This window comes from Burkholderia sp. LMG 13014 (genome assembly GCF_905232215.1).
GTDB lineage: Bacteria > Pseudomonadota > Gammaproteobacteria > Burkholderiales > Burkholderiaceae > Burkholderia.
In genome coordinates this window covers 1-49556 of the sequence record NZ_CAJNKE010000010.1, presented here as the reverse complement: position 1 = coordinate 49556, position 49556 = coordinate 1, and the positions used below count along the sequence as shown (strand labels likewise).

Annotated in this window: 45 protein-coding genes and 1 pseudogene; 29 read left to right on the top strand and 17 right to left on the bottom strand. The window is 65.0% G+C overall.

Features of this window, described 5'->3' with window-relative positions:
* Positions 1-519: 519 nt before the first annotated feature.
* Both JYJ84_RS03045 and JYJ84_RS03040 read left to right on the top strand, forming a co-directional pair.
* Complete coding sequence (locus JYJ84_RS03045) at positions 520-1134, top strand: LysE family translocator (RefSeq protein WP_175223551.1); 615 nt, start codon at positions 520-522, stop codon at positions 1132-1134.
* Between the two features lie 110 nt (positions 1135-1244).
* Positions 1245-1493 carry a hypothetical protein gene (locus tag JYJ84_RS03040; RefSeq protein WP_122948416.1) on the top strand — a complete coding sequence of 83 codons (249 nt, stop codon included), beginning with the start codon at positions 1245-1247 and terminating at the stop codon, positions 1491-1493.
* Between the two features lie 60 nt (positions 1494-1553).
* On the opposite strand, the gene JYJ84_RS03035 is transcribed toward JYJ84_RS03040, so the two are convergent.
* The 7 genes from JYJ84_RS03035 to pobA form a co-directional block, all read right to left on the bottom strand.
* Positions 1554-2912, bottom strand: coding sequence for an MFS transporter (locus tag JYJ84_RS03035; protein WP_122948415.1), 1359 nt, complete (start codon positions 2910-2912; stop codon positions 1554-1556).
* A 374-nt stretch (positions 2913-3286) separates the two neighbouring features.
* Positions 3287-3673, bottom strand: coding sequence for a 4-carboxymuconolactone decarboxylase (gene pcaC, locus JYJ84_RS03030; RefSeq protein ID WP_175223552.1), 387 nt, complete (start codon positions 3671-3673; stop codon positions 3287-3289).
* A 10-nt stretch (positions 3674-3683) separates the two neighbouring features.
* The gene (gene pcaD / locus JYJ84_RS03025; RefSeq protein WP_175033643.1) at positions 3684-4469 is read right to left on the bottom strand and encodes a 3-oxoadipate enol-lactonase; all 786 of its coding nucleotides are present in this window, start codon (positions 4467-4469) and stop codon (positions 3684-3686) included.
* On the bottom strand, positions 4469-5842 hold the full coding sequence (locus JYJ84_RS03020) for a 3-carboxy-cis,cis-muconate cycloisomerase (protein ID WP_175223553.1): 1374 nt from the start codon (positions 5840-5842) through the stop codon (positions 4469-4471). Before JYJ84_RS03020 ends, pcaD begins: the two co-directional genes overlap by 1 nt.
* Before the next feature lie 88 nt (positions 5843-5930).
* Entirely contained in the window at positions 5931-6587 is a 657-nt protein-coding gene (locus JYJ84_RS03015; RefSeq protein WP_089431929.1) for a CoA transferase subunit B, read from the bottom strand.
* Positions 6588-6599: 12 nt separating this feature from the next.
* The gene (locus JYJ84_RS03010; RefSeq protein ID WP_122948411.1) at positions 6600-7313 is read right to left on the bottom strand and encodes a 3-oxoacid CoA-transferase subunit A; all 714 of its coding nucleotides are present in this window, start codon (positions 7311-7313) and stop codon (positions 6600-6602) included.
* A 143-nt stretch (positions 7314-7456) separates the two neighbouring features.
* Positions 7457-8689, bottom strand: coding sequence for a 4-hydroxybenzoate 3-monooxygenase (pobA, locus tag JYJ84_RS03005; protein WP_175223554.1), 1233 nt, complete (start codon positions 8687-8689; stop codon positions 7457-7459).
* Between the two features lie 116 nt (positions 8690-8805).
* On the opposite strand from pobA, the gene JYJ84_RS03000 reads away from it, so the two are divergent.
* From JYJ84_RS03000 to JYJ84_RS02990, 3 genes are all read left to right on the top strand, one after another.
* Complete coding sequence (locus JYJ84_RS03000) at positions 8806-9732, top strand: LysR family transcriptional regulator (RefSeq protein ID WP_122948409.1); 927 nt, start codon at positions 8806-8808, stop codon at positions 9730-9732.
* 180 nt (positions 9733-9912) lie between these two features.
* On the top strand, positions 9913-10545 hold the full coding sequence (gene folE / locus JYJ84_RS02995; protein ID WP_011356720.1) for a GTP cyclohydrolase I FolE: 633 nt from the start codon (positions 9913-9915) through the stop codon (positions 10543-10545).
* Entirely contained in the window at positions 10545-11348 is an 804-nt protein-coding gene (locus JYJ84_RS02990) for an SDR family oxidoreductase (protein ID WP_122948408.1), read from the top strand. The genes folE and JYJ84_RS02990 overlap by 1 nt, the downstream gene beginning before the upstream one ends.
* Before the next feature lie 37 nt (positions 11349-11385).
* Here JYJ84_RS02990 and epsC read toward each other — a convergent pair whose 3' ends face one another.
* Both epsC and JYJ84_RS02980 read right to left on the bottom strand, forming a co-directional pair.
* Positions 11386-12306: a serine O-acetyltransferase EpsC gene (gene epsC / locus JYJ84_RS02985; protein ID WP_122948407.1), complete on the bottom strand. Its 921-nt coding sequence runs from the start codon at positions 12304-12306 to the stop codon at positions 11386-11388.
* Between the two features lie 137 nt (positions 12307-12443).
* A complete protein-coding gene (locus tag JYJ84_RS02980; protein ID WP_043186155.1) occupies positions 12444-12677 on the bottom strand; it encodes a hypothetical protein in 234 nt (77 codons plus the stop codon).
* Between the two features lie 279 nt (positions 12678-12956).
* On the opposite strand from JYJ84_RS02980, the gene JYJ84_RS02975 reads away from it, so the two are divergent.
* The 3 genes from JYJ84_RS02975 to fnr all read left to right on the top strand — a co-directional run bounded on the left by JYJ84_RS02975 (position 12957) and on the right by fnr (position 15296).
* Positions 12957-13367, top strand: coding sequence for a DUF3005 domain-containing protein (locus JYJ84_RS02975; RefSeq protein ID WP_122948406.1), 411 nt, complete (start codon positions 12957-12959; stop codon positions 13365-13367).
* A 611-nt stretch (positions 13368-13978) separates the two neighbouring features.
* On the top strand, positions 13979-14446 hold the full coding sequence (locus JYJ84_RS02970) for a universal stress protein (protein ID WP_122948405.1): 468 nt from the start codon (positions 13979-13981) through the stop codon (positions 14444-14446).
* A gap of 103 nt (positions 14447-14549) precedes the next feature.
* The gene (gene fnr / locus JYJ84_RS02965; protein WP_011356726.1) at positions 14550-15296 is read left to right on the top strand and encodes a fumarate/nitrate reduction transcriptional regulator Fnr; all 747 of its coding nucleotides are present in this window, start codon (positions 14550-14552) and stop codon (positions 15294-15296) included.
* Between the two features lie 46 nt (positions 15297-15342).
* Here fnr and JYJ84_RS02960 read toward each other — a convergent pair whose 3' ends face one another.
* On the bottom strand, positions 15343-16236 hold the full coding sequence (locus tag JYJ84_RS02960; protein WP_122948404.1) for a LysR family transcriptional regulator ArgP: 894 nt from the start codon (positions 16234-16236) through the stop codon (positions 15343-15345).
* Between the two features lie 110 nt (positions 16237-16346).
* Here JYJ84_RS02960 and JYJ84_RS02955 point away from each other — a divergent pair, with 110 nt between their 5' ends.
* The 5 genes from JYJ84_RS02955 to JYJ84_RS02935 all read left to right on the top strand — a co-directional run bounded on the left by JYJ84_RS02955 (position 16347) and on the right by JYJ84_RS02935 (position 22235).
* Positions 16347-16967 (top strand): LysE/ArgO family amino acid transporter, encoded by a 621-nt coding sequence (locus JYJ84_RS02955; protein ID WP_175223555.1) that lies wholly within the window; start codon positions 16347-16349, stop codon positions 16965-16967.
* Between the two features lie 384 nt (positions 16968-17351).
* Positions 17352-18299, top strand: coding sequence for an aldo/keto reductase (locus JYJ84_RS02950; protein WP_175223556.1), 948 nt, complete (start codon positions 17352-17354; stop codon positions 18297-18299).
* 219 nt (positions 18300-18518) lie between these two features.
* Positions 18519-19307 carry a hypothetical protein gene (locus JYJ84_RS02945; RefSeq protein WP_236027565.1) on the top strand — a complete coding sequence of 263 codons (789 nt, stop codon included), beginning with the start codon at positions 18519-18521 and terminating at the stop codon, positions 19305-19307.
* Positions 19308-19542: 235 nt separating this feature from the next.
* A complete protein-coding gene (locus tag JYJ84_RS02940) occupies positions 19543-20517 on the top strand; it encodes a helix-turn-helix domain-containing protein (protein WP_122948400.1) in 975 nt (324 codons plus the stop codon).
* A 152-nt stretch (positions 20518-20669) separates the two neighbouring features.
* Complete coding sequence (locus tag JYJ84_RS02935; RefSeq protein WP_122948399.1) at positions 20670-22235, top strand: GMC family oxidoreductase; 1566 nt, start codon at positions 20670-20672, stop codon at positions 22233-22235.
* A 92-nt stretch (positions 22236-22327) separates the two neighbouring features.
* Here the strand turns inward: JYJ84_RS02935 and JYJ84_RS02930 are convergent, their stop codons facing one another.
* The gene (locus tag JYJ84_RS02930) at positions 22328-23308 is read right to left on the bottom strand and encodes a helix-turn-helix domain-containing protein (protein ID WP_122948398.1); all 981 of its coding nucleotides are present in this window, start codon (positions 23306-23308) and stop codon (positions 22328-22330) included.
* A gap of 177 nt (positions 23309-23485) precedes the next feature.
* On the opposite strand from JYJ84_RS02930, the gene JYJ84_RS02925 reads away from it, so the two are divergent.
* From JYJ84_RS02925 to JYJ84_RS02905, 5 genes are all read left to right on the top strand, one after another.
* Complete coding sequence (locus JYJ84_RS02925; RefSeq protein ID WP_122948397.1) at positions 23486-24019, top strand: 2,4'-dihydroxyacetophenone dioxygenase family protein; 534 nt, start codon at positions 23486-23488, stop codon at positions 24017-24019.
* Positions 24020-24037: 18 nt separating this feature from the next.
* Positions 24038-25342 (top strand): MFS transporter, encoded by a 1305-nt coding sequence (locus tag JYJ84_RS02920; protein ID WP_122948396.1) that lies wholly within the window; start codon positions 24038-24040, stop codon positions 25340-25342.
* Position 25343: 1 nt separating this feature from the next.
* Positions 25344-26465 carry a 2,3-butanediol dehydrogenase gene (locus JYJ84_RS02915; RefSeq protein ID WP_122948395.1) on the top strand — a complete coding sequence of 374 codons (1122 nt, stop codon included), beginning with the start codon at positions 25344-25346 and terminating at the stop codon, positions 26463-26465.
* Positions 26443-27165: an SDR family NAD(P)-dependent oxidoreductase gene (locus JYJ84_RS02910; RefSeq protein WP_122948394.1), complete on the top strand. Its 723-nt coding sequence runs from the start codon at positions 26443-26445 to the stop codon at positions 27163-27165. The genes JYJ84_RS02915 and JYJ84_RS02910 overlap by 23 nt, the downstream gene beginning before the upstream one ends.
* A gap of 174 nt (positions 27166-27339) precedes the next feature.
* The gene (locus JYJ84_RS02905) at positions 27340-28431 is read left to right on the top strand and encodes a porin (protein ID WP_175223557.1); all 1092 of its coding nucleotides are present in this window, start codon (positions 27340-27342) and stop codon (positions 28429-28431) included.
* 149 nt (positions 28432-28580) lie between these two features.
* Here JYJ84_RS02905 and JYJ84_RS02900 read toward each other — a convergent pair whose 3' ends face one another.
* Positions 28581-29555 (bottom strand): helix-turn-helix domain-containing protein, encoded by a 975-nt coding sequence (locus JYJ84_RS02900; RefSeq protein WP_175223558.1) that lies wholly within the window; start codon positions 29553-29555, stop codon positions 28581-28583.
* 419 nt (positions 29556-29974) lie between these two features.
* Here JYJ84_RS02900 and JYJ84_RS02895 point away from each other — a divergent pair, with 419 nt between their 5' ends.
* Positions 29975-30862, top strand: a complete 888-nt coding sequence (locus JYJ84_RS02895; RefSeq protein ID WP_175223559.1) for a transporter — start codon at positions 29975-29977, stop codon at positions 30860-30862.
* 67 nt (positions 30863-30929) lie between these two features.
* Here the strand turns inward: JYJ84_RS02895 and JYJ84_RS02890 are convergent, their stop codons facing one another.
* Positions 30930-32543: a GMC family oxidoreductase gene (locus JYJ84_RS02890; protein ID WP_175223560.1), complete on the bottom strand. Its 1614-nt coding sequence runs from the start codon at positions 32541-32543 to the stop codon at positions 30930-30932.
* An 85-nt stretch (positions 32544-32628) separates the two neighbouring features.
* Positions 32629-34083 (bottom strand): aldehyde dehydrogenase, encoded by a 1455-nt coding sequence (locus JYJ84_RS02885; RefSeq protein WP_122948389.1) that lies wholly within the window; start codon positions 34081-34083, stop codon positions 32629-32631.
* 107 nt (positions 34084-34190) lie between these two features.
* Between JYJ84_RS02885 and JYJ84_RS02880 the strand changes: the two genes are divergently transcribed.
* The 4 genes and pseudogenes from JYJ84_RS02880 (at position 34191) to JYJ84_RS02870 (ending at position 37373) form a co-directional block, all read left to right on the top strand.
* Positions 34191-34487 (top strand): hypothetical protein, encoded by a 297-nt coding sequence (locus JYJ84_RS02880; RefSeq protein WP_175223561.1) that lies wholly within the window; start codon positions 34191-34193, stop codon positions 34485-34487.
* Positions 34488-35131: 644 nt separating this feature from the next.
* Positions 35132-35641 (top strand): DUF3331 domain-containing protein, encoded by a 510-nt coding sequence (locus tag JYJ84_RS02875; RefSeq protein WP_164462760.1) that lies wholly within the window; start codon positions 35132-35134, stop codon positions 35639-35641.
* 138 nt (positions 35642-35779) lie between these two features.
* Positions 35780-36076: pseudogene (locus JYJ84_RS37595) on the top strand (cation:proton antiporter); the annotation flags it as partial.
* Positions 36077-36146: 70 nt separating this feature from the next.
* On the top strand, positions 36147-37373 hold the full coding sequence (locus JYJ84_RS02870) for a sodium:proton antiporter (RefSeq protein WP_236027557.1): 1227 nt from the start codon (positions 36147-36149) through the stop codon (positions 37371-37373).
* Between the two features lie 1813 nt (positions 37374-39186).
* Here JYJ84_RS02870 and JYJ84_RS02865 read toward each other — a convergent pair.
* Positions 39187-40311 (bottom strand): porin, encoded by a 1125-nt coding sequence (locus JYJ84_RS02865; protein WP_122948385.1) that lies wholly within the window; start codon positions 40309-40311, stop codon positions 39187-39189.
* 951 nt (positions 40312-41262) lie between these two features.
* Here JYJ84_RS02865 and JYJ84_RS02860 point away from each other — a divergent pair.
* Complete coding sequence (locus tag JYJ84_RS02860) at positions 41263-41796, top strand: MarR family winged helix-turn-helix transcriptional regulator (RefSeq protein ID WP_175223562.1); 534 nt, start codon at positions 41263-41265, stop codon at positions 41794-41796.
* Positions 41793-42983, top strand: coding sequence for an MFS transporter (locus JYJ84_RS02855; RefSeq protein ID WP_175223563.1), 1191 nt, complete (start codon positions 41793-41795; stop codon positions 42981-42983). The genes JYJ84_RS02860 and JYJ84_RS02855 overlap by 4 nt, the downstream gene beginning before the upstream one ends.
* A gap of 248 nt (positions 42984-43231) precedes the next feature.
* On the opposite strand, the gene JYJ84_RS02850 is transcribed toward JYJ84_RS02855, so the two are convergent.
* The gene (locus JYJ84_RS02850; RefSeq protein WP_175223567.1) at positions 43232-44851 is read right to left on the bottom strand and encodes an FMN-binding glutamate synthase family protein; all 1620 of its coding nucleotides are present in this window, start codon (positions 44849-44851) and stop codon (positions 43232-43234) included.
* Between the two features lie 874 nt (positions 44852-45725).
* Between JYJ84_RS02850 and JYJ84_RS02845 the strand changes: the two genes are divergently transcribed.
* The 3 genes from JYJ84_RS02845 (at position 45726) to JYJ84_RS02835 (ending at position 47697) form a co-directional block, all read left to right on the top strand.
* The gene (locus JYJ84_RS02845) at positions 45726-46436 is read left to right on the top strand and encodes a PadR family transcriptional regulator (protein ID WP_175223564.1); all 711 of its coding nucleotides are present in this window, start codon (positions 45726-45728) and stop codon (positions 46434-46436) included.
* A 38-nt stretch (positions 46437-46474) separates the two neighbouring features.
* Positions 46475-47296: a siderophore-interacting protein gene (locus JYJ84_RS02840; RefSeq protein ID WP_175223565.1), complete on the top strand. Its 822-nt coding sequence runs from the start codon at positions 46475-46477 to the stop codon at positions 47294-47296.
* 176 nt (positions 47297-47472) lie between these two features.
* Positions 47473-47697: a hypothetical protein gene (locus JYJ84_RS02835; RefSeq protein ID WP_175223566.1), complete on the top strand. Its 225-nt coding sequence runs from the start codon at positions 47473-47475 to the stop codon at positions 47695-47697.
* A gap of 26 nt (positions 47698-47723) precedes the next feature.
* On the opposite strand, the gene JYJ84_RS02830 is transcribed toward JYJ84_RS02835, so the two are convergent.
* The gene (locus JYJ84_RS02830; RefSeq protein ID WP_089451530.1) at positions 47724-48305 is read right to left on the bottom strand and encodes an undecaprenyl-diphosphatase; all 582 of its coding nucleotides are present in this window, start codon (positions 48303-48305) and stop codon (positions 47724-47726) included.
* 443 nt (positions 48306-48748) lie between these two features.
* On the opposite strand from JYJ84_RS02830, the gene JYJ84_RS02825 reads away from it, so the two are divergent.
* A complete protein-coding gene (locus JYJ84_RS02825) occupies positions 48749-49489 on the top strand; it encodes an acetoacetate decarboxylase (protein WP_122948379.1) in 741 nt (246 codons plus the stop codon).
* The last annotated feature ends 67 nt before the right edge of the window (positions 49490-49556 follow it).

Here is a 49556-nt window from a genome sequence, read left to right as displayed (position 1 = left end):
CCACTAGCACCGGCCGCACAAACTTGTATTGGCAATAACGTCCGACGTGACAGTTTTCAATACCACGCTACGCGCTCTCCCCTACGGATATCCGTCAGCGCAGACTCACGCCCTCGAATTCTCCTTACCTCACCAGCCACCCGAAGCAAAGGAAGTATCTGACCTTGTACCTACGTCAGAAGCGAGGCTTGCCGCGCTCGCTATCAAATGAGACATCAGCGGCACAACGTCATCGATGGAAAATTGCGCCAATATCGTCTTTTCACAAACATTGACTTAGCATCCCGCTCGAGACGCCTCATATCGAGCCAATCATCTTGGAAACGTCAGTTTTTATTCAACGACAACACATTGAGACCACGGACATCTTTTCTGAGAACCAACAAAACGTCCCGCAGCAACCATCCCGCCCCTCATCCCCCGTACCGGTATTCGTCAAACCAACTGTACCGGTACTGTACAGAAAACCGTCGCTAAACTGACCTCCATCCCAGTCCAGAACCGAATGGAGAATCCGCGATGGAATTCCTCACCCTGAGCGCGCTGCCCGCCGGCATGCTGTTCGCGCTCGTCACGACGATCACGCCCGGCCCGAACAACACGATGCTGCTCGCGTCCGGCGTCAATTTCGGTTTCCGCCGCACGATGCCGCACCTGTTCGGCATCAGCATTGGCGTCGCGATCCTGATGCTCTGCGTCGGCTTCGGGCTCGGCGAGGTATTCAAGCGCGTCCCGCTGCTCTACACGATCCTCGAAGCCGCGAGCGTCGCGTACCTGCTGTACCTCGCGTGGCGCATCGGCACGTCGGGCGAAGTGAAAGCGCATGGCGGCAAGCCGCGGCCGATGACGTTCATCGAAGCCGCCGCGTTCCAGTGGATCAATCCGAAGGCCTGGATGATGGTGCTGACCGCCGCAACGACGATCCGCCTGTCCGCCGACTATGGGATGAACGCCGCGTGGATGGCCGTCGTGTTCATCCTGATCGGCTTCCCGTGCATCAGCCTGTGGGCCGCGTTCGGGCTCGGCCTGCGCCGCTTCCTGTCGAATACCCGCGCGCTGCGCATCTTCAACGTGACGATGGCCGTGCTGCTGATCCTGTCGCTGTACCCCCTCATCGCGCATCTGTTGGCGTAGTGAGCGCTCACCGCGCGCCCGTTGAGATTCGCCCGATGCAGGCGTACCCTTTTGGTACGGGCGCGCGCAACCGCTTGGCCGGTTGCGCCGCTGCTGCCGGGAGAGTGCTGATGAAGCCATTGCTGAGGGCGGGCGAACACATCGAGGGGATGCACTGGATCGCCGAGTATCACCCGCTCACGCACGAGATTCGCGTGCTGCGCGAAGACATCGAGATCGGCATCTACGGCGCGCCGCCGACGATGTTCGGCGAAGAGGAAGAGATGGGCGCCGCGAACCTCGCCGATCATCGCAGCCGGGAGGCCGCGCTGCGCGCGTATCTGCGCAACTTCGTGAAGAAACACGACGCGGAAGAATAGCCGGCGGCCCGACGGCCGCCGTATCGACGGGCCGGCGCATCGCACCGGCCCGCGCTTCGCTCAATGCCCGAGCGATTCGATCTTGCCTGCCGGCTGCGTCATGCCATGCGGCCGCGCCATCTGCTTGATCAGCAGCGCGACACACGCGAGCAAGCCCGCGACGGCGATCGTCGCGAACACGCCCGCGAACGAGAAATGCCGGCGCGTCAGCTCGGCGACGAGGAACGATCCCGCAATCCCGCCGAAGCGGCCGACGCCGAGCATCCACGCGACACCCGTGCCGCGCCCTTCGGTCGGGTAAAACGCGGCCGCAAGCGCCGGCATCGACGATTGCGCGGTGTTCATCAGCACGCCGGCCACGAACACGACCAGCACGAGCAGCCCGACGTTGCCGGCCGCCTGCCCGATTGCATAGACGCTCACCGCCGTCAGCGCGTAGCACACGGCAATCACGCGGTTCGCGTTGAAGCGGTCCATCAGCACGCCGCAAAGCACCGCGCCCACGCCGCCGAGCGGGAACAGCGCGGAGATCAGCGTCGCGCTCTTCGGCGTCAGGCCGGCATCCTTCAGCAGGATCGGCATCCAGTTGATCGACGCGTAGAAGATCACGAGCCCCATGAAGTACGCGAGCCACAGCATCACCGAGCCGACGATGTACGAGCGCGACAGCACGACGCCGAGGCCCTTGCTGCCGGTCTGCGGCGCGGCTTCGGTCATCGCGAACGAGCCGGCGTTCAGCGCATCGCGCGAGATGCGCGCGAGCGTCGCGCGGATCTTGTCGACGGCTTGGCCGTTGGCGACCATGAAGCGCACCGACTCCGGCATCTTCAGCAGCAACAGCACGCCAAGCAGCAGCGGCGTGACGCCGCCGAGGATCAGCACGCTGCGCCAGCCGAAATGCGGAATCATCCACGCGGCCAGGAAACCGCCGAACGCGGCACCGAGCGGGAAGCCGCAGAACATCAGGTTGATCACGGTCGCGCGGCGCTTGTCCGGGCAGAACTCGCCCATCATCGTGACCGCGTTCGGCATCGCCGCGCCCAGCCCGACGCCGGTGATGAAGCGCAGGATCGTCAGGTGCCCGATCGTCGTCGAGAAGGCGGACATCAGGCACGCGACGCCGAACAGGAATACCGAGCAAAGCAGCAGCGAGCGGCGCCCGAGCTTGTCGGACAGCGGGCCCGACACGAGTGCGCCGCACGCGAGGCCGAACAGCGCGGCGCTCAGCACCGGTGCGAGATCAGGTTTGGTGAGGTTCCATTCGCCGAGCAGCGACGGCGCGATGAAGCCGATCGCGGCCGTGTCGAAGCCGTCGAGCAGCACGATCACGAAACACATGAGGAATACGAGCCATTGAAAACCGCCGAACGGCTGCTCGTTGATGAAGGTCTGGACATCGACCACGGGTGTGCGATTCATCGCTTGTCTCCTGTGTCGATCCAAGTTAGCGCTTCAGCGCTTACTTGGATCCCATGCTATGCGGTCGATCCAAGTTGGCGCTTTAGCGCTTACCTGGATCCCATGCTACGCGGTCGATCCAAGTTGGTGCTTTAGCGCTTACCTGAATCCCATGCTCCGCGGGCAACCAGTGTTGGCGCTTCAGCGCTTGCTCTGGTCCCATGCATAGCCAATTTGTTTATAAGCGACGCGGCCTCGGAACCGCGTCTTGCCTTTGTTCGCGCACCGGCCACCCGGTGCACCGCGCGCCGATACTCTGCCGGCGCGTTCATTCATCGTCGAGGCCCGCCAACCTATCAGCGAGCCTCGACGCAACTTCGCACTACAGCCGGCACTTAACCGGCCGCATCCTGTTCCTTGAAGATCCTGTCCGCGAGATGGAACGCGGAATTCGCGGCCGGCACGCCGCAATAGATCGCGGTCTGCAGCAGCACTTCCTTGATCTCGTCGCGCGTCACGCCGTTGTTGCGCGCCGCGCGCAGATGCAGCGCCAGTTCCTCGCCGCGGTTCAGCGCCACCATCATCGCGATGGTCAGCAGGCTGCGCGTATGGCGCGGCAGGCCGTCGCGCGTCCAGATCTCGCCCCACGCATAGCGCGTGATCAGGTTCTGGAATTCCTCGGTCACCTCGGTGCGGTTCTCGAGCGAACGGTCGACGTGCGCGTCGCCGAGCACCGCACGGCGCACCTTCATCCCTGCTTCGTAACGTTCCTGGTCATCCATCGCCGGTGCCTCACGCGGTCAGGAAATCGAGCAGCGCGCGGTTGAAGCCGTCGGTGCACTCGATGTTCGAAATATGCGCGGCGTCGAATTCAACGTGCTGCGCGCCCGGAATCGCAGCGGCCAGTGCGCGGCCCTGGTCGGGCGGCGTCGACATGTCCTTCGCGCCGGTCACGACGAGCACCGGCAGCGCGATACCCTTCACTTCTTCGCGCAGGTCGGCTGCATTCAGCGCGTCGCAGTTCGCCGCATAGCCGTCCTTGTCGGTATGCACGAAGGTGTCGCGGATCGCATCGAACAGGCGCGGCTCGCGCTCGACGAACGCGTCCGTGAACCAGCGCGGCAGCACGGCATCGGCGAGCGCGGCCATCCCTTCGGCACGCGCCTTCTGCGCGCGCGGCGCCCACACTTCCGGCGAACCGATCTTCGCGGCGGTGTTCGACAGCACCGCGCGAACGATGCGCGACGGGAAGCGTGCGGCGAGCGCCGCGCCCGTCAGCCCGCCCATCGAGATCCCGCAGAAATGCGCGCGTTCAATGCCGACGTGGTCGAGCAGGCCGATCACGTCGCCCGCGAGCTGGTCGACCGTGTATGAGCCGGCCGGCGCTTCCGAATGGCCGTGGCCGCGCGTGTCATAGCGCAGGATGTTGAAGTGCTGCGTGAGCGGACGGATCTGCGGCGCCCACATCTGCAGGTCGGCGCCGAGCGAGTTCGAGAAGACGAGCCACGGCGCGTCGTCGCGCGCGGCACGGTCGATCCGGTAATGCAGTTTCACGCCGTTGACAGTGGCGAAAGGCATCAATGTTCTCCTGGTGATTGCGCGCCCGCGTGCAGCGCGAGCACGGCGTCGACGTAGGCCTGTGCCTCGCCGACGTAATGAGCGGGATCGAGCAGCCGCGCGAGTGCGTCGCGCGACAGGTGCGCCGATACGGTCGCATCGGCGGCGAGCACGTCGAACAGCGTCGCGCCCGTGCGCACGGCTTCCTTCGACGCCTGTTCGACGACGTGATGCGCGTCGAGCCGGCCGATCTTGTCGCCGAGCGCGAGCATCACCGCTTCGCCGAGAATCAGCCCGCGCGTCAGGTCGAGGTTCGCGGCCAGGCGCTCGGTGTTCACGTCGAGGCCCGCGACGATCTGCGCGATCTGCACGAGCGCGCCGCCGGTCAGGCGTGCGAGATCGGGCAACGCGTCCCATTCGGCCTGCCAGCCGCCGAGCGCGCGTTCGTGTTCCTGAACCATCCCCGCGAACACCGTCGCGACGAGGTTCGGCGCACGCACGGCAGCCGTCAGCACGGCTGCGCAGCCGACCGGGTTGCGCTTGTGCGGCATCGTCGACGAGCCGCCCTTGCCGGCGGCGGCCGGTTCGCCGAGCTCGCCGACTTCGGTCTGCATCTGCAGCGACACGTCGCGCGCGATCTTGCCGAGCGTACCCGTCAGCATCCCGAAGCAGGACGCGGCTTCCGCAATGCGGTCGCGCTGTGTGTGCCACGGCACGGCCGGTACCGCGAGCTTGAGGTCCGCCGCAAGCGCGGCCGTGACGCCGGCCGCGTGCTCGCGCAGGCTCGCGAGCGTGCCGGCCGCGCCGCCGAACTGCAATACGAGCGCACGCTCGCGCAATTCGGCGAAACGCGCGCGATGGCGCAGCAACGCGTCGAGCCATTGTGCGAATTTCAGGCCGAGCGTGATCGGCAGCGCCTGCTGCAGCCACGTGCGGCCGATCATCGGCGTCGTGCGATGCGTGCACGCGAGTGTCGCGAGAGACGCGCACGCTTCATCGAGCTGCGGTTCGAGCACGTCGAGCGTGTCGCGCAACTGCAGCACGGTAGCGGTATCGATGATGTCCTGGCTCGTCGCCCCCCAGTGCACGAACTTCGCGGCCTCGGGGTCATCGGCCTTCACCTGTGCGGTGAGCTGCTTGACGAGCGGAATCGCGAGATTGCCGCCGAGCGCCGCGCCGTGCGCGAGTGCGTCGGCGTCGAGCCGACTGGCGTCGCACGCGCGTTCGATCGGCGCAACCGCGGCGGCGGGAATCACCTGCTGCGCGGCGAGCGCACGCGCAAGCGCGGCCTCGACGTCGAGCATCCGCTGGATCGTCGCGCGGGGCGACCAGATCCGGTTGAGCGGCTCGGTGCCGCAGATGAGGGAGGTCAGGCGGGCGCTGTCTTCGAGCATGGCATCAGATTGGGGAAACGGCGTGCGCCTATTGTCCACCCAAGCGTGCCGGCATGCGCGCGAGCGCACGCGCCGGCACGCTCGCGGTTCAGGCAGCAGCCTTTTGCGTCGCGTCGATCAGCGGCACGCCGGTCAGCTTCTGCAGTTCGTCGAACGACAGGTCGGTGAAGATCTCGCTCACCGCAAGGCCATCGGCCGTCACGTCGAGCACCGCGAGATCCGTATAGATGCGGCTCACGCATTGCACGCCGGTGACCGGATACGAGCACTGCGCGACGATCTTGCTTTCGCCCTGCTTCGTCAGGTGCTCCATCATCACGAACACCTGTTTCGCGCCGATCGCGAGATCCATCGCACCGCCGACCGCCGGAATCGCATCGGGCGCACCCGTATGCCAGTTCGCGAGGTCGCCGTTGGCCGACACCTGGAACGCGCCGAGCACGCAGTAGTCGAGGTGGCCGCCGCGCATCATCGCGAACGAATCCGCGTGATGGAAATACGCGCCGCCGGTCAGCAGCGTCACGTGCTGCTTGCCGGCGTTGATCAGTTCGTCGTCTTCCTCGCCGGGCGCGGGCGCCGGGCCCATGCCGAGCAGGCCGTTCTCGCTGTGCAGGAAGATTTCCTTGCTCGGGTCGAGGTGGTTCGCCACCAGCGTCGGCACGCCGATGCCGAGGTTCACGTACGCGCCTTCGGGGATGTCCTGGGCGACGCGCTTGGCCATTTCATCGCGGGTCAGTCGTTTCATCTGGATATCTCCTTAGGCGGCTTTCGATGCGTGTTCGGCGGCCAGTTCGGCCGCGTGCGCGGCCTGCGGCACCTCGACGATGCGCTGGACGAAAATGCCCGGCGTCACGATGTGTTCCGGGTTCAGCGCGCCGAGCGGCACGACTTCCGACACCTGCACGATCGCGACCTTCGCGGCGCTGGCCATGATCGGCCCGAAGTTGCGCGCGGTCTTGCGATACACGAGATTGCCCCAGCGATCGCCCTTGTACGCCTTCACGAGCGCGAAATCGGCGTGGATCGGCGTCTCGAACACATACGGCTTGCCGTCGATCACGCGCGTTTCCTTGCCTTCCGCGAGCTTGGTGCCGTAGCCCGTCGGCGTGAAGAAGCCGCCGATGCCGGCGCCCGCCGCGCGGATGCGCTCCGCGAGGTTGCCCTGCGGCACGAGCTCCAGCTCGATCTCGCCCGCGCGGTACAGCGCGTCGAACACCTGCGAGTCGCTCTGGCGCGGGAACGAACAGATGATCTTGCGCACCTGCTTCGCCTTCAGCAGCGCCGCGAGGCCGGTCTCGCCGTTGCCCGCGTTGTTGTTGACGATCGTCAGGTCGCGCGCGCCCTGTTCGATCAGCGCGTCGATCAGCTCGGACGGCATGCCGGCCGTGCCGAAGCCGCCGATCATGATTGTCGCGCCGTCGTGGATGTCGGCCACCGCCGACTGAAGCGATTCGAAAATCTTGTTGACCATGTCTCTTCCTGATACGAACCCGCGGCTCGATGCGCGGCCTGTCGAGGGGACACGCGCGTGCCGCGTGCCGCGCCGGGGCCGATATCGACTCCGGTATTTGTTCGCTATTCGAACCTAGATTCGATTAGCGAACGATGGGCCGATCATAGAGTCGCGCACAGCGCGTTGTCAAGGCGGGTTCCCTCGGGGGCCGCTGCGTCGTCGAACGGCAGCCCGACGTAGTTTTCGGCGAGTGCCTGCGCGGCGGCCCGCGAGCGCGTCACGTATTTCAGCTCGGCAAACTTCAGGCGATTGACGAACGGCGAGTCCTCCGGCGACGAGTGCAGCATGTTCGTCATGAAGTACGAGAAGTGCTCGGCGCGCCACACACGCTCGAGGCAGGTCGCCGAATACGTGTCGAGCAGCGTCGCGTCGCCGTTGCGGTAGCGCGCGCCGAGCGCGCGGGACAGCGCGCGGACGTCGGCCACCGCCAGGTTCATCCCCTTCGCGCCGGTCGGCGGCACGATGTGCGCGGCGTCACCGGCGAGGAACAGGCGACCGTGCTGCATCGTCTCGGATACGAAACTGCGCATCGGCGTCACGCTCTTCTGCGTGATCCGGCCCTCGGTCGGCGTCCAGCCCGTGTCGTTCGAGAAGCGCGTGTGCATTTCGTCCCAGATCCGCGTGTCGGACCATTCGGTGAGGTCTTCGTCAGGCTTGCATTGCAGGTACAGGCGCGTGACCGTCGGCGAGCGCATCGAGAACAGCGCGAAACCGTTGTCGTGATGCGCGTAGACGAGCTCGTCGAGCGACGGCGCCGCGTCGGCGAGGATGCCGAGCCACGCGAACGGATAGACACGCTCGAACGTGTTCAGCCGCTCGGCCGGAATCGTCTGGCGCGCGATGCCGTGAAAGCCGTCGCAACCGGCGATGTAGTCGCAGTCGATGCGGTCTTCGCGGCCGTCGGCATGCTTGAACGTGACGAACGGGTGCTCCCCTTCGACGTCGTGTAACGCGACGTCGCTCACTTCGAAATGCATCGCGTGGCCATGCTCGACGCCGGCTGCGATCAGGTCGCGCACGACTTCATGCTGGCTGTAGACGGTGATCGCGCGACCGCCGGTGAGCGCGGACAGGTCGATGCGATGGCGCTGGCCCGAGAACAGCAGCTCGATGCCGTGGTGTTCGAGCCCTTCGCGACGCATCCGGTCGCCGAGGCCGGCGTCGTTCAGCGTGTCGACCGTGCCCTGCTCCAGCACGCCGGCGCGGATGCGGTTCTCGCAGTATTCGCGCGAACGCGCTTCGACGAGGATGGAATCGACGCCTTGCAGGCGCAGCAGATGGGAAAGCAAAAGGCCGGACGGACCGGCGCCGATGATGGCGACCTGGGTGCGCATTGTTCGTCTCCTGAACATTAATTCGAATCGTCGAACACATTTGAGCGCTTTCCCGACTATGCGGCAACGCGATTCAGGAGATATGTTGTATACGTTTTGACGATACTGGCCTGGCGATGGATGCGCTCGATCTGAACCTCATTCCCTACCTCGTCGCGCTCGACGACACGCGCAACGTGAGCCGCGCGGGCGACCTGCTCGGCGTCAGCCAGCCGCGCGTGAGCACGGCGCTCGGCCGCCTGCGCGAGTATTTCGGCGATCCGCTGTTCGTGCGCACCTCGCGCGGGATGGAGCCGACGCCGCGCGCGCTCGCGCTGCTGCCGGCCGCCCGCGACGCGCTCGCGCAGATTGAACGCGGCCTCGTCGCGCCGCACGACTTCGACCCGGCGGCGAGCACGCATACGTTCTCGATCGCGCTGTCGGACGTCGGCGAGATCGTGTTCCTGCCGAAGCTGCTGCAGGCGTTCGCGACGCGCGCGCCGCATGCGAACCTGCGCTCGGTCTCGCTCGCGCACGACGAGGTCGGTCGCGGCCTCGAAGCCGGGACGCTCGATCTCGCGGTCGGCTACTTTCCCGATCTCGACGGCAACAACTTCTTCCAGCAGCGGCTGTTCACGCACCGGTTCGTGTGCCTGATGCGGCGCGGCCATCCCTTCGAACAGGCGCCGCCGTTCACGGTCGAGCAGTTCCTCACGTGCGGGCACGCGGTGGTGCGCGCCGAAGGCCGCAGCCAGGAAGTGCTCGAGAAGTACCTCGCGAAGCAGCGCATGCAGCGCCGCGCGGTGCTCGAGACGCCACACTTCATGAGCCTGCCGTTCATCCTGAGCCGCACCGACCTGATCGCGACGGTGCCGCACGCGATCGGCTATGCGTATGCGGCCGAGCACGCGTTCATCGTGCCCGTCGAGCCGCCGCTCGCGCTGCCGCGCTTCGACCTGAAACAGCACTGGCATCGCAAGTACCACAACGATCCACGCACCGCGTGGCTGCGCGGCGTCGTCGCGTCGCTGTTCAACGACGAGCAGGACGAATGGCCGAAGTGAGCCAGGGCCTGTTCCCGCGAATAGTGCGCGTTCCCCCGTTTGAAGAAATTCATTCGTGGGGCCAGCGCAAACCCGCTATTAACGGGAACAGGCCCTAGCCCTCGCACGCGACCCGCGAAAGCATGAAACAATGCCCGGATTCCGCGCCGCCCCGGCGGCGGCATTCGATGGAGCAGATAGATGGGTAAAAAGAAGTCCGCGCGGCCCGAGCCGGCCGCATCCCGCCCGAGCCGTGAAGAAGCAGAAGACGCAGTTCGCGTGCTGTTGCGCTGGGCCGGCGACGACCCGGCACGCGAAGGCCTGATCGACACGCCCGCACGCGTCGTGCGCGCGTACGAGCAGTTCTTCGCCGGCTATGCGCTGGAGCCGCGCGACATCCTCGCGCGCACGTTCAGCGAAGTCGACGGCTACGACGAAATGATCGTGCTGAAGGACATCCGCTTCGAGAGCTACTGCGAGCACCACATGGTGCCGATCATCGGCCGCGCGCACGTCGCGTATCTGCCGAATCATCGCGTGGTCGGCATCTCGAAGCTCGCGCGCCTCGTCGACGCGTTCGCGAAGCGCCTGCAGATCCAGGAAAAGATGACCGTGCAGATCGCCGACACGCTGTTCGACGTGCTGCAGCCGAAGGGCGTCGGCGTGATCCTCGAAGCCGCTCACCAGTGCATCTCGACGCGCGGCGTGCACAAGCCCGGCGTCGAGATGGTCACGTCGCGCATGCTCGGCACGTTCCGCACCGATCCGTCGACGCGGCGCGAATTCCTGTCGATCGTCGCGAATCCTTCTTCAGTGAACCTGACGAATACGTAATGGCGCAGACGAAGCAAGCGGCGCACGCGCCCGTCGTGCTCGTGACCGGCGCCGCGCGCCGGGCCGGGCGCGCGTTCGCCGAGTATTTCGCCGCGCACGGCTATCGCACCGCGGTGCATTACGACCGTTCGGCCGATGCCGCGCAGGCGGCGGCCCGCGCGATCGCCGAACGCGGGCACGAATCGGTGGCGTTGCAGGCTGATCTGTCGGATGCCGCGCAGATCACCGCGCTGATCGACCAGGTGTATGCGCGCTTCGGGCGCCTCGACGTACTCGTCAACAATGCGTCGGTATTCTGGCAGGACCATTTCCCGAGCTTCGATCTCGCGGCGTTCGACCAGGCGTGGGCCGTCAACTGCCGCGCGCCGATCCTGCTCACGCGCGCGTTCTACGAACGAGCCCGCGCGGCCGGCACGCAGGGTGTCGTCGTGAATGTGGTCGACCAGAAGATCAAGGAAAACTTTCACCGCGACCATTTCAGCTATACGGTCGCGAAAGCCGCGCTCGGCAACCTCACGCAGATGCTCGCGCTGTCGTCCGCGCCGGTGCTGCGCGTGAACGCGGTATTCCCCGGGCTGATGCTGCCGAGCGACGACCAGACGCAGGCCGACTTCGAACACGCGAGCCGCGCATCGACGCCGCTCGCGCGCATCGCAGGCCCCGACGATGTCGCGAGCGCGATCCTGATGCTGACGGGCAACGCGTACAACGGCGTGGATTTCGTCGTCGATGCGGGGCAGAACCTGATCCGCGTCGACCAGGACGTGCTGTACAAGCACCGCGCGCCCGACGGCAAGCACTGACCGACGGCGCGGCGGCGGCCGGCGGCCGAGCGCCGCGTTACGGCTTCTCGGCGCTCCCGCCTTCGCGCACCTTGCCTTGCGCGACGCTCGTGCCGGCCGGCACGCTGTGCGTGAGCCACACGTTGCCGCCGATCACCGAGCCGCGCCCGATCGTCACGCGGCCGAGAATCGTCGCGCCCGCATAGATCACCACGTCGTCCTCGACGATCGGGTGCCGCGCATTGCCCTTGACCAGCGCACCGTCGCCATCGGCCGGGAAACTCTTCGCGCCGAGCGTGACGGCCTGATACACGCGCACGCGCTCGCCAATGATCGCGGTCTCGCCGATCACGACGCCCGTGCCGTGGTCGATGAAGAAGCTCGGGCCGATCTGCGCGCCCGGGTGGATGTCGATGCCGGTAGCCGAGTGGGCGATTTCATTGATGAACCGCGCAAGCAGCGGCACACCAAGCCGGTGCAGCGCGTGCGCGAGCCGGTGGTGCATCATCGCCAACACGCCGGGGTAGCACAGCAGGATCTCGGTGATGTGCTGCGCGGCCGGATCGCCCGCATACGCGGCCTGGATATCGCTGACGAGCAGCGCACGGACCGCCGGCAACTGCCGGCCGAATTCGCGCGCGATTTCGAACGCGCGTTCGTCGAGCTCGGCGAACGGTGTATCGGCATGCTCGGGCAGGAACGGCAGCGCACGGCGGATCTGTTCGGACAGAATGCGCAGCGTGCTTTCGAGCGTGTGGCCGACGTAGAAGTCGACGCTTTCGTCGGTCAGATCCGGTGCGCCGTAATGCGTCGGAAACATCGACGCGCGCAGGCCGGTCACAATCTTGCAGATCGCATCGCGCGACGGCAGTTCGCGGATGCCGCGCGGATGACGCGTGCGATGGAGTTCCTCGCGCGACTCGCGCAAGCCGGCAACGATTTCTTCAAGGCCCCACTGACGGGCGGGTGATGTCGACATATGCCAATGCAGGCGGCCGCGCTCGGTCGCACGGCCGCTAATAAAGTGACGGGTTCCGCAAGATTACCGCGTTTTTTGTCAGGCGGCGGCCCGCCGGGGATCGGCCGGACGGCCGATGGCGCCGAATCGCGGCGGCGTCAGATCGTGATGCTGCTCGCGTCGATCCACCGCACGGCCCAGTCGCGCGCGTGCGCGATCGCGGCGCCTTCGTCGTGGAACTGGAGCTCGATCGGAAAAAACCGGTTCGCAACGAGCTCCCCGTCGCTCGATCGGGAGATCACGACGTAGGGCTTGAACGAACCGTCACTGGCGCGCGCGGGCGCGCAATTCAACAGATAACCGCGGTGCGTGAACGCAGTAGTCGCTTGCATGAATCGGCCACCTCTAGTCCCTTGCTTTGTTGTTCACTACCCGTCTTTAAGGGTGCTGCGGCGCCCCCGGCGCGGGCAGAGGCGGCGCGACCGAATCCCCTGTCGCCGCTTCGCAGGAAAAGAATCATACTCTGTAGAAAACGGGTCTTCTAGCTGAAATAAATCATGACAAATCAGTGCGCGTCGCGCGACCGCGGCGATCGCCCGCGCGCCTTTTCCCGTCACGCCCGGAACGGGATTTGCTTCGATCCGGAACGCTTCGCCGCGAGGAGAGCCGAGATGGAAACATCCGGTCAAACCGATCGTTTGCGCCCGCGCAGCATCGAGCTCGACAACGACGACACGCACGACAGCACGGTCGACACCGACGGCAAGAACCGCGAGGCGTCGCGCCTCGCCGGCGGCGGGCCGATCTCGCCCGACGAGATCACGCGCAGCAACGCGTCGCTCGTCAATGCGATGCCGGAAGCCGGCGACGGCTTCGCCGGTTTCGACAGCCGCCCCGGCGGCAATCATCCGGCGTTCGCGCTGCGCGCCGGCTACATGGTGATCGAGAAAGGCTTCGACGCGCCGCCACCCATGAGCGATGCGCTGTTCGGCCCCGTCCACCGGATGCACGGCAGCGCGTACTGGCCCGGCCACCAGCGGCGGCCGGAGCGCGTATTCGAGCTGACGGCCGTACCGAAGTAGCCGGCGCGGCGTTTGAATCGATCGTTCGTTTGCGAACCGGCATCGGTCGATGGCGGATGGCTGCGGATCGGTGCGCGCGACTGTGCGCCGACCGCGCACGGATCACTGCGCGCGGCAAAAGCGGACGATTCCACGCAGCGGCACCGGCGGTTTCATGCCTGCCGTGAATCGCACCGACGCACATGCGTTGATCGAGGTCATGTCGAAACGGCACGGTTGCGATTGAATGGCGACGGGGGCGATGCGTCCGCGTGACTGCCGCGCCGCGCCGTGTCGATGCGACCGGCGTGCGCGGCAATGCGTGTGCACGTGCCGCACGCGACACCGATGCTTGTGCATGCCATCCCGTCGACGCTGCGGAAGGCGGCGGCAACCACGCCGCACGACGCGCGTCACACGGCGCGCGGCGCGCGGCGCGCGGCGGAGCATGCGTCGCGTGCATGGCCGTGCGCCACAGAAACGGCAGCGGTGCCGCCGCGCGGCACGGCCGGCACCTCACTGCAAAGTCCCGGTCATTGGTTTACTCTGCCTCGCAGCATTGCACATTGCGCATTGCCCAGCCCGATCGGCCATCCGGCCGACTTCGTTTCAACCCGCCACTCGGAGACACTATGTACAAGCGTATTCTGGTTGCCGTCGACGGCAGCGACACGTCCCGCCATGCATTCGATGCCGCGCTGGCGCTCGCGAAATCGCACGGCGCCGAGCTGCAACCGTTCTACGTCGTCGAGAACGCCGCGATCTACTACAACGTGCCCGGCTACGATCCGTCCGTGCTGCGCGATCAGCTCGTCGCGCAGGGCAATGCACTCGCGAAGGATTTCGCGACGCTGATGCAGGCAGCGGGCGTGAAAGGCGAGACGAAGCTGAGCGAAGCGACGTCGCTCAACGACGTGTCGTCGCTGATCCTCGACGGTGCGAAAGCATTCGGTGCCGATCTCGTCGTGCTCGGCACGCATGGCCGCCGCGGGTTCCGCCGCCTCGTACTCGGCAGCATCGCCGAGCAATGCGTGCGCCACGCGACGCTGCCCGTGCTGCTGATTCCGGCGGCCGCCAACGTCGACGAACCGGCAGCATGAACGGCGTTCGGCATGCGCGGCCGGTCGCGACGTTTTGTCACCCGACAGCGGCAAGTTGCGGTGGGACAATGATTCCGTCGATTCAACGCCGGAGTAAACGATCATGCTGACGCCCGTCGCCACACGTCCCGCCGCCACGCCTCATGCCGGTAGCTGGGCTCCTCGCCAGGCCGCGCACTGCTCGACGTGCGCCATGCGGCACCTGTGCATGCCGCAGGGCCTGGCGCCCGAAGCGCTCAGTCGCCTCGAGTCGGTCATCTGCGCGGCGCGCCCCGTCAAGCGCGGCGAAGCGCTGTTCCGCGAAGGCGACGCATTCGACAACCTGTACGCGGTGCGCTCGGGTTCGCTGAAAACCGTCGCGACGCGCCACGACGGCCGCGAGCAGGTCACCGGCCTGCATCTCGCCGGCGAAGCGCTCGGCCTCGACGGCATCTGCGACGACACGCATCCGCGCACCGCGGTTGCGCTGGAAGACAGCTCCGTCTGCGTGATCCCGTATAGCGCGCTCAAGACGCTGTGCTCGGAAGCCGGCTCGATGCAGTTGCGCATGCACAAGCTGATGAGCGAACAGATCGTGCGCGAAACGTCGCAAACGATGCTGCTCGGTTCGCTCAATGCCGAAGAGCGCGTCGCCGCGTTCCTGCTCGACGTATCGTCGCGCTACCTGAAGCGCGGTTACTCGCCGTCGGAGTTCAACCTGCGGATGACGCGCGAAGACATCGGCAGCTACCTCGGCATGACGCTCGAAACGGTCAGCCGCACGCTGTCGAAATTCCAGAAGCGCGGCCTGATCGAAATGCAGGGCCGCCACGTCCAGATCGTCGATTTCGACGGCCTGCATCACGTCTGATGCCGCACGGCGCGCGCCTCGCGCGCCGCCCGCTTCGCGTCACCAATCAGTCGAGAAACAGCGCGGCACGTGCCTTCAGCGCCGCGCTGAAATCGTCGAGCCAGCCGATCGACAGGCGCCAGCTCTGCCAGTACAGATCGATGTCGACGGTTCGTCCGCGCGACATGTCGACCAGTTCGCCCGCCGCCAGCTGGCGGTCGACCATCCGGTCCGGACACATTCCCCATCCCAATCCCGTTTCGCACGCACGCAGGTAGCCCGCGACGTGCGGTATCCAGTGCTGCGGCGGATCGAGATCCGCACGCGTCACGCGCCGGATGAAACGCGCCTGCAGCCCGTCCTTCGGATTGAACATCACGCACGGCGCGCGGCGCAGCGCATCGCGCGTAATGCCCGCGTCGAAGTAGCGTTCGTAAAACGCCGGCGAGCACACCGCGCGATAGCGGATGCGCCCGAGCCGCTCCGAGCGGCAACCCTGGATCGGCTCGGCCTGCGCGGTCACGGCGCCCTGCACACTGCCGTCGCGAATGCGCGAAGCCGTGTAATCCTGGTCGTCGATCACGAGGTCGAGCAACGTCTCGCGCTCCGTGCAGAACGGTCCGACCGCGTCGATGAACCACGTCGCGACGCTGTCGTCGTTGACGGCCACACGCAACGTCGGCCACGCGCTCGCGATCTGACCCGGCAGCGCCGGCATCCGGCCCCCCAGTTCGGCCTCGAGCAGTTGCACGCGCTCGGTGTGCCGGCACAGCAGCGCCCCCGACGTCGTCGCGACGCACGGCTGCCCGCGCTTGACGAGCACGCTGCCGACCCGTTCCTCCAGCAGCTTCACGCGCTGCGACACCGCCGACGCCGTGACATTCAGCTCCTTGGCCGCCCGTTCGAACGAGCCGTGCCGGATCACGGCCGCGAGGGCATCGAGCAACGCGTAGTCGAGCATTAGATTTCCTTAATCTGCATTAGGTGAATTAGCTTCTCTTATTTTCATGCTGACCGCAGACTAGCGCTACCCGATTCATCCGTCCACTGCTTCTACTGCTGTCACTCTCCATGAACTGGCTCGCTTTTTCCCACGGCGCCGCACTCTGCGGATCGCTCATCGTCACCATCGGCGCGCAGAACGCCTTCGTGCTGCGGCAGGGCATCATGCACTCGCATATCGGCAAGATCGTGCTGCTGTGCGCGCTGTCCGACATGATCCTGATCGGCGCCGGCGTCGGCGGCGCATCAGTGCTCGTCGAACGCTATCCGACCTTCGTCCACGTCGTGCTGTACGTCGGCCTCGCGTATCTCGCATGGTTCGGCATCAACGCGCTGCGCCGCGCGTTCAAGCCGGGCCACGAAACGCTCGACGTGCGCGGCGACGCGGTCGCGCCGCCGCCGCAAAGCGGCCTGGCGATCGTGCTAATGACGCTCGCGTTCACGTGGCTGAACCCGCACGTGTATCTCGACACGTTCCTGCTGATCGGCACGGCCGGTGCGCGCGAGCCGGAAGGCACGCGGCTCGCGTTCGCGATCGGCGCGATGTCGGTCAGCGTCGTGTGGTTCCTCGGGCTCGGTTACGGTGCGCGACTGCTGGCACCGTGGTTCCGCAAGGCTGTTGCGTGGCGCGTGCTGGACGGCGCGATCGGCAGCATGGTGCTGTTTCTCGCGGCCGTGCAGTTGCGCTGACCGGCTCACCGTCGCACGGGCGGCCGCTTGCCGCCCGTCGTCCCGCCCGCTCCGGCGCTACACCGGAGCCCCCTTCCCGCCCTTCCACCCGCTCCCGCCCACGCGCGGTTCCGCGCCCCGTCGCGCCAGCCGCGACAAAAAATCGGTTCCCGATCGAACGCAGCCACACGAAGCGCTCACGCAGCGGACGGGGTGTCCGTCATCCGCGTCAAACCGTCCGTCATCGCGACGGCGCACCGCCTGCACAAATCGAAGCGATCGGCGAGAATGTCCGGCGTCCCGCGACAACGGCGTGACCGCACCGCGTACCCCGTCGTCTCGCCGCGATCGTTTCGGCCCATCCCGCAGTTCAATTCCGTCACCCCGCAGATATCGGAGCAGAACATGGCACTACGCACCCTCGGCACGTCGAACATCCAGGTTTCGCCGCTCGCGTTCGGCGGCAACGTCTTCGGCTGGACCGTCGACGAGAACACGTCGTTTGCGCTGCTCGACGCGCTCGCCGACACCGGCATCAACTTCATCGACACGGCCGACGTCTATTCGGCCTGGGCCCCCGGCAACAGCGGCGGCGAATCGGAAACGATCATCGGCAAGTGGCTCAAGCGTTCCGGCAAGCGCGAACAGGTCGTGATCTCGACCAAGGTCGGCCTGCTGGCCGCGCGCGCGGGGCTGACCCGGGACAACATCCTGAAAGCCGCCGACGATTCGCTGCGCCGCCTGCAGACCGACTACATCGACCTGTATTTCTCGCACAGCGATCTCGCCGATTCGGCCCCGCTCGAAGAAACGCTCGGCGCCTATCAAACGCTGATCGACGCGGGCAAGGTGCGGATCATCGGCGCATCGAACTACAGCGGCGCACGGCTGCGCGAAGCCGCCGACATCAGCAAGCGCGACGGCCTCCCCGCGTACCAGGTCATCCAGCCGGAGTACAACCTGCTCGACCGTGCCGACTACGAGCGCGATCTCGAACCGGTCGTGCGCGACCTGAAGCTCGGCGTCGTCAACTACTACGCGCTCGCGAGCGGCTTCCTGTCGGGCAAGTACCGCAGCGAGGCCGACCTGAAGAAGAGCGTGCGCGGCGATCGCGTCGCCGGGTATCTCAATGAACGCGGGCTGTGCATTCTCGCCGCGCTCGATGCGGCGGCCGACAAGCACGGCTCGCAGCCCGCCGCGATTGCGCTCGCGTGGCAGATCGCGCGGCCGACGATCACCGCGCCGATCGCGAGCGCGACGTCGCTTGCGCAGCTGGAATCGCTCGGCGAAGCGATTCGCGTCACGCTCGATCAGGACGACATTCGCCGGATCGACGAGGCGAGCGCAGGCTGAAGTCGGTGGCGGGCCGGTCGATCGGATCGCGCCGTCGGTGCGGTTCCGCGACCGGCCGGTGTCATGTGCGCGCCCGTGTCGCCGCATTGGCGGATGCGGGCAATCCGGGACTGCCGGATGGATACAATGGCGTGCGCCCGGGCGGCCTGCCGCACGGCCCGGCATGGCCGGACCGATATCCGTGACGCCCCGGACCCACACCACGCACACCGACCGCCCATGCCCAGGAACGCCCGTCGCACCCGCTACGTCCACCCGTTCGCCGCCCTGCTCGCCGTGCTGTCCGCGTGCGTGCCAGCCGTGTCCCGCGCGGGCTGGTACGAAGTCGTGAACTACACCGGCACGATCGGCAATGCACCCGTCCACGTATCGCTGCAGACCTACGACGCCATCAACCGCAACGACGCGGGCCGCTGGCGTGTCGACGGCAGCTACTACTACGACGCGCATCGCAAGCCGATCCCGTTACGGGGCCACCGCGAGCCCGACGGCCGCATGACGCTGTGCGAAGCGTCGCCGCCCACGTCGACCGCCGAATCGCCGGTCGTACCGGCCGCCTCCCCGTCGCGGCCAAAACCTTGCCCGATTGCGCTGAACATCGCCGGCCATGCGGCGACCGGTACATGGGACGACGGCCGCAAGACATTCCCGATCACGCTGAACGAAGTCGGACGACTGAACGACCACGATCAGGATCACCTCCAGCTCGACGGCACCGTCGATATTCCGATGTGGTATCACACGAAGACACACATGCTGGTCGGCGTCTATGCGCTGTCCGACGGGTGCGGCATTGCCATGCAGTCGCTGCGGGCCGTGAACATCGCGACGGGCCGCACCGAGCGCACGATCCCGCTCGCATGCGACGCGGGGATGGTGATGACGTCGATCTACGCGAACGTCACCGACGCGCAACGGCCCGGCCATGTGACCGTCGAATTCCGCGACAACCGGATGGGTTACGAGCAGGACGTTTCGCTCGGGCTGACGTCGTCTTCGTCGAAATAAGCCGGCGACACCTGTCTGCAGTGCGTACCGACATGCACGCCACCTAGACGAAAACCGTCGTCGTGTTTTGACCGGCACGGCCACTTGTGTTGACTCAGCCGGACATCGATCGTGCGCGCAGCCGCAACGCCCCGCCGCAAGCGCGTCACACGCCTGCCCCGGGTCTTTCACGGATTGACCGCGCCATTCGACCTGCCCGAGACTGCGCCGCTCGGGCGGTCATTGGGAGAACGTCATGCCGGACACCAGCACGGAGATCGCCACGATCTCGACGCGCACCGTGCGCGGCCACGAGCGCGTCGACTTCTGGGTCGACCATGTCGCGCGCACGCTCGTGCGGATCGAATGCAGCGGCAAGTCGTCCGAAGGCATCGACGCGACGCTGCGCAAGCGCGACCTCGGGCTGTTCGCCGCCTGCGACATCGTCGCGAACCGGCATGCGGTCGTGCGCACGTCGCACAACATCCATGCGGACCAGCGCGACGCCGTGTTCATCTGCCTGATGCACGCAGGGCAAGGCTATACGTTCCAGGACGTCGACTGCATGCAGCACGGGCCCGGCGATCTCGTCCTCTACGACACGTCGATGCCGTACGGCCACGGCTTTCCCGCCGACATGGCAATGACCGTGCTCGACGTGCCGCGCGACGTATTCGAGGCGCGCGTCGGCCCGTGGCGCTACCGCAGCCTCGTCAAGATCGACCGCGACGACGGCGTCGCATCGTGGGCCGTGCGGCAGGTCTATGCGCTGCTCGCCGCGCCGCAGGAGCCGACGCCCGATGCGCGCGAACGACGCGCCGCCGCGATCCTCGATCTCGTGCAGTCGATGCTGCGGCTGCGCGACGGCGACGCGTCGCCGACCAAGTCGACCGTCCACACGCTGTCGCGCGCCAAGGCGTTCATCGACAGCCATCTCGCCGACGACGACCTCGACAGCCAGTCGGTGAGCCGCGCGATCAACCTGTCGCCGCGCCAGCTCGCGCGCGTCTTCGAGATCGAAGGGATGCCGCTCACGCGCTACATCCTTGCGCGGCGGCTCGAACGCTGCCGCGCCGACCTGCGCGACCGGTCGCTGAAGCACCTGACGGTCAGCGAGATCGCGTTCCGCTGGGGCTTCAACAACAGCGCGCACTTCAGCCGCAGCTATCGCGCGCGCTTCGGCGAGACGCCGAGCGATACCCGCGCGCCGGTGCCGGCCGACGCGCGCTAATCCGCCACCTGCCACCCACCACCCGCCACCGTGTCCCTGCGAGGCAAGCACGGCGTCCGTCCCGGTCAAATGGGGCCGCATAGCGGTCGCTAAGCTGGCTTCCTGCGCGGCGGCACTCGTTTCGCCGCCCGACAGCAAGGAGAAGAAGCGGGATGGAGACGTACGACCATATCGTCGTCGGCGGCGGTTCGGCCGGCTGCACGGTCGCGCATCGGCTGGTGAAGGCCGGCAGGCGCGTGCTGCTGCTCGAGGACGGCCCGAAGGACGACAGCCTGTTCATCCGGATTCCGGCGACGTTCATCCGCGTGCTCGGCACGCGGCGCACGGTCACGTTCGAGAGCGAGCCGCAGCCCGGTGCGGCGGGACGCAAGACCTACGTGCCGCAGGGCCGCACGCTGGGCGGTGGCAGTTCGGTCAACGCGATGTTGTACGTACGCGGCACGCGCGACGACTACGACGACTGGGCCGCGCTCGGCTGCACGGGCTGGGGCTGGGACGACGTGCTGCCCGTGTTCAAGCGCGCCGAATCCCACCTGCGGCTCTCCGAGCCGTTTCACGGCACCGACGGGCCGCTGAAGGTCGGCGACACACGCTTCCGGCATCCGTTGAGCCTCGCGTTCGTGAAAGCCGCGCAGGAAGCCGGCATCGCGTACAACGACGACTTCAACGGCGCCGCGCAGCATGGCGTCGGCTTCTACCACACGACGATCTTCGATGGGCAGCGCGGCAGTACCGCGGCCACCTATCTCGCCGACGCGCTCGGCCACCCGAACCTGCGCGTGCTGACCGGCTGCCGCGTCACGCGCATCCGGTTCGACGGCCGGCGCGCGACCGGCGTCGAATGGCGGACGGAAAACGGTGCGACGGGTTCGGCCACCGCGCGCGCCGACATCGTGCTCGCAGCCGGTGCGCTGAGCACGCCGAAGCTGCTGATGCTGTCGGGTATCGGGCCCGGCGCGCACCTGCACGCGCACGGCATCGACGTGCTGCACGACAGCCGCGACGTCGGCGCGAACTACCAGGATCATCTCGAAGTCTCGATCTACGGCCGCAGCCACGCGCCCGTCAGCCTGCTGGGCGAGGATCGCGGGCTGAAAGCGCTGCGGCACGGGCTGCAGTGGATGCTGTGCCGCACGGGCCTGCTGACGTCGAACGTCGTCGAATCCGGCGCATTCGTCGACACGACCGGCAGCGGCCGCCCGGACATCCAGTTCCACGTGCTGCCGACGCTCGTCGGCGACGTCGATCGCGAGCCGCTGCCCGGCCACGGCCTGTCGATCAACCCGTGCCTGCTCAGGCCGCGCTCGCGCGGCTCGGTGCAACTGCGCGGCAACGATCCGGTCGCGCCGATCCTGTTCGACAGCGGCGCGCTGTCCGACCCGGCCGATGTCGACGGCCTCGTGCGCGGCGTCGCGCTCGCGCGGCAGATCATCCGTGCACCGTCACTTGCCCGCATCGTGCGCGAAGCCGAGACGCTGACCGACGCGGCACTCGCCGACTACGTGCGGCACCGCGCGAAAACCGTCTATCACCCGGCCGGCACCTGTCGCATGGGCAACGACGAGCATGCGGTCGCCACGCCGCGCCTGTCGGTGCAAGGCGTCGACGGATTGCGGATCTGCGATGCGTCGGTGATGCCACGCATCGTGTCCGGCAACACGAACGCGCCGACGATCATGATCGCGGAGCGCTGTGCCGAGTTCATGCTGGCGGAGTAACGCAACGCGGCGCGCTGGCGCTTTCGTTCACGACAATAAAAAAACGGCGCGTGAGACACGCGCCGCCGCTCCATCTGCATCAATCGCCGGAATCAAGACCCGGCCGCGCGTGCCGCCTCGCGCAGCGCCATCGGCGACGCACCATAGCGCTCGCGAATCGCACGGCTGAAGTGCGCCTGGCTCGAGAAGCCCCAGCGAAACGCGATTTCGCCGACGCTCGTCTTGCGCAGCCGCACATCGGTCAGCTCGCGATGCGCATGCGACAGCCGCTCCGACCAGATGTGCTGCGTGATCGACTCGCCTTCGGCCGCGAAGAGCCGGCTCAGATGCCGCAGCGACAGCCCGACCGCGTCGGCGACGGCCTGCGGCCCGAGTTCCGGGTCACCCAGGTGCGTCGCGATGTACTGCTTCGCGGTCAGCAGATACGACAGCGACGCGCGTGACGCGCCCGCGCCGTTCACTTCCGCATCGATGAGTTCCGCGATCAGCGCGCGTGTGTGTTCGGCGAACCGCGCGGCGTCGCCCTCGACCGGGTCCTTCATGAACCGCTCGACGCTCGCGCGCAACGTCGCGCCGAGCATCGCGCCCGCGCCCGGTTTCGGTGCGATCCGCAGCGGCAGCGCCGCCAGTTCCGCATCGAGCCGGTGGTCGAACGTCGTGATCGGGATGTCGATCAGAAGCTGCCGCATCGGCGTCAGGAATCCGAACAGATAAGGCACGCGCGTGTCGTAGACGACGACATCGCCGGCTTCCGCGAGCAGGCACCGGTCGCGCTGGATGAAATACGCGCGCCCGCTCAGGAGCTGGCATGCGAACAGCGACTCCTTCGGCAACTGGCGCACATGCACCGGGCTGCGCTCGATCACATGATCCTGGCCGCTGATATCGGCGACGCGCAGGTCGGTCAGCGCGAGGTCGGTCTTCTCGACCTCGAGCCCGCCCGGCGACAGCGACGAGCAGCGCAGGCCGACCAGCGTGGCCGCGTTGAAGGCATCCCAGTACGCCATCCGGTCGCACGCCGGCACGCCGGCCGTCGAGCCTCGCGTGCGGGAAAAAACCGTCGAATTCGTCACGTCGCCTCCTGCTGGCGCCTGTCGTGCGGAGCGGCACGGTTGGGGGAATGATTCGTCTGAATATTGGCGCGGCGCCATGTCCGGCGCGATCAAGCAATTCGTCCAGCCCAGTCAAGAGCGGCGCGCACCGGCTGGCTAAAGTCGAGCCCACGACACCCATACACAAGGAGACGAACCGTGGTCGACCAAGCCGTAGCCGAATTCTGGCAAACCATCCCGCCGATTGCCAATCCGTTCAAGCCCGATGCGCTGCCAGAAGCATACATCCCGAACGCGGCCACCGACGACGAGCGCTATTACGTTCCGTTCACCGAAACGGTTTCGTCGCGGCCGCTGTGGATCTCGCCGTCGCAGAACAAATGGTGCGACATCCTGATGGCAAAGGAAGCCGGGCTCGTGAACCGGCACTATCACCCGCACGAGGTATTCGCTTACACGCTGTCAGGCAAGTGGGGTTATCTGGAGCACGAGTGGACCGCGACGCGCGGCGATTTCGTGTACGAGACGCCGGGCGAGGGCCACACGCTCGTGGCCTTCGATCACCCGGAGCCGATGCGCGCGTTCTTCATCGTCAAGGGGCCGCTGATCTGGCTCGACGAAGAAGGCAATCCTGACGGCTACTTCGACGTGCACTCGTACATCGCGATGTGCAAGGCGCATTACGAGAAGGTCGGCCTCGGCGCGCAAGCGATCGAGAAGCTGTTCCGCTGACGCGCGGCGAGGCTCACCATGACATCCCCTTCCTCCTCCCGTTCCGCATGGACGTACGAGAACAGGCTGCTGCTGATCCTGTTCATGACGTTCGGCTTCGTGTTCTTCGACCGCCTCGCGCTGTCGTTCCTGTTCCCGTTCATGTCGGCCGAGCTGCATCTGACGAACACGCAGCTCGGCATGGTGTCGTCCGCGCTCGCGCTCACGTGGGCATTGTCCGGTGCCGCGACCGGCGCGTGGTCCGACGCGCGCGGCACGCGCAAGCCGCTGCTGATCGCGGCCGTGCTCGGCTTTTCCGTGTGTTCGGCGCTGTCGGGGCTCGTCGGCGGCTTCGCGAGCCTGATCGCGTTCCGCGCGCTGATGGGCATCGCCGAAGGCCCCGTGCTGCCGCTGTCGCAATCGCTGATGGTCGAAAGCTCGACGCCGAGCCGCCGCGGGCTGAACATGGGCCTGCTGCAAGGCTCCGCCGCCGGCCTGCTCGGCGCGATGATCGGTCCGCCGGTGGTCATCGGCATCGCGACCACGTACGGCTGGCGCGAGGCGTTCTACGTATCGTGCGTTCCGGGCTTCCTGATCGCGCTCTGCATCTGGCGCTGGGTGCGCGAAGTGCCGCCCGGCGGCGTGCGGCACGCGCAGGCCGATACCACCGGCGCGCCCGCCGCGAGCGGCGCGGCAGTCAGCCGCTGGGCGCTGCTGAAGGAACGCAACATCCTGCTCTGCATGCTGATCAGCTGCTTCTTTCTCACGTGGTTCATCGTGATCATCTCGTTCGCGCCGGTGTTCCTCGTGGAAAGCCGCCACCTGTCGCCGGCCGACATGGGCGTCGTGATGACCTGCCTCGGCGCCGCGTGGGTGTTCTGGGGCTTCGCGGTGCCGGCGATCTCCGACCGGATCGGCCGCAAGCCGACGATGATCGCGTTCGCGCTGATCGCGGCCGTGTGCCCGATCGTGATGATGCAGGCCGGCTCGCTGTGGGCGCTCGGCGCACTCGTGTTCGCCACGTACACGGGCCTCGGCTGCTTCACGCTGTTCATGGCGACGATTCCCGCCGAAACGGTGCCGCCGCGCGCGATCGCCAGCGCGCTCGGCCTGATCATGGGCGCGGGCGAGCTGATCGGCGGCTTCGTTGCACCGACCGTCGCCGGCTTCGCGGCGGACAAGTACGGCCTGCAGTTCGCGATGTGGACGTCGGCTGCCGGCGCGATCCTCGCGTGCGTGCTGTCGTTCGGCCTCGTCGAAACCGCGCCCGCCGTACTGCGCAAGCGCGCGCTCGCCGGCACGGCCGCGAGCCGTCTCGATGCACAGAACCTCGGAGGGCGCTGACATGCGGGCACTTCAATGGCATGGCCCGCGTGACGTCCGTCTCGTGGAAATCGACACGCCGCGCGTCGGCCCCGGCGACGTGCGCATCGCGATCGCGTATTGCGGGATCTGCGGCAGCGACCTGCACGAATATGCGGACGGCCCGCATGCGATACCGGTCGACACGCCGCATCCGCTGTCGCGCCGCACCGCGCCGCTGACGCTCGGCCACGAGTTCTGCGGCACCGTCGTCGAAGTCGGCGACGGTGTGACGGCACTGCGCGCGGGCGATCGCGTCGCGGTCGAGCCCGAGTATCGCTGCCATCAGTGCGCGTACTGCCGTTCGGGGTCGTACAACCTGTGCGTGTCGATGGGCTTCGCCGGGCTGATGGGCGACGGCGGGATGGCCGACTTCGCGGTCGTGCCGGCCTACATGCTGCATCGCCTGCCTGACGGCGTCAGTCTCGAACAGGCCGCCGTGATGGAGCCGGCCGCCGTCGCGTTGCACGCGTTGCGGCGGGGCGAACTGCGGCTCGGCGAGACCTGCGCGGTGTTCGGGCTCGGCCCGATCGGCCTGCTGCTGATCATGCTCGCGAAGCTGCAGGGGGCGACGACGATCGTGGCTGTCGACGTGTCGCCCGAACGGCTTGCGGCAGCCGCGCGCTTCGGCGCGACGCATACGTTCGATGCGCGGGCACTCGGTGCCCCCGCGCTGCAGGACGCGATCCGCGCGGCCACGGGCGGGCTCGGCGTCGACGCGAGTTTCGAAGCGGCCGGGCTGCCGGCCACGTTCGAATCGGCGATGCAGGCGCTGCGCAAGGGCGGCCGCGTCGTGATGGTCGGGCTGATGCCGCACGCCGGCTTCGACGCGTTCCGCGCGGTCAACGACGAGCTGACGTTCACGGCGAGCGTCGGCTACCGGCATGCGTACGAAGACCTGCTGCGTATCGTCGCGTCGGGCGCACTCGACCTCACGTCGATCGTCACGCGCACCGTGTCGCTCGAAGAAGCCGTCGCCGACGGCTTCGACGCGCTGCTCGCCGACCGCGCGCAGATCAAGATCCTCGTTTCACCCGCGCAACGGCCGGCCCGTCGCGCACATACCATCGGGAGTGTCGAGCATGAGTCGTCAGTGGGCGTATGAGGGACAGTCCGTCGTCGTGACGGGCGGCACATCGGGCATCGGTGCGCGCACGGCGCTGCGCTTCGCGGAGGCCGGCGCGTCGGTCGTCGCGCTCGGGCTCGATGCGGCCGGCCCGCATGCGCCCGTGCATGCGGGCATCCGGTGCGTGGCACTCGACGTGACCGACAGCGATGCGCTGACGCGCACGATCGCGGCGCTGCCGCGGCTCGACGTGCTCGTCAACGGCGTCGGCATCAGCCGGCACGCGGACGAGTACCGGATGGACCAGTTCGAGCGCGTGCTGAACGTGAACCTGACGTCGGTGATGCGGGCATCCGACGCCGCACGGCCGGCGCTGTCGGCACACGGCGGCAGCATCGTCAATGTCGCGTCGATGTACACGTACTTCGGCAGCAAGGACCGCCCCGCGTACAGCGCGAGCAAGGGCGGCATCGCGCAGCTCACGCGCTCGCTTGCGCAGGCGTGGGCAGATCGCGGCATTCGCGTGAACGCGGTCGCACCCGGCTGGATCGACACACCGCTCAGCAGCGGCCTGATGGCCGACACGCAGGCGTCGCGCCGCATCCTCGAGCGCACGCCGCTCGGGCGCTGGGGCACGGCCGACGAAGTCGCGGACGTGATCCTGTTCCTGTGCTCGCCCGGTGCGTCATTCGTGACCGGGGCGATCGTGCCGGTCGATGGCGGGTATTCGACGGTCTAGCGCGCTGTTCAACGGGCATCGGCGGGCAGGCGATTGCTGACGATGCCCGCCGTGCACCGGTTTCTTTCGGTTGCCGCTGAACCGGGATTCTCCGGTTCAGGTTTATTCATATCAATCAGTAGTCCAATCAAAAATATCCGACCCGATCGGAAACATGTGAGGAGCACATTGGAGATGACGAAAAAGACCCTTCTGGCGCTTGCGGCATGCGCCCTTCCCGCCGCATCGTTCGCGCAGAGCAGCGTGACGATGTTCGGGTTGATGGATGCCGGCATCAGCTATGTCAGCAATCAAGGCGGCCACGGCGCCGCGAAGTTCGACGACAACATCTTCTTCCCGAACCTGCTCGGTTTCGAAGGCAAGGAGGATCTCGGCGCGGGCACGCGCGCGATCTTCCGGCTCGTCAACCAATATTCGCTCGGCAACGGCTCGATCATCGGCGGCGGGCTGTTCGCGCGCCAGGCCTATGTCGGGCTGCAGAACGACCGGTACGGCACGCTGACGCTCGGCAACCAGTACGAGTTCATGGTCGACGCGCTGGCCGCGAGCGGCAACGAGATCGCGCAGGATCTCGTCGGCCTGTACGGCTTTCGCAACGGCCCGTTCGACAAGCTCGCGTTGCCGAACAACCCGACCGGCGCATTCGACTGGGATCGCGTCGCGGGCAGCAATCGCGTGGCCAATTCGGTCAAGTACACGAGCCCGTCGCTGTCGGGCCTGACCTTCGGCGCGCTGTACGGTTTCGGGAACGTCGCGGGGTCGGTCGGCGCGAACAACACGGTCAGCGTCGGCGCGAGCTACGACAACGGCCCGTTCGGCGCCGGCGCGGCCTATACGAACCAGAAGTACGGCGCGACGGACGGGCTGCCGCCGACCAGCGTGCGCAACTGGGGCGCGGGCGTGCACTACACGCTCGGCACGGTCACGGGGAAAGCGCTCTTCACGACCGTGCGCAACGCGCAGAACGGCGCGGGCGCGTGGTCGGCGGAAGCCGGCGCCGCATGGCGACCGTCGCCGGCATGGGTGATCGGCGCGAGCTACACGTACATGAAGGGCAACGACACGCTCGACAACGCGCACGCGCACCAGTTCCTGGCCGCCGTCCAGTACTGGCTGTCGAAGCGCACGATGGCGTACGTGGCGGGCGTGCATCAGCGCGCGAACCACGGCAGCAACGCGCAGATCAACGGCGTGATGGATGCGAACGGCGCGTCGAGCGGCGCGCTGCAGTCGATCGCGCGGATCGGGTTCAGCACGCGGTTCTAGGCCGTCGCTCCGGCGAGTCCTGTCGGCGATCCTGCGGCCGGCTCGCCTGACAACGCGGGGGCGGTGCCAGCCCCCTGCCGCCCTTGTCGTTACACGCGGCCGGCCACCCACCGATCCCAATCGCGAAGCATGGAGGAACGTAACCGCTGCTACCCCAACGATTCCTCGGCGCCGCCATCCTGCATCGCCGCATCCCGACATTGCGACGGCGTGACCCCGAAGCGCCTGCGAAACAGGCGCGCGAAATATGCCGGATCGGAGAACCCCGACTGCAGCGCGAGACGCGTAATGCTCGCCCCGTCGGCGCCGGTCTGCGACAGCACTTCGTGGCACTTCTCGAGCCGCAGGCGCTGGATCATTGCCTGCGGCCGCTCGCCGATCGATTCGAACGCCTGGTAAAGCGTGCGGCGGCATACCTTCAATGCGGCCGCAATGCGATCGGGCGACAGTTCGCCGTCATCCAGATGCCGATGAATGTATTGCTGCGCGTCGCGCAGCAACGTCTCGCGGATCTTGCGCCGCGAAGCGGGCGCCGTGCCGTCCGTGAAATCGATCGCCTCGGCGAGCAACGTCGCCACCAGTTCCAGCACGCCGAAGCGGCTGCGCGGATTCATGCGCCGACCTTCGCCAATCATCGCCTGCAGGCTGGCGAGCGCCACGGCCGCGCCGCCCGTCGTCGGCATCGCGCGGCCGATCGCGTGCCGGGCCAACGTCAGCAGCGCGTCATGATCGGCCACTTCGCACAGCATCGTGACGAATTCGCCGTGTGCGTCGCTTTGAATCCAGTACGGGCTGCTCGCCTCGTACAGCATGAAATGCCCGGGCGGCACGACCACTTCGCACGCGCCCTGCTCGAGTCTCGCCACGCCGCTCAGTTGCCAGATCACCTTGACGTAGCGGTGCTTCAGCGTCTTGCAGGCGTCGCGTCCGATGGAGGCGCTATGCGCGCTTGCCGAAATGCGCGCCACGCGGCAGCGCGCATGATCGAACACGTCGACGTTTGCGTCGAATTCGCCGGACGCGCCGGCGTTGAGCTCCAGCGGAAAGAACCGATGCCGGATCTGCTCCGACCAGCACGATAGCGCGCCCTCCCGCAGCGGCGGATGCGATCCCGAATCGATCATGACGTTCGCCTCCAGAAATATCCGGCTTTCAAATACGTCCATTGCCTGGCCGCCTGCATGCGCATGCAGCGGGCACGACGATCGACTCGCCCGACTTCCGCTCGTGTGCGGCGACACGCTCGGCAAGCGTCGATGAGAGGGGATCGGATCGTAGCGTACGGCGCGTCGACGCAAAAAAACATTCGCATAACTCCCATGCGCAGCCGGAACGTTACCTGACGCAGTAAAGATTTCACCTAGATGCACCGCACTCCTGATGGCTCTGCACGCAAACACATGCGAGCGGGAAACTGGCGCGGCACCCTGCTGACGGGCGGAAACCGGCTTTCGGCCGGGCTTCACGCAACCGGCCCATGCCGCCACGCCCCCCGCCCAAAGACAAACGGCGGCCGCTCACGCGCCGCAGGAGGAGACAAACGATGAAACGACGATCCCTTTCCGTGATGCTGTCCGCGCTCGCGGTCGCGCACGGCGCTCACGCAACCGAAGGCGGCGGCTCCGTCTACCCGACCGGGGCGGAGGGCTACCTGTGCTGCGCACTGCCGCCGCCGGGGCTCTATGCGCTGATCTACGCGGAGCGCTATCACGCCGGCGAACTGCGCGACAACGACGGCCGCAACGTCGCGCCGCCGGACTTCAGCATCACCGCTTATTCGGTGACGCCGCGGATCGTGTGGGTGACGCCTTACACGTTTGCCGGCGCGTCGCTGGCCATGCATGCGCTGCTTCCGCTCGTCACGCTCGACGTGCACGCGGGCGGGCAATCGCAACGGCGGACCGGCGTCGGCGACATGACGTTCGGGCCGGCGCTCGGCTGGCACGTCACGCCGACGCTGCACACGCTGCTCGCCGTCGATTTCTTCGCGCCGACGGGCCGCTACGACAAAAGCGACCTGGCCAACATCGGCCGGAACTACTGGGCGATCCAGCCGATCGCCGGCATCTCGTACGGCGGCCGTACCGGGCCGGTGTTCGACGCGAAGCTCATGTGGACCTTCAACCAGCGCAACCATGCGACGGACTACCAGTCCGGCCAGGAATTCATCGTCGACTATTCGGCGGGCTGGGGTTTCGGCAACGGGCTGACGGTCGGCGCGGGCGGCTATGTCTACCGGCAGATGACGGACGATTCGCAGGCTGGGCACACCATCGCCGGCAATCGCGGCCGTTCGTTCGCGATCGGCCCGTCGATCAAGTACGACAGCGGGAAGGGCTGGTTCGTGACCGCCAAATACCAGATGGAAACCGATGTGAGAAATCGCCCGGAAGGCGCGGCGTTCTGGCTCAAGGCCGTGTTTCCGCTCTGATTCGAACGGATTCGCGTCGGCATCGCCCGACGCGAAGGCGGCGCAGGTCATCCCTGCGCCGCCCGTTTCATCGTCCGAGCAGCAGATCGGCGCCGCGTTCGCCGATCATGATCGCCGGCGCATTGGTATTGCCGCTCGGCACCTGCGGGCAGACCGAGCAATCGATCACGCGCAGATTCGAGAAGCCGTGTACGCGCAGCGTCTTCTGGTCGACGACCGACGTGCGCGGATCCGTGCCCATCCTGCAGGTGCCGGCCGGGTGATAGACGGTCTTGATGTCCTGCCGCACGAATCGCTCGAGCGCCGGCAGATCGTCCGGATCGATCCGGGCCGGCGCAACGATTTCCTTCACGTGCGCCTGGAGCGCCTTCGCCTGCAGGATCCTGAGCCCGGCCTGAACGGCCCGGATCTGGCCGTCGAGGTCGGCCGGGTCGCTCAGGAAGTTCGCATCGATCGTCGGAAGGTCCGCCGGATCCTTGCTGCGCAACCGCACCTGCCCGCGCGATTTCGGTTGCAGATGGCCGACCTTGACCGACATGCCGTGCTCGCTCGCCGGCGGCTTCTCGCCCGGCGTATTGTCGAAATTGTCGAGCAGCGGCAGGAAATGGAACTGGACATCGGGCCGCCCGGTGCCCTGCGTGTCGATGAAGGCACCGCCTTCGAGGATGTTGCTGGTCAGCAGGCCGCTCCTGAAGCACTTCCATTGCAGGAAATGGCGCATCGCGCGAAGCCCCGTGTTCTCGCCGTAGAGGCTCGTCGGCGTGCGAATCGACGCCTGTACCGACATGTGCAGATGGTCGTGGAAATTCTGCCCGGCCGGCAACGCGGCAACCGTATCGATCCCGAGCGCGGCGAGATGCTCCGCCGGCCCGATGCCGGACAGCATCAGCACCTTCGGACTCCCGATCGCTCCCGCGCTCACGACGACCTCGTTGCGCACACGCACCGACGCGGGCGCATTGCCGCCCTCGCTGAATTCGACCGCGACCGCACGCCCCGCATCGGTCCGGATCCGGTGCACGAGCGCGCCGGTCACGACCTTCAGCTTCGCATCGTTGCGCACCGATGCCAGATAGGTCTGCGCGGTGCTCGCGCGTTCGCCGTTGCGCGTCGTCGTCTGGTAATAGCCGATGCCCTGCTGCACTTCGCCGTTGAAATCGTTGACGTAGGGCAACCCCATTTCCTGCCCGGCCCGGATGAACGCGGCCGTCAACGGATGGCGATAGCGGTTCTCGCTGACGGGCAGCGGGCCGGTCTGGCCGTGATACGCGGGCCCCAGGCTTTCGTTCGCTTCCGCCTTCCTGAAATACGGCAGCACGTCGTCGTAGCGCCAGTCCGTGCATCCCCACTGCGTTGCCCAGTCGTCGTAGTCCTCGCGCTGCCCGCGGATATAGATCATGCCGTTGACGGAACTGCCGCCGCCCAGCACCTTGCCCTGCGCGATGATCATGCTGCGGCCGTTCGCGTTCGGCTGCGGCTCGGTCATGTAGGGCCACGATTTCTTCTGGAACACCTGCATCACGCCGCCCGGAATCCGGTGAAACGGATTGTCGTCGCGCGTGCCGGCCTCCAGCAGCAACACCGAACCGGCATTCTGCTGGATCAGCCGCGCGGCCACGACGCAACCGGCGGAACCCGCGCCGATGACGACGTAATCGAAGGTCAGGTCTTGAGTAGTCATGTGTCTGTCGAGTGGGATAGGCGGGCAAGCAACGCAATGCCCGCCATCTTGTTGTTGTGGTGTCTCCGTGCCGAAACGTGCGCGGCTACATCGCGATCGTGACGACCTTCTCCTCCAGGTACGCATCGAGCCCGCTTTGCGACAGGTCGCGCCCGACACCGCTGTCCTTGAAGCCGCCCCACGGCAGCCGCGCGTCGAGCGGGCTCCACGCGTTCACCGCGACCGCGCCGACCCGCAAACGGGCGGCGGTGCGGTGCGCGGTAGCGAGATCGCGGGTCCACAGCGACGCGGACAACGCGTAGACGGTGTCGTTCGCCAGCGCGACGGCCTCGTCTTCCGTATCGAACGGAATGATCGTGCCGACCGGCCCGAACACTTCGTCGCGCGCGATGCGCATCGCCGGATCGACGTTCGCGAACACCGTCGGGCGCACGAAGAAGCCTTGCGACGGCACCGGCTCGTCGCCCGCGACCATCGTCGCGCCGTCGCGAAGCGCCGCTGCGATATGCGACTTCACGCGATCGGCATGGCGGGCACTGATCAGCGCGCCCATCTGCGTCGCCGGGTCGAACGGCGTGCCGACCCTGACGGACCGCGCCGCGTGCGCGAGCGCGCCGACCACGTCATCGTAGTGACGGCGCTGCACCAGCACGCGCGAGCCGGCCGCGCAGGTTTGCCCCTGGTTGACGAACAATCCCATCGCGACGCCGGCGATCGCCTGCTCGAGATTCGCGTCGTCGAAGATGATCTGCGGCGCCTTGCCGCCGAGTTCCAGCGTCAGCCGCTTGAACTGCGCGCCGGCTTCGCGCGCGATCGTGCGGCCGACCTCGGTGCTGCCGGTGAAGCTGATCTTGTCGACGCCCGGGTGATTGACCAGCGCGGCGCCGACCGATGCGCCGATGCCGTGCACGAGATTCACGACGCCCGGCGGAAAGCCCGCCTGCACGGCCAAGTCCGCCAGCGCGCCGACCGCGAGCGGCGCGTCTTCCGACGGCTTGATCACGACCGTGCAGCCGGCCGCGAGCGCGGGCGCGAGCTTCCAGCACGCGATCATCAGCGGCGCATTCCACGGCACGATCAGGCCGGCGACGCCGACCGCCTCGCGCACCGTGTAGTTGACGGTCGGGCGCCCCATGAAGCCGCCGGTCGGAATCTGGCGGCCTTCGAGCTTGTCCGCCCACCCGGCGAAGTAGCGCAGCGTGTCGATCGACATCGGCAGGTCCATCATCCGCACTTCCATGGCCGGGCGCCCCTGTTCGCGCGCGAGCAGCTCGACGAAGCGTTCCGTGTCGTGTTCGAGCAGGTCGGCCAGCCGGTTCAGCAGCTTCGCCCGCTCCGCGCCGGACAACCGGCTCCAGTGCCCGCCGTCGAATTCCGCACGGGCCGCGCGTACGGCCCGGTCGACGTCGGCGCCGGTGCCGGCCGCCACGCGCGCAAGCAGGTGTCCGGTGCACGGTTCGAATTTCTCGAACCACTCTCCCTGCACGGCGTCGCACGCGTCGCCCGCGATCCGGTGTTGAAGGGTGTACTCGGCTGTCATGTGGCTGTCTCCAGATTAAAGGCCGATCCCGCGCTGAAAGGCGGATCGGCATATCTGGCCCACTGTAGGACGCGGGTTCTGGCGGCGCTGGGACATCCGTGCACCGAATGCAGGATTCACATGCACATGCGCTCGGCGTGTTCGTCGGCGCCGAACGCGGGTGTGCCGGCGCCGCGATCGGCATGCGCGAGTATCGCGTCGATCGCCGCGCGCGGGACGCCGGCTGTCGGATCGTCGTGACCGACTCGCCAGCAAGCTCGATGGCATGCGTCGACGGAATTGCAAGGTCTCAGCGAATCCGCTTTTCCGTCCTTATTCAAATCAATGAATCAGGCACGTTCATGAGAATTTTCCCGGTCGAAAATTCTCACGGTTCGGTACCACAGCCTACAAATTTCTCGTGAATATGGCCGTACTCCGATCGGGAAGGCGCCTGGAATCGACACGATCGCCCTCCCACCACCAATCATTCTTACTGCCATTGTTGCGCCTGGTCGGCCACACCATGCCGAATCCCCCATGCTTTTAATCTGGCTTTTTCCCGGCACCAGATCAAATCGATTTGCAATGGTATAGACCCTCACCGAGGACAAGCCCGTCAGCATGGAGAAATTGTGGCGGCATTATGGCTATAGCGTTGAGATAATTAGACGGACGGTGCCTGATGCCAATTAATTCGACACTCTTCGTTGTTAATTTGAGCATCCGGGACATTCTGCGATGGCGCATCGGTTGTGCGGTGCTGTCGGCCAGCGTATGATATTTCTTAGGTAAGCTCAGCATTGGATGAAGAATCTGACTCCAGAAGATTTCTTATTCACACCCTCAGCGAACCAGTCTCTCTAAAAAATTTCCGCCAATTTGCAATTTTTTAGAGACCGAGCCACTTTTCCAGATGACGCCGCCATCACAAAATCTTTATTTTCACTGAAAAATTGATTCCACTGAGATTTTAAAATGAAATTCTCGAGTTGGCGACTGAACCAAATGGTTCTGAGATAGTTTTGCCGAAGACTTGATCGACTGCATGCTCACAGCGAGGTACTCAATGAGAAAGCAGGTAAGCGCCTCTTCGTCAATAGATAGTTATTCTTGTGAGCCAACAAGAAGCGATGATTCATCGATTAGTGGAAATTTGATTCGGGTTGATGAAATCAAGCCAGAGGAACGCTGGCGCCACATTACGCAATCACTCAGCGCATGCAGCGACGGCTCCAGCATCAACATTCAGATCAAGGATTGCACGGTTGATTTACGTAGAAAAATCACTTTAGGCGACCGATCAAAGTGCCGCGCGACCATCGATATTCTTGATCAACCGACGCCCAGCACGGCGGTGCTTTCGTGGCGGGACTCAACTGGCGGACATTACGGCTATCAACTTTGGCACAAAGGATGTGCCAGACGACCAGGGCTATGCGCGGTGAGTGGAATGCCCATCAACCTGGGCGACGAGATTTTTCGGCCAAGCGTGCGGAATGGTCGACCTACGAACTGGTCGGCAATGATTCTCGCGATTCACATCTCCCGCATTGACTTTGCTCAGATCACGAAATAGAAGCGGCTCCCTTCAAACTCCCGGCTGGACGCTGAAGCTGTCTGGCTCCTGGAAACCAGGCCCCTTATTGCGCCTTCCGTCCGGCTGAAGCGCTCATGGGCAGCTCACCGCCGAAGCGCTGACACCCAAACCATCACAATGGCTATTTTCGAATTGATGATCGCGCTTCTGCTCGCGATCCTTGTCTTGCACTATGTCGGGCACAAGCTCGGGCTCCCCCCCGCCGTCGCACTGATCATCGGTGGCGGTTTCATCGCCTTTCTGCCCGGCCTGCCCGAGGTGCATATCGATCCAGAACTGGTGCTGGTGATTTTTCTGCCGCCTTTGCTGATGGACAGCGCCCTTGGAATTTCACTCGACCATCTGCGCCGACACATGCTGGGCGTCGGGGCGTTGGCGATTGGTGCGGTGCTCTTCACCACCGTCGTGGTGGCCCTCGTCACCCACTGGCTCGTGCCCGCCTTGCCTTTGGCAGCTTGCGCGGCCTTTGGCAGCTTGCGCGGCCTTGGGCGCGCTGGTCGCGCCGCCGGATGCGGTTTCGGCCCGCGCCGCGCTGCAGCGAGTGAAATTGCCGCGCCGCCTCCTGATCCTCTTGGAGGGGGAGAGCCTGTTCAACGATGCGACGGGCCTCGTGCTGTTTCGCTTTGCGGTGGCAGCGGGCGTGACGGGCGTGTTCAGTCCGGCCGAAGCGCTTGGCAGCTTCGCACTGCTGGCGGTGGGTGGCGTACTGACCGGTGCCTTGGTTGGTGGCGCCTGGGTGATCCTGGCACGCCATCTCGACGAAGATAGCCTTGTCATCGCCGCCGGCCCGCTATGTGCGTGGGGATCCTATCTCCTGGCCGAGCGCTTCCACGTCTCGGGGGTGATCGCCACAGTGACGACGGGGCTCATCTGTGCCTGGTTCCAGCACCGCGTACTCAGCGCGTCGGCGCGCCTGTACGGCACGGGCTTCTGGACCGTCACGATCTTCATTCTCGAGGCCTTCGTCTTCCTGATCATCGGATCCTCGCTGCACGAGTTGATCCAGCGGGGCGACGGGCTCGACACGATGCTCGCGGAAATGGGCGTACCGGTGCTGTTCGTCGTGCTTTCCGTCATCCTCGCGCGGTTTGCCTGGGTGTATGTGTCGGACGGCGCGCTCATCCTGTTACGGAAGTTTGGCGTGACCCGCTTCCATCCGCTCGGGCTTGCCGATGCCACCGTATTGAGCTGGTCCGGCATGCGAGGGGTGATCACCCTCGCGCTCGCCGCCAGCCTGCCGGACAGTTTTCCGGGGCGCGATTTCATCCTCGTCACCGCCATTGCCGTCATCCTCGCCACCGTATTGGTGCAGGGGCAATTGCTCGGCGCCGTGATCCGCTGGACGGGGCTCGTGGCGCCGGAAAGCGACAAACCTCGCCTGAGCATGAGCGAGGCGGAGGCCGTGATTGCCAAGGTGCGGTATGAGTTGATGGCAAAACTGGCATACAACGACGCAGGCGAACTCGTTCACCCCATGCTCCTGGACATTCACAAGCACAAGGCCGAGGACATGGCCCGCTACGCGCGGCACGCCGACGAATACAAGCCTCACCTCGATGCGCGTTCAGATACCGTGCTGGAATTGATCACGGCGGGACGGGCCGAGCTCATGCGCCTCTACCGCGCCGGCGACATCGACGAGCACACGCTGCACGAACTGACGCGCGACCTCGATCTCGAGGAGCTCAGCGTCATTTCCGCCAGGACGTGAGGAAATCTCCATCGCCGGGGACGCAACGCATTCAAGCAAAGTGAATCGCGCCCTGGTTTGGTGGGGACCACCGAGTCTGGTACTTTGCCGCTCGGGCCGAGTGATGCATGGACATCGTTTCGACGGACATGAAGCGATGGGCCGAGAAGCGCTTCACGCCGGTCGGCCCAGTCGTCGACCGAACAACCTGGACGTCACAAACTAGCAATTCGGTCCCGGAGGCCTTTACGCGGGCAACTAGTCTCTTGCAGGGGGATGAGCATCGCGCAGGGAACCCTCCGGTCGACGCTGCTGAACTTCACCGCAACGGTTGGCGGTACGGGATCTGTACTATCTCCAAACGGGATATGCCCATCCTGAGACTTCAAGGCGAGTATCGCGCTCAACTATCTCTACGGCGAGTTCGGTTAGTAATCGCACATTGTGGGCACCATGTTCCCGCACTTATATTTATCGGCCGAGACTCCCAGACGTGACCGCGATGGCACTGCCAAGTCAATTTGGTCCGCCTTCCCAGATACTCGGTCGACAGACACAATCCACCACGAGCTGCCGCAAGCGCTTGCATGTTATCAATGGTTTGACGCAATTTAAGGCCCGCACATTGCCGACACCAGTGCCCGAGCCAAATTTGACTGGCTATCGCCAGCCATTCGTGGCCCAACGCGCAACGAAAAGGGTATTTTTCGGCTGAACCCACATAGGCATCTGCCAAACAAACCCCTCCTTTTTCGCTGGCAGCCGCCTGTAGACGTACCAATCCATTGGGATCAACCTGCCCGGAGGATGTCAATTTTGCGCAACGACCACACCAAGTTCCCCGGAAGATATCGTTTGCCCGGGCCTCCCAACGATGTCCCTTCTCACATTCAAATCTATATAGATGACTTTCGATCGTATAGTGAGTTGAAAGACATTTTCCGCCTCTCGCTTGTGCTCTCGCATGAAGCCGAGCCAAGCCATCCGAATGGCAGCTTCGCCGCGTCGCGTCGCCATGCGCGCAGACCGGACACCAGCGCCCCTCGCTAATCTTCCGTCCCGCCACGCTCCACTCGTGCCCCTCTGCGCAACGAATCTGGTAACGCTCGAATAATCCAGTGAATGGGCCACTCAGAAGCGTCCCGCCTCGCTCTGCCAATTTCCCCAACCATCTATCACGAATATCTTCTTGTTGACAGAATACGCATACCGGCACACCGCTATTTCGATAAAGCAGAGTCAATGCCACGCGCTCAAAAACGTGCCCACGAGCGCAAGTGAACTGATGACGTGAATTGACACCCATCCACTCGCTCGACAAACATTGCCAACCATATTTAGCAGCGCACTGTCGCAACCTCTCAAGCATCTTCCCTCACTTCGCCGTCACATTCCCGCCAGATCAGCGATCAAGTTTTCAGCATTAAATTCCCAGAGATCCATCTGAAATTTTCGATCACCCAAAACCATGGCGCCATCAAAAATCATTTGTTCTCCAGAATTTCATACGCGATATTTTCCAATGGCCACCAACGCCGCGCACGATGACTCATTCACACTCGCGCTTCAGCTATGCCACGAAAAGTATCGGCACAGATCGCTCAAAGCGACGCGCCAAATTCAAGCCCCATCAATTCCCGCATGAGTCACTACGAACAACAGAATTCGCACTTACCCGGGCGCACGCCGCCAACAGCTCAAACGACAGTCAGTTATCGAAATCGACAATTCGCCAGAGTTTCTTGATATTTATAATTCGCTGGCTTTGAACGCAGACATCAAAAAAAAGCGCCCGAGGGCGCTTTTCTCCAAACTGGCTATCCAGCCGTCATGCTTAGAAGCGATGACGCAGGCCAACCGTTGCGGCGGTTTGGCTGACCTTCGAGCTCGGGAACGCGTTGATATCGCCGTTGTAGATCGATGAACCCAGACCGGCGCCCTTCGTACCACGCTGGTACACCGCCTGAGCGTAGACGTCCGTACGCTTCGACAGGTAGTAGTCGGCTTGCACGCCGAACTGATTCCAGTGCGTGCTGTTGCTGTTCAGTTTCGCATTCGTGTACGTATAGGCAGCACCCAAGCCGAGAGCCGGCGTCAGGTTGTACTTCGCGTTGATTTCATAGTTGTCAGCGCGCAGCGTACCAAGGCCGTTCGTCTGGTTGTCGAGGCGCGATTGCGTCCATGCTGCACCGACTTGTGCCGGACCGAATGCATATGCTGCTGCAACACCATACGTACGCGTACGGCCCTGAATGCCGAATGCGTTGCCGCTCGTATCGATGGACGGGTTCACCGCACCCGACGTGGACAGGCCCGCGTTGTTCGCTTGCGAGTACGCCGCGCCCAGCTTCAGGCCTTGGTACTGGTACGACACGCCGGCGCTGTATGCACGGTTGTTGGCAAAGTTCGTGCTGTTCGAGAACGAGTACGTGCCGCCGAATTGCAGGCCAGCGTAGTTCGCGCTCGTGAACTTGATCGTATTGTTCAGCGCGACGTCGCCGTTCGTGCTCAGACGGTCATTGTTCAGCGGGTGCGCGAAGTACGTGCCGCCCCACGAACCCGTTGCCGTCAGCGGCGCCAGGTAGTCTTGCGTCGCGTCGTACTGCTTGCCCAGCGTGACGGTGCCGTACTGGCTCGACAGGCCGACGAAAGCCTGGCGGTTGAACATGCCGCCGTTGCCGTTCGCAAACTTGCCGTTACCGATGTTGAAGCCGCTTTCCAACGTGAAGATTGCCTTCAGGCCGCCACCGAGGTCTTCCGAGCCACGCAGGCCGAAACGGCTCTGGTCAATGCCCGAACCCATCGAAAAGCGCGACTTGCCTTGGCCGGATGCGGTCTGGACATTGCTTTGGTAGGTGATGCCTGCGTCCAGCACGCCGTACAGCGTGACGCTGCTTTGCGCGTGAGCGACGGTAGCGAACGATGCTGCAGCTGCCGCAACGATCAGAGTCTTGTTCATTCGTGGAGCTCCCTTCTAAAAAGAGGCAGGTCTCGCGACCTTGTTCATAAACGGTCTGCAACCACCCGGACGACCTTGTTCTGTTGGTCATGCCCGGATAGATGCCCGTTTGGGAATCGCGAGTGTAAGAGCGGAGAAAGCAACGACCCTCGCCACAAAATAGAAATTGTGTATTTCTATTTCCGCAACACAAAACCATCAAAAACACCTAACTCACTGTTAGCAAATGATTTTTATGCGCAACTCCGAAGATACCAAGACGGTATCTCTGCCTCGATTTTCTTATGCATAGCCCTTGACAGTCGCCAAAAAACTACGCCACACAATCTCAACAATTCGCGCACGCACCAGTTCGCTTGCTCGCGCCCAGCTTTGACCCTGGCCCACGACACTGTCCCGCATGGACGTGGAGAATTCCGGCATGACGTGGTCGTCGAGACCGGGAGGTCATGCCGTGAAGAAGAGCAAGTTCACCGAGGAACAGATCGCCGATGCGTTGAAGCCGGCCTAGCGGGTACGCCGGTCGCAACGGTATGACGCAAAATGGGGATCAGTGAACCGCCTGGATTTCCTGGAAAGTGCCGAGCGTTGGCGTTCGGTCTTTTGGACCACTGAACAACTAGTGTCGGAACAGCGTACGGACGATTTGCTCCACGACATCACGTCACTCGTGGACCGCGCCGCCGCATGTCAGCGAGCACGGCGCGAAGCAAGTTGGGCAGCGGAAAAGAAAGTGATACCCGACGAGCCACGATTACGGACCTTGGATTACGGGTAAAACCTGCCGATCCCAAGCATCGCTCATCGGAAGTCCGGACGGCGGTTCCGCAGCAGTCAACGTCATTCGATGCGTAAGCGCGCAGTCGCGTGCACCTGAACTTATCGATCTTGCGTTTCCTGCCGAATATATGCATCATGCATATGTGCATGATGCATATATTATGGTGCCCTATGACACAGCGTACGGAAAATCTGCTCGGCGCGCTCGCCGTGCTCGTCACGGACGAAATGTATGCGCTGAACACCGTTCCAGCCCTTGCCGGCCCTACAGCGCGGGCAATGCTAAACGCCATCGGCCAATATCCGGATGCCTCTATCGAACTACTGCGCGATGCCGTCGCGCTGTCGCATCCGGCGGCTGTGCGCGCCGTAGCCGGCCTGGTCGATGTAGGCCTCGTCGAGAAGCGGCCTGGTGTCGACAAACGCTCCGTCGCACTCGCGCTGACTGCCGCCGGCCGACGCGAAGTCAAGCGCCTGCAGAAAGCGCGCGAAAATATCCTCTTGCGCATCGTGGGTCACCTCGACAGCGACGAGCGCAAAGTGTTCGAAGATTTGCTGATCAAGCTGCTCTGGCACGAAACTCGTGATCCTGCGCATGCAATGCAGTTATGTCGCTTTTGCGACGACGGCCCGTGCCTCAAGGCCGGCTGCCCAATCGAATGCCGCGAAGAGGGTCTCCCCATGCCGGCCCGGAGCGCACCATGAAACCGGCAGCACCGGTGCGCTGGTCAGCCATCGTCGCACTGACCGCTGTCTCGACACTCGCGCAGATCGGTCAGTTCGGCATTGGCTTCATCGTGCTGCCGGTCTGGCTCGCTCATCAAGGCCTCGACGCGCAACGCGCCGGCCTCTTCGCCGCATCGCAGTGGGCGGGCATGCTCGCGGGCCTGATGGCAGCCCCGGCAATAGTTGCGCGAATCGGTGCAAAGAAAACCGTATTGCTCGGCCTTGCGACCAGTATCGCTGCGTTCTCGGCCACAAACGGCCTGTCGTGGCCACTCTGGATCGCGCCGGGCGTCCTGACCGGGTTGGGCATTGGCCTGCGCTGGATCGCCAACGAGTCCTGGCTTTATAGCCTTGTACCCGCGGAACTGGGCGGCCGCGTGGTCGGCGTGCATGAGACGCTGATTGCGACAGCTGGCACAATCGCACCGGCACTCGCCGCGTGGTACGGCCCGGACGGGCCCGTAACGATTGTCGCCGGCCTGTTATTTACATCCGCCGCAGCTATCCCGCTTTGGTTGACTCGATCGGAGCGTTCGGCGAGTCCAGCTCGACATGAAGCGACCGTTCACGCAAGCGCCCGGACGACGCCAGTCAGCGCGCTTGTATGCCTCGGCATGATCGTGGTGGCCGTTGGCGGAATCATCGACGGCGCGCTATACGGTCTGTTCCCCCTGTATGCCGGTGCACGTGGGATGAGCGGCACACAGGCAACCTTGCTGCTGTCGTGCCTCGGCCTAGGCGGGATGGCGCTGCAATTTCCAGTCGGCTGGATGGCCGACCGCGTCGGCTTGGGATTGACGGTGATCGTGTGCGCGACGGCGAGCATGCTGGCACTCGTCACTTTCGCGCTGGCCACGCCCATGACGTGGCTGTTTCCGGCAAGCGGCCTCCTGGTCGGAGGCATGAATAGCGCTTTCATTACCCTCGGCATGTATGCCGCAGCGTGCAGCACGAAGACTGCACTCATCCGTAACATGCGCCTCGTGTCCCTGACGTTCACGGCCAGCTCGATCGTCGGACCGTTCGTTGCGGGCGCGTTGATGAAGGTTTTCGGAAACGACATCTTGATGTGGCCGCTCGCAGTCGCGAGCGGGGCGCTTGCCGTCTTTACACTCGGTATCGCCGAAGGAAGGCGTCAGAGCCGTCGCCCTTCGTCTGCAAACTGAGCGACCTCGGAGAACCGCCTTCCGCGAATGAAAAGCATCGCAGACACGAACAAGGGCGACGACACCACAAAATTCATCAAGACCTGCGAGCGGTTGAAGGTGGCATCGACCACATCGCCTGGAAGATCGTCGTTGCCAGAATCAGCCCGATCGCACTTCCGTCATGCGACGCACCTGCCAGAAAGGTTCGCCAGCGACGCAACGCATGCTCGGCCGCGATCCGTGAGCGTCCACTCCAGTGCGGCACATCATCCGAGCAACTCGTAGACAATCTTTCCCGGCGAGAACGAATCGCCGCGCGCAACCGGCCACCACGCGTCATACAGTGCGGACCCGTAGGGCGCGTCGCCCAGCAACACACCCGGCTTCAGATACTCGAGCAGCGACGACAGAAGGTCGATCTGGTGCGGCTTGACGCGCTGGACAATATGATGCGCGCGCAGCTCAGACGGATGTTCAAGTCCCGCGGCTTGCACCAGCTCCTGCAACGCGTGCAGTGTATTGCGGTGGAAGTTATAGACGCGCTCCGCCTTGTCAGGCACCACGAGCGCACGCTGGCGGGCGGGATCCTGAGTCGCCACGCCCGTCGGGCAGCGTCCGGTATCGCAGTGCTGCGCCTGGATGCAGCCGACCGCGAACATGAAGCCGCGCGCCGAGTTGACCCAGTCTGCGCCGATCGCGAGCGTGCGTGCGATGTCGAACGCGGTAATGATCTTGCCGCTCGCACCGAGCTTCACCTGATCGCGCAGGCCGATCCCGACCAGTGTGTTGTGCACGATCAGCAAGCCTTCCTGCAGCGGCATGCCAACGTGGTCGGTAAATTCGAGCGGCGCGGCACCGGTGCCGCCTTCCGCGCCGTCGACCACGATGAAGTCCGGCACGATGCCGGTTTCCAGCATGGCCTTCGCGATACCGAAGAATTCCCAAGGATGTCCGATACACAGCTTGAAGCCCGTCGGTTTGCCGCCCGACAGATCGCGCAGTTGTTCGATGAAGGCGAGCAGTTCACGTGGCGTCGAGAACGCCGAGTGAGCAGAAGGCGAGATACAGTCCTGCCCCATCGGGATGCCGCGCGTCTCGGCGATCTCGCGCGTTACTTTCGCCGCAGACAAGATACCTCCGTGGCCAGGCTTCGCACCCTGCGACAACTTCACCTCGATCATTTTCACCTGCACATCGCGCGCTTGCTGCGCGAACCGGTCCGGGTCGAATGCGCCATCTGCGCTTCTGCAACCAAAGTAGCCCGAGCCGATTTCCCAAATGAGGTCGCCGCCGTGTTCGCGGTGGTACGGCGAAATGGACCCTTCACCCGTGTCGTGCGCGAAGCCGCCTTGCTTCGCGCCACTATTGAGGGCGCGGATCGCGTTCGCGGATAGCGCGCCGAAGCTCATCGCCGAGATATTGAAGATCGACATGTCGTATGGCTGCCGGCGCGCCGCGCCGACGCGGATCCGAAAATCGTGCCCGTCGAGTTGCGTAGGCATGAGCGAATGATCGATCCACTGGTGCGCGACGATCTTCACGTCGAGCTTGGTGCCGAACGGCCGCTTGTCCCCGACGTTCTTCGCTCGCTGGTAGACGAGGCTGCGCTGCACGTGCGAGAACGGTTTCTCGTCGGTGTCGCCCTCAATGAAGTACTGACGCACGGCCGGACGGATGAATTCGGACAGGAAGCGCAAGTGGCCCGCGAGTGGATAATTGCGCAGGATCGCGTGGCGGCGCTGCCGCATGTCGGACAGGCCGAGAACGATCAGTGCGGTGACGGGAATGAGCCATAGCCACGAGATCGCCTGCCGGGCCACGAGCATGGCAACGGCGGCGAAAAGAAGGACTGCGCACCACATCGCGAGGTAGCGTTTGCTGAACATGAGAACTCCATGAGAATGACCGGGCGCAGCGAGCGACGGTGGGAGGTTGATCGGGGACATCGTGCACTGTCGTGACAGCCGTGACGCCGCAATGGACTGGTTCAGCTTCAGGGACGAGGCCAGCGATGCCTGGTCGCGGTCCTGAGCGTCGGGACGGGATGTCCTGCTGTTTCAGTCGACCTTTCAGCTGGACGGAGCGTACGGAGCGAACCTTGCGATTCGATGGAGAATCGGTGGCGACGACATGGAGTCGACATGACGCACAAATTCAGTAATCCTTTTCTGAATTCACGATCACGATAGGTGACACGCGTCGGTTGCTCGCGGTAGCGCCTGATGCCCTTCGAGAATTCGAAGTGAATGGCCGCATCAAACTCGAGGCGCGATTCACACTGCACGCGCGCGCGGTTCTTTCCGAGGGGATACAAATATCGAACGCGTTTCGCAGAACGGGGCAGCACTTTCCGTGCAGTTGTTGTTCTTGTCATTTCGCAGGCGCCAGGAAGCCAACCCGCTCGGAGAGCAGGTGGAAATGGCACCGTATTCAGACGGTCGAACGCCCAGCCGCATGACTATGCGTGCGGCAATCGCAACCTCTGGCTGCCATCCCGTTCACGGCGAAAGGCCACCGAACCTGCCCAAGTACCGCGATGTCGCCCACTCGTGTCCGAATATCCGCGGCAACTCGGCCATCATTTACTGCTATTGGAAGTGCAAAATCAATAGCTTTATTGGAATTCCGCAAAAGAGACCACCTCTTCTGCAAACCTAAACAAGCGCTGCCGCCCCACCATCCAACCCCAATAAATCCCCTTGACGACCTATCTTTCGATATATATCTTTAGATATGTTTTACGATATATAGGACACGATCATGCGACACAACCCTTCCCGCGGCCATGCCCGATGCGACGGTCATGGTGCGCATGCCCGCCCTGACTGGTTCGCCGGTCTCTGGTACGCGATCGGCCGCCACCGTCGCGGCCACGATTCGTTCGGTGGCGGCCCGTTCGGTGGCCGTGGCGGGCGCGGCGGCTTTGGCGATTTCGGCGACGACGGCATGCCGCGCGGCCGCCAGTTCAGCTCCGACGATCTCCAGCTGCTGCTGCTTGCGCTGGTCGCCGAGCAACCGAGCCACGGCTACGAGCTGATCAAGGCGCTCGACACGCGTTCGAACGGTTTCTACAGCCCGAGCCCCGGCATGGTGTACCCGGCGCTCACGTATCTCGAAGAAGTCGGCTTCGTCGCGTCGCAGGCGGAAGGCAACCGCAAGCGCTACGCGCTGACCGACGCCGGCCGCACGCATCTCGACGCCCAGCGCGAACGGGTCGACACGCTGTTCGCACGCCTCACGCACCTCGCACGCAAGATGGAGTTCATGCGCCGCGCGTTCGCCGGGGAATCGGCGGGCAACGAAACGCAGGACGACGCGCAAGCAGGCTGGCTGCCGGAGTTCGTCGAGGCGCGCGTCGCCCTCAAGCGCGCGCTGCTGCACAAGAGCGCCGCCGATGCCACCGAACAGCGGCGCATCGCGGCCATCATGCGCCGCGCGACGGCCGAAATCGAAGGCGGCACCGGCGGGTAAGCCGCGCCGCCCCGTTAAAACCTAAGGAGAACGGATTGATGCAGAACACATCCGACCGCACCGTGACCCGCGTGCGCCACACCCTCAAGTTCCGCTTGCTGCAGGTCCTGCGCGTGCACGCCGTGACGCCGCACCTGCTGCGCGTCACGCTCGGCGGCCCCGATCTCGCGGATTTCGAATCCGCGTCGTTCGACGATCACGTGAAAGTATTTTTCCCGCCGCCCGGTGCTGAGCGGCCCGCGCTGCCGACGCTCGGCGCGAACGGCCCCGAGTTTCCGGAAGGCGAACCGAAGCCGGTCGCGCGCGACTTCACGCCGCGCCGCTTCGACCGCGCCGCCGGCGAACTCGATCTGGAATTCGTGCTGAACCATCCGGGCCCCGCGTCGCAGTGGGCCACGCAGGCACGCGTCGGCCAATGGCTCGGCATCGGCGGCCCGCGCGGTTCGTTCGTCGTCCCGACCGGTTTCGACTGGCACCTGCTGATTGGCGACGATACGGCGCTGCCGGCAGTCGCGCGGCGTCTCGAGGAATTGCCGGCCGGTGCGCGCGTGGCCGTCGTGATGGAAGTCGCGGATCGCACCGCGCAGATCGCGTTCGACACGCGCGCCGACGTGCATGAGATCTGGCGCTTCCGCGCTGAAACCGACGCAGCGGACGGCGACCTGCTGCTGAATGCCGTGCGCGAACTGCCGCTGCCGCCGTCGGGCGACGGCTACGTGTGGGCGGCCGGCGAAGCGTTGTCGATGCGCGCGGTACGCCAGCACCTGACCGGCGAGCGCGGCGTCGACAAGTCGCGCATCCGCGCGGCGGCCTACTGGAAGCGCGGCGCGGCGGCCGTGCACGAAACGCGGGAAGACTGAGGCGGGATGCGGGTACCCGGTAAAGGGGTACCCGATTGAAGCTGACCGGCCGATGTCACAATCGTGGCGTCGGCGCACCAGCGGGCTTGGCACCGCTATCGCGGCTGGTATATATCTGTGTGTGCGACGCCGCTGTCGGGCGACAGCCGCCGCAGCCCGCCCAGGAGCGCCCGGTCATGACAAAAGAAAGCCACGCGTCGCCGTTCCTTCGCAACCTGAAGATCGCCGGCTATTGCGGCCTTGCCGCGGTGGTACTCGCGCTGTTCGTCGCGATGTGCGCGATCCTGAAGGAAAGCGCACTCGACCGCGATGCCGCTCAACACCCGGCCGATACCCCCGAACTGCACGATGCGGGCGGTGGCCCGTCCGCATCGGCCGAATTGGCCAAGACACCCGGCTGACGGCGTCCTGCCCGATCGCCTGCCGCTTACGGCGCGTGCCGGCGGCCCATCACGACTGCATGCACCGAATCGCCGAGCCGTTCGAGCAGCGCGGTCACGCGTTGCCCGTACAGGTGCGCAGCCAGCGCGCCGGCCGTGCCGACCAGCACGCCACCCGCCATGTCGAACGGCCAGTGCACGCCCGCATAGATACGTCCCCATGCAATCGCCGCGGCCATCGCGGCCATCACGAACCCGGTGAGCCGGGTCGTGCCACCGAGCATCAGCCCGGCCGCCATGCTCCACGCGAACGTCATGTGGTCGCTCGGAAACGAGCTGTCCGGCGCGTGCGGAATCAGTTGCGTGCCGACACCGGCCATGAACGGGCGCGGCGAGAACCAGAAATGCCCGATGACCTGCGCAAGCGCGAGCGCCACGCACACGCCGACGCCGGCTTCGATCGCCTGGCGCCGCGTCGGGCGCGCGCCGAAGATCCAGGTCAGCAGCAGCATCGCGGGCAACGCATAGACAAGCCAGTCGGCCGCGAAGATGGCGAGGCGGGCAACGCCCGGCTGCGGCGCAACCCCGGCGTTGATGGCGGAAAAGAGGGTGAGATTGAGGGTCTGCATGAATCCGGTTGCGTGGGGCGTAAAAAATCGGCCGGTTTCCCGGCCTGATACGAACGATGCTAAGGCGCACCCGCTTAAGCAATGCTTAATACGGAAGCCGCACGCGATGAAGCCCGCTGCGGCGAACGCACTTAGAGCCTGCACTGCAGCACAAGTTCACACATTTGTCACATTTCCGCGCGACCGTCTCCCGGAAAGCCTCACCCGGCATCCCGTAAAGACTCACCTTTTTCACATCGTGGCGTCATCGACGCGTGCGAATATCGGGACGCCGGGTGTCGTCCAGACCGTTTGCGTCATTCATCTCAATATTTACGCTGCGAATTCTTCGAAATCGGCAACAATTAATTCCAAATGCGGCATCGCACAACGGCAACGCACAGGCATAGGATTACGAGCTTACGAGCACTCATCCACGAAGCGATCAACAACAAGGAGTCCGCATGAAACCCAGCGATGTCCGATCGAAAGCGTTTGCGATGCCGTTGACCAGCCCTGCCTTCCCGATGGGCCCTTACCGTTTCGTCGATCGTGAGTTTCTGATCATCACGTATCGCACCGATCCGGACCGTCTCCGCGAAATCGTCCCTGAGCCGCTGCAGATCACCGAGCCGCTCGTGCATTACGAATTCATTCGCATGGCCGATTCGACCGGCTTCGGCGACTACACCGAAAGCGGCCAGGTGATTCCCGTCGAATACAACGGCCAGCCGGGCGGCTACACGCTCGCGATGTATCTCGACGATCACCCGCCGATCGCCGGCGGCCGCGAGCTGTGGGGCTTCCCGAAGAAGCTCGCGTCGCCCACGCTGCATGTGAACACCGACCACCTCCTCGGCACGCTCGACTACGGCAAGGTGCGCGTCGCCACCGGCACGATGGGCTACAAGCACAAGGAACTCGACATCGACGAGCAGACCAAGCGTCTCGCCGGTCCCAATTTCCTGCTGAAGATCATTCCGCACGTCGACGGCACCGCGCGCGTCTGCGAACTGGTGCGCTACTACATGCAGGACATCAAGATGAAGGGCGCGTGGACAGGCCCCGCATCGCTCGAGCTGGCGCCGCACGCCCTTGCGCCGGTGGCCGACCTGCCGGTGCTCGAGATCGTCGAAGCCCGCCACATCGTCGCGGATTTGACACTCGGCCTCGGCGAAGTCGTCTACGATTACCTGGCTCAGTAACACGTCCGCAGTCCTTTCTCCCAGTCAATCCTTACACCACGGGAATTCGAACATGAGCAACCTGAAT

Coding starts and splice junctions, on each gene's coding strand:
- JYJ84_RS03000 (WP_122948409.1), top strand. CDS start 8,806: ATGGATGCGCTCGATCTGAACCTCATTCCCTACCTCGTCGCGCTCGAC.
- pcaD (WP_175033643.1), bottom strand. CDS start 4,469: ATGCCTTTCGCCACTGTCAACGGCGTGAAACTGCATTACCGGATCGAC.
- JYJ84_RS02830 (WP_089451530.1), bottom strand. CDS start 48,305: ATGCAGACCCTCAATCTCACCCTCTTTTCCGCCATCAACGCCGGGGTT.
- JYJ84_RS02855 (WP_175223563.1), top strand. CDS start 41,793: ATGAAACCGGCAGCACCGGTGCGCTGGTCAGCCATCGTCGCACTGACC.
- JYJ84_RS02860 (WP_175223562.1), top strand. CDS start 41,263: ATGACACAGCGTACGGAAAATCTGCTCGGCGCGCTCGCCGTGCTCGTC.
- JYJ84_RS02845 (WP_175223564.1), top strand. CDS start 45,726: ATGCGACACAACCCTTCCCGCGGCCATGCCCGATGCGACGGTCATGGT.
- JYJ84_RS02950 (WP_175223556.1), top strand. CDS start 17,352: ATGGCACTACGCACCCTCGGCACGTCGAACATCCAGGTTTCGCCGCTC.
- JYJ84_RS02890 (WP_175223560.1), bottom strand. CDS start 32,543: ATGACTACTCAAGACCTGACCTTCGATTACGTCGTCATCGGCGCGGGT.
- JYJ84_RS02825 (WP_122948379.1), top strand. CDS start 48,749: ATGAAACCCAGCGATGTCCGATCGAAAGCGTTTGCGATGCCGTTGACC.
- JYJ84_RS02970 (WP_122948405.1), top strand. CDS start 13,979: ATGTACAAGCGTATTCTGGTTGCCGTCGACGGCAGCGACACGTCCCGC.
- JYJ84_RS02960 (WP_122948404.1), bottom strand. CDS start 16,236: ATGCTCGACTACGCGTTGCTCGATGCCCTCGCGGCCGTGATCCGGCAC.
- JYJ84_RS03035 (WP_122948415.1), bottom strand. CDS start 2,912: ATGAATCGCACACCCGTGGTCGATGTCCAGACCTTCATCAACGAGCAG.
- folE (WP_011356720.1), top strand. CDS start 9,913: ATGGGTAAAAAGAAGTCCGCGCGGCCCGAGCCGGCCGCATCCCGCCCG.
- JYJ84_RS03010 (WP_122948411.1), bottom strand. CDS start 7,313: ATGGTCAACAAGATTTTCGAATCGCTTCAGTCGGCGGTGGCCGACATC.
- JYJ84_RS02935 (WP_122948399.1), top strand. CDS start 20,670: ATGGAGACGTACGACCATATCGTCGTCGGCGGCGGTTCGGCCGGCTGC.
- JYJ84_RS02875 (WP_164462760.1), top strand. CDS start 35,132: ATGAGAAAGCAGGTAAGCGCCTCTTCGTCAATAGATAGTTATTCTTGT.
- JYJ84_RS02980 (WP_043186155.1), bottom strand. CDS start 12,677: ATGCAAGCGACTACTGCGTTCACGCACCGCGGTTATCTGTTGAATTGC.
- JYJ84_RS02920 (WP_122948396.1), top strand. CDS start 24,038: ATGACATCCCCTTCCTCCTCCCGTTCCGCATGGACGTACGAGAACAGG.
- JYJ84_RS03040 (WP_122948416.1), top strand. CDS start 1,245: ATGAAGCCATTGCTGAGGGCGGGCGAACACATCGAGGGGATGCACTGG.
- JYJ84_RS02880 (WP_175223561.1), top strand. CDS start 34,191: ATGCAGGATTCACATGCACATGCGCTCGGCGTGTTCGTCGGCGCCGAA.
- JYJ84_RS02895 (WP_175223559.1), top strand. CDS start 29,975: ATGAAACGACGATCCCTTTCCGTGATGCTGTCCGCGCTCGCGGTCGCG.
- fnr (WP_011356726.1), top strand. CDS start 14,550: ATGCTGACGCCCGTCGCCACACGTCCCGCCGCCACGCCTCATGCCGGT.
- JYJ84_RS02850 (WP_175223567.1), bottom strand. CDS start 44,851: ATGTTCAGCAAACGCTACCTCGCGATGTGGTGCGCAGTCCTTCTTTTC.
- JYJ84_RS03020 (WP_175223553.1), bottom strand. CDS start 5,842: ATGCTCGAAGACAGCGCCCGCCTGACCTCCCTCATCTGCGGCACCGAG.
- JYJ84_RS02975 (WP_122948406.1), top strand. CDS start 12,957: ATGGAAACATCCGGTCAAACCGATCGTTTGCGCCCGCGCAGCATCGAG.
- JYJ84_RS02940 (WP_122948400.1), top strand. CDS start 19,543: ATGCCGGACACCAGCACGGAGATCGCCACGATCTCGACGCGCACCGTG.
- JYJ84_RS02945 (WP_236027565.1), top strand. CDS start 18,519: ATGCCCAGGAACGCCCGTCGCACCCGCTACGTCCACCCGTTCGCCGCC.
- pcaC (WP_175223552.1), bottom strand. CDS start 3,673: ATGGATGACCAGGAACGTTACGAAGCAGGGATGAAGGTGCGCCGTGCG.
- epsC (WP_122948407.1), bottom strand. CDS start 12,306: ATGTCGACATCACCCGCCCGTCAGTGGGGCCTTGAAGAAATCGTTGCC.
- JYJ84_RS03045 (WP_175223551.1), top strand. CDS start 520: ATGGAATTCCTCACCCTGAGCGCGCTGCCCGCCGGCATGCTGTTCGCG.
- JYJ84_RS02905 (WP_175223557.1), top strand. CDS start 27,340: ATGACGAAAAAGACCCTTCTGGCGCTTGCGGCATGCGCCCTTCCCGCC.
- JYJ84_RS02915 (WP_122948395.1), top strand. CDS start 25,344: ATGCGGGCACTTCAATGGCATGGCCCGCGTGACGTCCGTCTCGTGGAA.
- JYJ84_RS03015 (WP_089431929.1), bottom strand. CDS start 6,587: ATGAAACGACTGACCCGCGATGAAATGGCCAAGCGCGTCGCCCAGGAC.
- JYJ84_RS02910 (WP_122948394.1), top strand. CDS start 26,443: ATGAGTCGTCAGTGGGCGTATGAGGGACAGTCCGTCGTCGTGACGGGC.
- JYJ84_RS02865 (WP_122948385.1), bottom strand. CDS start 40,311: ATGAACAAGACTCTGATCGTTGCGGCAGCTGCAGCATCGTTCGCTACC.
- JYJ84_RS02900 (WP_175223558.1), bottom strand. CDS start 29,555: ATGATCGATTCGGGATCGCATCCGCCGCTGCGGGAGGGCGCGCTATCG.
- JYJ84_RS02835 (WP_175223566.1), top strand. CDS start 47,473: ATGACAAAAGAAAGCCACGCGTCGCCGTTCCTTCGCAACCTGAAGATC.
- JYJ84_RS02885 (WP_122948389.1), bottom strand. CDS start 34,083: ATGACAGCCGAGTACACCCTTCAACACCGGATCGCGGGCGACGCGTGC.
- JYJ84_RS02990 (WP_122948408.1), top strand. CDS start 10,545: ATGGCGCAGACGAAGCAAGCGGCGCACGCGCCCGTCGTGCTCGTGACC.
- JYJ84_RS02955 (WP_175223555.1), top strand. CDS start 16,347: ATGAACTGGCTCGCTTTTTCCCACGGCGCCGCACTCTGCGGATCGCTC.
- JYJ84_RS02840 (WP_175223565.1), top strand. CDS start 46,475: ATGCAGAACACATCCGACCGCACCGTGACCCGCGTGCGCCACACCCTC.
- pobA (WP_175223554.1), bottom strand. CDS start 8,689: ATGCGCACCCAGGTCGCCATCATCGGCGCCGGTCCGTCCGGCCTTTTG.